The 57,188-nt window shown below is 74.9% G+C and carries 54 protein-coding genes and 1 tRNA gene (2 of these 55 cut by a window edge); 39 read left to right on the top strand and 16 right to left on the bottom strand.

From position 1 onward, the window contains the following. Together BLW63_RS16450 and BLW63_RS16455 are read right to left on the bottom strand one after the other, a co-directional pair. Positions 1-211, bottom strand: the 5' portion of a protein-coding gene (locus BLW63_RS16450) for an NACHT domain-containing protein (RefSeq protein ID WP_139263611.1). The gene continues 3,404 nt to the left of window position 1, outside the view; only the first 211 of its 3,615 coding nucleotides appear in the window; its start codon is at positions 209-211; its stop codon lies beyond the left edge, outside the window. Between the two features lie 271 nt (positions 212-482). Next, positions 483-3,299, bottom strand: coding sequence for a hypothetical protein (locus tag BLW63_RS16455; protein ID WP_091158550.1), 2,817 nt, complete (start codon positions 3,297-3,299; stop codon positions 483-485). An 84-nt stretch (positions 3,300-3,383) separates the two neighbouring features. Here BLW63_RS16455 and BLW63_RS16460 point away from each other — a divergent pair, with 84 nt between their 5' ends. Beyond that, positions 3,384-4,331 carry a hypothetical protein gene (locus tag BLW63_RS16460; protein ID WP_091158553.1) on the top strand — a complete coding sequence of 316 codons (948 nt, stop codon included), beginning with the start codon at positions 3,384-3,386 and terminating at the stop codon, positions 4,329-4,331. Here the strand turns inward: BLW63_RS16460 and BLW63_RS16465 are convergent. Continuing rightward, positions 4,313-4,397, bottom strand: a tRNA-Leu gene (locus tag BLW63_RS16465). The two genes, BLW63_RS16460 and BLW63_RS16465, sit on opposite strands and share 19 nt — an antisense overlap. An 86-nt stretch (positions 4,398-4,483) precedes the next feature. Here BLW63_RS16465 and BLW63_RS16470 point away from each other — a divergent pair. Both BLW63_RS16470 and BLW63_RS16475 read left to right on the top strand, forming a co-directional pair. Next, positions 4,484-5,812, top strand: a complete 1,329-nt coding sequence (locus tag BLW63_RS16470) for a M20/M25/M40 family metallo-hydrolase (protein ID WP_091158555.1) — start codon at positions 4,484-4,486, stop codon at positions 5,810-5,812. Positions 5,813-5,951: 139 nt separating this feature from the next. After that, positions 5,952-6,755 (top strand): SDR family oxidoreductase, encoded by an 804-nt coding sequence (locus tag BLW63_RS16475; RefSeq protein ID WP_091158558.1) that lies wholly within the window; start codon positions 5,952-5,954, stop codon positions 6,753-6,755. A gap of 4 nt (positions 6,756-6,759) precedes the next feature. On the opposite strand, the gene BLW63_RS16480 is transcribed toward BLW63_RS16475, so the two are convergent. Then, entirely contained in the window at positions 6,760-7,329 is a 570-nt protein-coding gene (locus BLW63_RS16480) for a class I SAM-dependent methyltransferase (protein ID WP_091158560.1), read from the bottom strand. A 110-nt stretch (positions 7,330-7,439) separates the two neighbouring features. After that, positions 7,440-7,682 carry a DUF5703 family protein gene (locus tag BLW63_RS16485; protein WP_091158563.1) on the bottom strand — a complete coding sequence of 81 codons (243 nt, stop codon included), beginning with the start codon at positions 7,680-7,682 and terminating at the stop codon, positions 7,440-7,442. Positions 7,683-7,802: 120 nt separating this feature from the next. On the opposite strand from BLW63_RS16485, the gene BLW63_RS16490 reads away from it, so the two are divergent. Further along, on the top strand, positions 7,803-8,069 hold the full coding sequence (locus BLW63_RS16490; protein WP_091158565.1) for a hypothetical protein: 267 nt from the start codon (positions 7,803-7,805) through the stop codon (positions 8,067-8,069). Positions 8,070-8,091: 22 nt separating this feature from the next. Here BLW63_RS16490 and BLW63_RS16495 read toward each other — a convergent pair whose 3' ends face one another. Further along, the gene (locus tag BLW63_RS16495) at positions 8,092-9,699 is read right to left on the bottom strand and encodes an alpha/beta hydrolase (protein ID WP_091158568.1); all 1,608 of its coding nucleotides are present in this window, start codon (positions 9,697-9,699) and stop codon (positions 8,092-8,094) included. Positions 9,700-9,898: 199 nt separating this feature from the next. Here BLW63_RS16495 and BLW63_RS16500 point away from each other — a divergent pair, with 199 nt between their 5' ends. Continuing rightward, on the top strand, positions 9,899-10,669 hold the full coding sequence (locus BLW63_RS16500) for a DUF2470 domain-containing protein (RefSeq protein WP_091158571.1): 771 nt from the start codon (positions 9,899-9,901) through the stop codon (positions 10,667-10,669). A 43-nt stretch (positions 10,670-10,712) separates the two neighbouring features. Here BLW63_RS16500 and BLW63_RS16505 read toward each other — a convergent pair whose 3' ends face one another. Further along, positions 10,713-12,725 carry an AAA family ATPase gene (locus tag BLW63_RS16505; protein ID WP_091158574.1) on the bottom strand — a complete coding sequence of 671 codons (2,013 nt, stop codon included), beginning with the start codon at positions 12,723-12,725 and terminating at the stop codon, positions 10,713-10,715. A gap of 73 nt (positions 12,726-12,798) precedes the next feature. Beyond that, entirely contained in the window at positions 12,799-13,779 is a 981-nt protein-coding gene (locus BLW63_RS16510) for an aldo/keto reductase (protein WP_091158576.1), read from the bottom strand. A 179-nt stretch (positions 13,780-13,958) separates the two neighbouring features. Between BLW63_RS16510 and BLW63_RS16515 the strand changes: the two genes are divergently transcribed. The 4 genes from BLW63_RS16515 to BLW63_RS16530 all read left to right on the top strand — a co-directional run bounded on the left by BLW63_RS16515 (position 13,959) and on the right by BLW63_RS16530 (position 17,024). After that, positions 13,959-14,792: an undecaprenyl-diphosphate phosphatase gene (locus BLW63_RS16515; protein ID WP_091158578.1), complete on the top strand. Its 834-nt coding sequence runs from the start codon at positions 13,959-13,961 to the stop codon at positions 14,790-14,792. Between the two features lie 154 nt (positions 14,793-14,946). Further along, positions 14,947-15,648, top strand: coding sequence for a histidine phosphatase family protein (locus tag BLW63_RS16520; RefSeq protein WP_091158580.1), 702 nt, complete (start codon positions 14,947-14,949; stop codon positions 15,646-15,648). 49 nt (positions 15,649-15,697) lie between these two features. Next, the gene (locus BLW63_RS16525; protein WP_091158582.1) at positions 15,698-16,249 is read left to right on the top strand and encodes a DUF3090 family protein; all 552 of its coding nucleotides are present in this window, start codon (positions 15,698-15,700) and stop codon (positions 16,247-16,249) included. Positions 16,250-16,268: 19 nt separating this feature from the next. Further along, positions 16,269-17,024, top strand: coding sequence for an SCO1664 family protein (locus BLW63_RS16530; protein WP_091158584.1), 756 nt, complete (start codon positions 16,269-16,271; stop codon positions 17,022-17,024). Between the two features lie 66 nt (positions 17,025-17,090). Here the strand turns inward: BLW63_RS16530 and BLW63_RS16535 are convergent, their stop codons facing one another. Beyond that, on the bottom strand, positions 17,091-17,429 hold the full coding sequence (locus tag BLW63_RS16535) for an ester cyclase (RefSeq protein WP_170856816.1): 339 nt from the start codon (positions 17,427-17,429) through the stop codon (positions 17,091-17,093). A gap of 201 nt (positions 17,430-17,630) precedes the next feature. Between BLW63_RS16535 and BLW63_RS16540 the strand changes: the two genes are divergently transcribed. Further along, on the top strand, positions 17,631-18,017 hold the full coding sequence (locus BLW63_RS16540; protein ID WP_091158589.1) for a VOC family protein: 387 nt from the start codon (positions 17,631-17,633) through the stop codon (positions 18,015-18,017). A gap of 83 nt (positions 18,018-18,100) precedes the next feature. Here the strand turns inward: BLW63_RS16540 and BLW63_RS16545 are convergent, their stop codons facing one another. Continuing rightward, entirely contained in the window at positions 18,101-18,817 is a 717-nt protein-coding gene (locus BLW63_RS16545; protein WP_091158592.1) for a maleylpyruvate isomerase family mycothiol-dependent enzyme, read from the bottom strand. A gap of 89 nt (positions 18,818-18,906) precedes the next feature. Between BLW63_RS16545 and mshC the strand changes: the two genes are divergently transcribed. Both mshC and BLW63_RS16555 read left to right on the top strand, forming a co-directional pair. Then, positions 18,907-20,190: a cysteine--1-D-myo-inosityl 2-amino-2-deoxy-alpha-D-glucopyranoside ligase gene (gene mshC, locus BLW63_RS16550; protein WP_091158595.1), complete on the top strand. Its 1,284-nt coding sequence runs from the start codon at positions 18,907-18,909 to the stop codon at positions 20,188-20,190. After that, positions 20,190-21,224 carry an HD domain-containing protein gene (locus BLW63_RS16555; RefSeq protein WP_091158597.1) on the top strand — a complete coding sequence of 345 codons (1,035 nt, stop codon included), beginning with the start codon at positions 20,190-20,192 and terminating at the stop codon, positions 21,222-21,224. Before mshC ends, BLW63_RS16555 begins: the two co-directional genes overlap by 1 nt. Before the next feature lie 168 nt (positions 21,225-21,392). Here BLW63_RS16555 and BLW63_RS16560 read toward each other — a convergent pair whose 3' ends face one another. Beyond that, complete coding sequence (locus BLW63_RS16560) at positions 21,393-22,256, bottom strand: PAC2 family protein (RefSeq protein ID WP_091158600.1); 864 nt, start codon at positions 22,254-22,256, stop codon at positions 21,393-21,395. 114 nt (positions 22,257-22,370) lie between these two features. On the opposite strand from BLW63_RS16560, the gene metH reads away from it, so the two are divergent. Both metH and BLW63_RS16570 read left to right on the top strand, forming a co-directional pair. Continuing rightward, a complete protein-coding gene (gene metH / locus BLW63_RS16565; protein WP_091158602.1) occupies positions 22,371-26,177 on the top strand; it encodes a methionine synthase in 3,807 nt (1,268 codons plus the stop codon). A 238-nt stretch (positions 26,178-26,415) separates the two neighbouring features. Beyond that, positions 26,416-27,147, top strand: coding sequence for an HAD family hydrolase (locus BLW63_RS16570; RefSeq protein ID WP_091158604.1), 732 nt, complete (start codon positions 26,416-26,418; stop codon positions 27,145-27,147). Here BLW63_RS16570 and BLW63_RS16575 read toward each other — a convergent pair. Together BLW63_RS16575 and BLW63_RS16580 are read right to left on the bottom strand one after the other, a co-directional pair. Next, a complete protein-coding gene (locus BLW63_RS16575) occupies positions 27,144-28,325 on the bottom strand; it encodes an amidohydrolase family protein (RefSeq protein ID WP_091158607.1) in 1,182 nt (393 codons plus the stop codon). The genes BLW63_RS16570 and BLW63_RS16575 overlap by 4 nt on opposite strands. 99 nt (positions 28,326-28,424) lie before the next feature. Beyond that, positions 28,425-29,372 carry a RecB family exonuclease gene (locus BLW63_RS16580; protein WP_211517147.1) on the bottom strand — a complete coding sequence of 316 codons (948 nt, stop codon included), beginning with the start codon at positions 29,370-29,372 and terminating at the stop codon, positions 28,425-28,427. A 102-nt stretch (positions 29,373-29,474) separates the two neighbouring features. On the opposite strand from BLW63_RS16580, the gene BLW63_RS16585 reads away from it, so the two are divergent. The 13 genes from BLW63_RS16585 (at position 29,475) to BLW63_RS16645 (ending at position 41,514) form a co-directional block, all read left to right on the top strand. Continuing rightward, the gene (locus BLW63_RS16585; protein WP_091158609.1) at positions 29,475-30,365 is read left to right on the top strand and encodes a tRNA (adenine-N1)-methyltransferase; all 891 of its coding nucleotides are present in this window, start codon (positions 29,475-29,477) and stop codon (positions 30,363-30,365) included. Between the two features lie 207 nt (positions 30,366-30,572). Further along, a complete protein-coding gene (gene arc, locus BLW63_RS16590; protein WP_244522627.1) occupies positions 30,573-32,297 on the top strand; it encodes a proteasome ATPase in 1,725 nt (574 codons plus the stop codon). 211 nt (positions 32,298-32,508) lie between these two features. After that, a complete protein-coding gene (dop, locus tag BLW63_RS16595; protein WP_091158614.1) occupies positions 32,509-34,014 on the top strand; it encodes a depupylase/deamidase Dop in 1,506 nt (501 codons plus the stop codon). A gap of 87 nt (positions 34,015-34,101) precedes the next feature. Further along, complete coding sequence (locus tag BLW63_RS16600; RefSeq protein ID WP_091158616.1) at positions 34,102-34,311, top strand: ubiquitin-like protein Pup; 210 nt, start codon at positions 34,102-34,104, stop codon at positions 34,309-34,311. A 28-nt stretch (positions 34,312-34,339) separates the two neighbouring features. Continuing rightward, positions 34,340-34,963, top strand: coding sequence for an endonuclease domain-containing protein (locus BLW63_RS16605; protein ID WP_091158619.1), 624 nt, complete (start codon positions 34,340-34,342; stop codon positions 34,961-34,963). Positions 34,964-35,047: 84 nt separating this feature from the next. After that, the gene (prcB, locus tag BLW63_RS16610) at positions 35,048-35,890 is read left to right on the top strand and encodes a proteasome subunit beta (protein ID WP_091158622.1); all 843 of its coding nucleotides are present in this window, start codon (positions 35,048-35,050) and stop codon (positions 35,888-35,890) included. A 5-nt stretch (positions 35,891-35,895) separates the two neighbouring features. After that, on the top strand, positions 35,896-36,762 hold the full coding sequence (prcA, locus tag BLW63_RS16615) for a proteasome subunit alpha (protein ID WP_091158625.1): 867 nt from the start codon (positions 35,896-35,898) through the stop codon (positions 36,760-36,762). Between the two features lie 45 nt (positions 36,763-36,807). Continuing rightward, positions 36,808-37,017, top strand: coding sequence for a hypothetical protein (locus BLW63_RS16620; protein ID WP_091158628.1), 210 nt, complete (start codon positions 36,808-36,810; stop codon positions 37,015-37,017). A gap of 128 nt (positions 37,018-37,145) precedes the next feature. Then, positions 37,146-37,751: a cupredoxin domain-containing protein gene (locus BLW63_RS16625; protein WP_244522628.1), complete on the top strand. Its 606-nt coding sequence runs from the start codon at positions 37,146-37,148 to the stop codon at positions 37,749-37,751. Next, a complete protein-coding gene (locus BLW63_RS16630; protein ID WP_091158631.1) occupies positions 37,748-39,052 on the top strand; it encodes a hypothetical protein in 1,305 nt (434 codons plus the stop codon). Before BLW63_RS16625 ends, BLW63_RS16630 begins: the two co-directional genes overlap by 4 nt. A 68-nt stretch (positions 39,053-39,120) precedes the next feature. After that, positions 39,121-40,479: a Pup--protein ligase gene (pafA, locus tag BLW63_RS16635; RefSeq protein WP_091158634.1), complete on the top strand. Its 1,359-nt coding sequence runs from the start codon at positions 39,121-39,123 to the stop codon at positions 40,477-40,479. Between the two features lie 21 nt (positions 40,480-40,500). After that, positions 40,501-41,022 (top strand): hypothetical protein, encoded by a 522-nt coding sequence (locus BLW63_RS16640; protein WP_091158637.1) that lies wholly within the window; start codon positions 40,501-40,503, stop codon positions 41,020-41,022. 3 nt (positions 41,023-41,025) lie between these two features. Continuing rightward, the gene (locus tag BLW63_RS16645) at positions 41,026-41,514 is read left to right on the top strand and encodes a hypothetical protein (protein WP_091158640.1); all 489 of its coding nucleotides are present in this window, start codon (positions 41,026-41,028) and stop codon (positions 41,512-41,514) included. A 42-nt stretch (positions 41,515-41,556) separates the two neighbouring features. Here BLW63_RS16645 and BLW63_RS16650 read toward each other — a convergent pair whose 3' ends face one another. Further along, positions 41,557-42,660 (bottom strand): DUF3866 family protein, encoded by a 1,104-nt coding sequence (locus BLW63_RS16650; protein WP_091158643.1) that lies wholly within the window; start codon positions 42,658-42,660, stop codon positions 41,557-41,559. 151 nt (positions 42,661-42,811) lie between these two features. Between BLW63_RS16650 and BLW63_RS16655 the strand changes: the two genes are divergently transcribed. The 8 genes from BLW63_RS16655 to BLW63_RS16690 all read left to right on the top strand — a co-directional run bounded on the left by BLW63_RS16655 (position 42,812) and on the right by BLW63_RS16690 (position 51,077). After that, positions 42,812-43,795 (top strand): helix-turn-helix transcriptional regulator, encoded by a 984-nt coding sequence (locus BLW63_RS16655; RefSeq protein WP_091158645.1) that lies wholly within the window; start codon positions 42,812-42,814, stop codon positions 43,793-43,795. Continuing rightward, entirely contained in the window at positions 43,792-44,787 is a 996-nt protein-coding gene (locus tag BLW63_RS16660; protein ID WP_091158648.1) for a helix-turn-helix transcriptional regulator, read from the top strand. Before BLW63_RS16655 ends, BLW63_RS16660 begins: the two co-directional genes overlap by 4 nt. A gap of 11 nt (positions 44,788-44,798) precedes the next feature. Continuing rightward, positions 44,799-44,993, top strand: coding sequence for a hypothetical protein (locus BLW63_RS16665; protein WP_091158651.1), 195 nt, complete (start codon positions 44,799-44,801; stop codon positions 44,991-44,993). 93 nt (positions 44,994-45,086) lie between these two features. After that, positions 45,087-45,413 (top strand): Sec-independent protein translocase subunit TatA, encoded by a 327-nt coding sequence (gene tatA / locus BLW63_RS16670; RefSeq protein WP_091158654.1) that lies wholly within the window; start codon positions 45,087-45,089, stop codon positions 45,411-45,413. 20 nt (positions 45,414-45,433) lie between these two features. Then, positions 45,434-46,411, top strand: a complete 978-nt coding sequence (tatC, locus tag BLW63_RS16675; protein ID WP_091158656.1) for a twin-arginine translocase subunit TatC — start codon at positions 45,434-45,436, stop codon at positions 46,409-46,411. A 75-nt stretch (positions 46,412-46,486) separates the two neighbouring features. Then, positions 46,487-47,359 (top strand): diacylglycerol kinase family protein, encoded by an 873-nt coding sequence (locus BLW63_RS16680; RefSeq protein WP_244522629.1) that lies wholly within the window; start codon positions 46,487-46,489, stop codon positions 47,357-47,359. A 188-nt stretch (positions 47,360-47,547) separates the two neighbouring features. Beyond that, positions 47,548-50,403, top strand: coding sequence for a DEAD/DEAH box helicase (locus tag BLW63_RS16685; RefSeq protein ID WP_091158660.1), 2,856 nt, complete (start codon positions 47,548-47,550; stop codon positions 50,401-50,403). Positions 50,404-50,432: 29 nt separating this feature from the next. After that, complete coding sequence (locus BLW63_RS16690) at positions 50,433-51,077, top strand: DUF4333 domain-containing protein (RefSeq protein WP_091158663.1); 645 nt, start codon at positions 50,433-50,435, stop codon at positions 51,075-51,077. 3 nt (positions 51,078-51,080) lie between these two features. Here the strand turns inward: BLW63_RS16690 and BLW63_RS16695 are convergent, their stop codons facing one another. Next, complete coding sequence (locus BLW63_RS16695) at positions 51,081-51,998, bottom strand: 5'-3' exonuclease (protein WP_091158666.1); 918 nt, start codon at positions 51,996-51,998, stop codon at positions 51,081-51,083. A gap of 67 nt (positions 51,999-52,065) precedes the next feature. Between BLW63_RS16695 and BLW63_RS16700 the strand changes: the two genes are divergently transcribed. The 4 genes from BLW63_RS16700 to BLW63_RS16715 are packed head-to-tail and all read left to right on the top strand — an operon-like array spanning position 52,066 to position 56,356. Then, entirely contained in the window at positions 52,066-53,223 is a 1,158-nt protein-coding gene (locus BLW63_RS16700; protein WP_244522630.1) for a M24 family metallopeptidase, read from the top strand. Beyond that, complete coding sequence (locus BLW63_RS16705) at positions 53,198-53,683, top strand: Lrp/AsnC family transcriptional regulator (RefSeq protein ID WP_091158669.1); 486 nt, start codon at positions 53,198-53,200, stop codon at positions 53,681-53,683. Before BLW63_RS16700 ends, BLW63_RS16705 begins: the two co-directional genes overlap by 26 nt. Positions 53,684-53,692: 9 nt before the next feature. Then, the gene (locus tag BLW63_RS16710) at positions 53,693-54,169 is read left to right on the top strand and encodes a nitroreductase/quinone reductase family protein (protein ID WP_091158672.1); all 477 of its coding nucleotides are present in this window, start codon (positions 53,693-53,695) and stop codon (positions 54,167-54,169) included. 36 nt (positions 54,170-54,205) lie between these two features. Continuing rightward, positions 54,206-56,356 carry an intein-containing Rv2578c family radical SAM protein gene (locus BLW63_RS16715; protein ID WP_244522631.1) on the top strand — a complete coding sequence of 717 codons (2,151 nt, stop codon included), beginning with the start codon at positions 54,206-54,208 and terminating at the stop codon, positions 56,354-56,356. Between the two features lie 119 nt (positions 56,357-56,475). Here BLW63_RS16715 and BLW63_RS16720 read toward each other — a convergent pair whose 3' ends face one another. Next, on the bottom strand, positions 56,476-57,188 hold the 3' portion of the coding sequence (locus BLW63_RS16720) for a hypothetical protein (protein WP_091158675.1). Its footprint extends 145 nt past the window's final position; 713 of the gene's 858 nt are visible here — the last part of the coding sequence; the start codon falls outside the window, past its right edge; the stop codon is at positions 56,476-56,478.

Genomic DNA, 57,188 nt, shown 5'->3' on the forward strand with positions numbered 1-57,188 from the left:
TGAACAGCCGGGTCTGGTCGGACAGGGTGCACAGCAGGTCATCGGTGGCGTGGGCGGTCTCGAACTGCAGAGCCACCGGCGTGGGCGCGCCGGGCCCGGGATCGGCGCCGGCGACAGGCCTTCCGGCCAGGCCGTGAGCGGCGAGGTAGACCGCTACGCCGCGGCGGTGCACGCTGCCGGCCTCGTTGGCCTGGCCCGACCGGCTGTGCATGCCCGCTGTGCCGTCCCCTCCGCCGGGGGCCCGCGCCCGCCGGCCCACCACATTAGGACTCCGCCGACCGCACTCCGGCGGCAGCGTGAGCCCATGCCGCGTCCCCGGCTCCGGCGAGCCGGCCGGATGGGCCGAGCTCGACGGCCCGGCGCCCGACACCTGGTCCCCGCGCGCGGCCGCCCGACGTAGGGGCAGCGGCCGGTGCCGGGGCCCCGGCGCGAGCGACCCGAGGGCGACGCCGCCGGTCTGTCCCACGGCCTTCCGCCGCCGCTCAGGGGGCGACCGGGTCGACCGGGTCGATGAACCGGTCGTAGGACGGGTCCCACAACACTCCGGCCCGGTCGGTGCGGCAGTCCAGGCACAGCGAGCCGGTCACCTCCCGCAGCAGCGTCACCGCGCGCCGGAGGCCACCGCATTGCTGGCAGGGCTGCAGGGTCGCCAGCCGGTCGGTGACCCGCGTCCACTCACCGGCGAGCCGGTGGATGCCGGGGGCACCGTCCGCTCGTGGTCGGAGCACGGCGGGCAGCTGCCGGTAGGCCACCACCCCGTGGCTGCCCGCCGCGGCGGCGTAGACGGCGGCTACGGCGGGGGAGGCGTTGCGGATCCAGCGGGCCTGCCGGCCGGGCACGGTGTAGGTGTCGTGGATCGCGCGCAGCAGCGCGACCGGTTCACCCAGCGCGCGGGCCAGCGCCGGCAGGTCGGCCCGGTCGACGGGCGGGTCGGCGTACCGGACGATCTGCTCGGGATGCTCCGGCACGGCGATGACCGTCCGGCGCGGATGGACCACGGTCATCCCCAGGCGCAGCAGCCGGGCGTCGCGGGCGTAGGCGAACTGGAAGGCGCCGGTGCAGCCCAGCGCGGTCCGCACCGCCGGCAGCCAGTCCAGCCAGTCGGTGCCCAGACTGCGCGGCAGCCCGACGCCGGCGTAGAGCCCGTCGATCGCGGCGGCGAGGCGACCGGGGGTGCGCCGGACGGCTCCGCCGGTCCAGCGGTGGCGGCTGACCGCACGCCAGGTCTGCGTGTCGTCGTTGACCAGGACGGTCAGCCCGGCGGTGAGGTCGTAGGCCGGCCGCCGGCCGGTCGAGGACCGCTTGGCCGTGGTGACCACGAGTTCCTCGGTGAGGTCACGCAGCAGCAGCCGGTGTCCGCCGTCGTCGTAGGCCTTGGGCAGGGCGGCGGCCAGTGACACCAGCCGCGACAGCGGAGCACCGGCCAGCGGGCCGGCGCCGCGGTGCAGGCGCCGCTGCGTCTTGGCGTCGGCCAGCTCCTCGCGCAGCTGGAGGAGAGTCTTCCTCGTCGACTCGTACCGGTCCCACAGGAAACCGGTGTCCCGGTCGCCGCGTCGGGTGACCGGGTCGAGCTCGTTCTCCCGCAGGCGCTGATCGCCTTCGAGCTTTTCGATCTCTGCGCTGAGCACCCGGATGCGGGTCTCCCACGGATCGGCGGCGGTGGGCGTCTCGGCCAGCCGCAGGCTCAGCGGCAGCGCCAGCTCGGCCAGGGCCTCGGCGTACCACTGCCCGAGCACGCCCGCCGGGACCGGCGGAACGGCTCTCGCGCGTGGGCTGGACACCGGCCGCCGGGGGTCCTCGGCCCGACGGAAGTAGTACACGAGCTCGCCGTCGGGCCGGGTGCGCGGATGCAGGACCGCCGCCTGGCCGTCGACGGAGGCCGGCAGTCCGGCGAACAGGTGCTTGCGCTTGGGGCCGGTGTGCCGGCGGGCCTCGGCGGTGCGGATCCGCCGGGCCTGGGACGCGCTGATCCACGGGCGACCGTCCAGCGGCAGGACCCCGGAGATCCGGACCGGGTCGCCGCCGTCGGGCAGGTTCACCACCAGCTCGCCGGTCTCGTAGAACGTCAGGTTGAGCAGGAAGGCCCGCAGCGCGTCGCGGCCCTTGTTGCGCCCGGCGTGCCCGGCGCGCAGCGGCAGCACGGGTGACCAGCCGGCCTGCCAGACGCCGGGGTCGTGCTGGTGCGCGACGGAGAGGTCGGGATCGCCGTCGCCATCGGGGCGTGGATCGGCGTCGACGGAGCGGAGCCGGTGACCCTCGCGGTGCTGGACCATGCCAGGCGGCGCCCACCCGTGCTGGGCCAGGTGGACCGCGCACTCGCTGGGTCCCCATCCGTCGGTGTACAAGTGCTTGCCGATCCAGCGGACCAGCGCGACCTGGTCGGCGATCTCGCCGCTCGCGGTCCGGGCCGGCGGGCGGCCGCCGGCGATGAGCTCCTCCGGCGGGCGGGCCGCGGGGCAGTCCAGCACCAGCGCCATCCGCGGGAGCGAGTTGTCGTAGGACCGCAGCCGCATCTTGGTCAGCCCTGGCGGGGCGACGCGGTTGGTGCCGAACCACCACACCCCGGGCAGCTTCTCGTGCTTGCCGCCGGTGCGGGCCCGCATGCCGACGCGGTTGCCCTGGACGATGTCGTTGGCATGGTGCTTGGCCGCGATGCCCTGGATGGTGACGTTCATCTCCATGCCCAGGTCCAGCACCCCGAGCCGGGTCTTGTCATCGCCCAGGAACGGCCCGTGCTCGCGGTGGGCAGCCAGCATCTGCATCACCTCCACCAACGGTCCCAGGTAGCCCCGGCCCAGCCGGGTGAGCGAGCGGGCGAACACCACCGAGGGCCGGTAATGGTGGGTCAGCCGCGCCACCCGGTGCAGGGCCGGCTGGTCGAAGTCGACCGACACCTTCGTCCCGGTGCCCGTGGTGAGCAGGACCAGGACGCCGAGGGCGCGGCTGCCGTACAGCGACCAGCGGTGGATAATCTCGCTGCCGTCCAGTGCCTCGGCCCGCTCCACGGTGGCGGCGGTCCGGTGGTGGGCCCGCAGCTCGGCGGCGGTGGGCAGCAGGTGCCGGATGTCGACGCCCTCGGTCTGGGCCAGCGCGACCGCGCCGTTGAGCACGCTGTGCACGGCCAGGTCGGTGGCCTGGTCGCCGCCTTGGGCGCTGGCCCGGCCGACCGCCAGGATCAGCGGGTCCACGGCGATCGCCTGCCGGACGTCCGGCCGGCACGCGGCGGCGAGCAGGATCCGGGCCGGTCGTAGCGCCGCGGGGCTCCCGGCAGGCTCCAGGTCAGCCAGTCCGTCGGTCATGACGCACCTCCACTACTACGCTGACAGCGTAGTGCGGTCGGCTCGGCGGGCACCGTGTCCCGACGGCACGGGAAGGGGTCAGACGTGGACGAGGACGGGACGGCCGAACCTGAGCCCGCTGGGCCGTGGGTCGCCGTCTCCCGAGCCGCGGTGCCCGACGCCGGCTGGGAACGCGAGGTCGCCGGCGTCCGCGTCAGTGGGGGAGCGGCACTGTCGCCGGAGCCGGCCACAGCGCGTCGCTCGACCGGCACCAGCGCCGGGGCGTCCGCGGTCGCAGAGCTGTCCGCCTGGATCAGGGCCGGGGACCCGGCGGTGCTGCGGCTGGTCGCGGTCGACGAGCTGGCCGTCGGGGTGCTGGTGGGTGCGCTGGAGGTCCTGCCGGTGTCGGTCCGCGTGGTTGTCGTCGACGGGACGCGGTTCGCCGTCGACGATCCGACCGGACGGGCCTGCTGGCGGCTGGTGCTGGCGGGTCTGGCCGCGCACGTGCAATCCCGGATGAGTGCCAGGGCTCCGGACGGGAGCTCCCCGGCCCGCGCCGAGGCGAACACGTCGGCGACCTCGATCGCCACGCCGGCCGGGTCGGCGGGGAGCCAGGTCAGGTGGCCCGGGCACCGGCAGCTCTCCGACCGCGACCTGGAGGAAGGGCGCCGGGACCGCGCAGCGGGCATGGCGTCAGCGGCCATCGTCGCCACCGCCCCTGGCCTCGGCTCCGCTGGCGCCGGCGATCCCGGTGCCGGTGCGCCCGCCACCGGTGTCCCCGGTACCGCGGCCCTGGGCGCCGGTGACGGCGGCCATCAGGGCGGCCAGCACCCGGACCAGATCGCTCAGGAGGGCGACGTCGAGCGGGATGCCGCTGGTGCCGCCCGCGGCGCCGCAGTGCGGGCAGACGTGGCCGGAGTCGATGAGGGCATTCGCCCGGGGATCGGGGGGCGTTTGCCCGCCGTCGGCGCCGCCGACGGGGGTCGAAGTGCCGTCGCGGTACCGGTGTCGCCGGGCAAAGGCCCCGGCAAGGGTGTCCGAGGGGGGACTTGAACCCCCACGCCCGATAAAGGGCACTAGCACCTCAAGCTAGCGCGTCTGCCATTCCGCCACCCGGACAGGTGAGCCGCTCTCGCGAGCGCCGGGAGCCAGCATAACCGAGCCTCGGCCGGGGTCTGCAGACCCCCGGTGGCACGATCGTCGGCATGTCCGAGCCCACTCCCGCCCTCCTCGCCCGAGCCCAAGACGAGGTCGCGGAGCTGCTGTCCGACCTCATCCGCATCGACACCACCAACACCGGGGACACCGCGAGCGGCAAGGGCGAGCGGGCGGCGGCCGAGTGGGTGGCCGGCAAGCTCGACGAGGTCGGGATCAGCAGCGTCGTCCACGAGTCCGAGCGGGGGAGAGCGAGCCTGGTCGCCCGCATCGAGGGCAGGGACCGGTCGAGGCCCGCCCTGCTCGTCCACGGCCACCTGGACGTCGTTCCCGCCGACCCGGCCGAGTGGAGCGTGCACCCGTTCTCGGGCGAGGAGCGCGACGGCTACGTCTGGGGCCGCGGTGCGGTCGACATGAAGGACATGGACGCGATGACCCTCGCGCTCGTCCGCGACTGGGCGCGCACCGGCGTGCAGCCGCCGCGGGACGTCGTCCTGGCCTTCGTCGCCGACGAGGAGGCCGGCGGGAAGCTCGGCGCCCGCTACCTCGTCGAGGAGCACCCCGACCTGTTCGAGGGCTGCACGGAGGCGATCAGCGAGGTCGGCGGCTTCTCCATCACCGTCCGCGACGACCTGCGCCTCTACCTCGTCCAGACCGCCGAGAAGGGCCTGGCCTGGATGCGGCTGACCGCCGGCGGCAAGCCCGGGCACGGCTCCTTCGTGCACGACGACAACGCCGTCACCCGGCTCTGTCAGGCCGTCGCCCGCCTCGGCTCGGCCCGGCTGCCCACCACGCTCACCCCGCCGATGCGCGCGTTCCTCGCCGCCGTCGAGGACGCCTACGGCATCGAGATCGACCCCGACGAGCCCGAGCAGGCCCTGGCCCGGCTGGGCAGCATCAGCCGGATGATCGGCGCGGCCCTGCGCAACACGGTCAACCCGACCATGCTCGAGGCCGGCTACAAGGCCAACGTCATCCCCGGCACCGCCGGCGCGACCGTCGACGGCCGCTTCCTCTTCGGGCAGGAGGAGGAGTTCGAGCGGCAGCTGGCGGGCCTGATCGGCGAGGGCGTGCAACGCGAGTGGCTGGTGCACGACCAGGCCGTGGAGACGACGTTCGACGGCCCGCTGGTCGACGCGATGGTCGCCGCGCTCAAGGCCGAGGACGACGGCGCCCGGCCGGTGCCGTTCACCATGAGCGGCGGCACCGACGCCAAGAGCTTCGAGCGGCTGGGCATGCGCTGCTTCGGTTTCTCCCCGCTGCGGCTGCCGCCGGACCTGGACTTCGCCTCGCTGTTCCACGGCATCGACGAGCGGGTGCCGGTCGAGTCGCTGCGCTTCGGCGTCCGGGTGCTCGACCGGTTCCTGCGCGCCTGCTGAGCGCCTCCCCCCGACGATCACGATGCTGCGGTGGCGACGCTCCGAGGGGCGGCGGCGTGTCGCCACCGCGGGTCCATGATCGTCCGGGGGGCCGGGACGGGGCCTCGAAGGACCCGCACCCGCGTGGTGTGATGCCACAGTGACCGCTCCCACACCCCGTCCCGGTTCCGTCGCACTCGTCACCGGGGGGACCGGCGGCTTCGGCCGGGCCCTCGCCGCGAAGCTGGGGGAGCGCGGGGTGACCGTCGTCCTCGCCGACCTCGACAGCGAGCGGGCGCGGGCCACGGCCGCCGACCTGGGCGCGGAGTTCGAGGTCCTCGACGTCACCGACCGGGCGGCCAACGTCGCCGTCGTCGAGCGCATCGAGGCCCGGCACGGCCGGCTCGACGCCGCCTACCTCAACGCCGGCATTTCCGCGGCGGAGTCCGACGACGAGGTCGACCTCGACGAGTTCCTGCACGTGGTGGACGTCGACCTGTTCGGCGTGGTCTACGGCACCCTCGCCGCCCGCCCGGCCATCAGGCGGGCCGGCGGCGGCGCGCTCGTCGTCACGGCGTCCCTGGCCGGGCTCTCGCCGATGGCCACCGACCCCGGCTACAGCGTCGCCAAGGCCGGCGCCGTCGCCTTCGTCCGCTCGATGGCCCCCCGGCTGGCCCGAGAGGGGACGACGATCAGCGCGATCTGCCCCGGCTTCGCCGACACCGCGATCATCGACCCGATCCGCGACCAGTTCACCCAGGCCGGCTTCCCGGTGCTCTCCGCCGGGGAGGTGGCCGACGCGATGGTCCTGGCCTGGACGTCGGGCGAGCCGGGCGCGGCCTACGTCGTCCAGCCGGGCGTCGGCACCGTGCCCTACCGCTTCAAGGGCGTGCCCAGCGCGAAGACGACGAGCGGCGAGACCGCCGTCGTCCCGGAGGCGCTGCGCCCGCCGTCGATGCGCTGAAGCTCTAGGACGTGCCGGCGCGGCAGGCGTACAGGAACGCCGGCGGCACGTTCCACGGCGTGATCTTCTGCTGCACCGACGGGAAGCGGCGGCGCAGCTCGCGCCGGATCAGCGGCGAGTACTGGATCACCAGGAGCACCCCCTGGGGGGCCAGCGCGACCGGGAGTAGGTCCAGCACCCGGCGACGCAGCCCGGCATCGAAGGACGTGTAGGGCAGCGCGGAGACCAGCACGTCGGCCCGCTTGCCGCCCAGGTGCGCGTCCAGGTTCTCCGCCGAGTCGCACACCACCTGCAGCCGGGGGTCGTCGTAGCGCTCGTCGAGCAGCTTGGCCAGGTCCGGGTCGATCTCCAGCGACACCAGCCGCGCGTTCGGTCCCAGCCGGGCGAGGATCTCGCCGGTCTGCACCCCGGTGCCCGCGCCGAGCTCCACGACCAGGTCGGCGCGGGGGACGTCGGCCAGGTCCAGCATGTCCCGGACCGCCCACCGCGAGGTCGGGAGGATGGCGCCCACCTGGCGCGGGTTCGCGACGAAGGCGCGCAGGAAGCGGAACCGATCGGTCAGGGTCTCTCGCATGCCGTCCTCCCCGGCCGCCCGGGGCCGGCGGCGGTCCTCCGAACCCTGACACGCCCACGGCCGGTCAGCGACCGCAGGGGGCAGCGCACCGGCGGAGGCCGGTCGGCGCTTCAGATGTGCGGCTTGGGCAGGTAGGACAGCCTGGCCCGGCGGCGCAGGATCACCTTGCACGTGCCGTCGGCGTGCAGCTGCAGCCGGGCCAGTTCCCAGCCGCCGGTGTCCGCCTGCAGACTCAGCATGGTCGCCGCTGCGGACCGGGACGTACCCGGCGGGATCCGCAGCGGCGCGAACTCGTAATCCCCGGCGACCGCCTCCACCCGGCCGATTGTGCCCTCCGGACGCCCGCCGGTCACGTGACCGTCACCTCCCCGACCGCGCCGCGCCACCCGCCGGCCGTCGTCCCCGGTCCTGTCCGGCGGAGCCGCGGGCGGCAGGATGGGGCCCACCCACCCCCGCGACGCACGGAGGACGACGTGACCGCACCCGGCAACGACGTGCCCGACGCCGACCGCGCCGAGCAGGAGGCCCCGCTCGACGCGCCGGCCGTCGCCCTCGCCGGCGAGGCGACCCCGCCAGGAGCGGACGTGCCCGAAGCCGACGCCCTGGAGCAGCAGCTCGCCGCCCGCCCGGGGGAGGCCGGCAGCCCGCAGCGCGCGGTCGGCGACCGGGAGGCCGACGTCGCCGACGTCCTCGAGCAGCAGGCCGACGTCCCCGTCGACGACGACGACGCCCCGCTGTAGCCCCCGCGGGCAGGCCCGGGCTTCAGGGGAGCAGCAGGGCGCTGAGCACCTGGGTGGCAGCGGCCGCGCCTGTCGGCGCCGGCACGGGGGCCGCGAAGACCGTCTCCTGACGGCAGACGGTGCCCGCGGCGGGCAGGTTGCCGTCGACCAGGTAGGCCTCGGTGCTGCGGTCGATGCAGGCTGATGCGCCGCCGTACGCGGCGTGCCCGTCGCCCTCCATCGTCAGCAGCCGGGCCGTCCCGAGGTCGTCGGCCAGCCGCTCGGCCCAGGCGTACGGCGTCGCCGGGTCGTAGGTCGTGCCGATCACCAGCGGCGCCGGGGCGGACCCCGACGCCTCGAAGGGCCCGGCGAAGGCGTCCTCGTCGCGCACGGGCCACAGCGCGTAGTGGATCTCGGTGTACCCGCTGTTGCCGCCGAAGTGCGGGAAGGACGCCCAGGCCTCCGCGCCGCGGTCCAGGTAGACCTGCAGGTCGTCCTGCGGGTAGTGCTGCTCGGACGCGCTGATGGCGAACTGCCGGTCGCCAGGGGTGCTGTCGGCCAGGAACACCTGGTCTATCAGCGCCCGGATGAACGAGGCGTCCCCGTTGGCGGCCTCGGACAGCACTAGACCCAGCAGGCCCCACAGCTGCTTGGCGTAGAGCAACCGAGCGGTGACCAGCCGGATGTCGTCCGCGGTGACCGGCCGGGGGTCGGCGGGATAGGCGTCGGCCGGGACGGGCCTGGCCTCGGCCCCGGCCAGCAGCTGGTCGTAGGCCAGGTAGGGGTCAGTGCCACCGAAGCCGGAGCAGGCGACCTGGTCCACGGCGCAGGCCTCGGTGAAGCGGGCCAGCGCGATCTCGAAGCCGCCGGCTTGTTCCGCGGTGAAGCTCAACGGGTCGTTGACATACCCCTCGGCATCGACGGCGGCGTCCAGCACCAGCGCGCGATATCCGTCCGGGAACAGGCTGGCGTAGGTGGCGCCGATGGCGGTGCCGTAGGAGAACCCCAGGTAGCTGAGTTGCTCGTCGCCGACCGCCGCGCGCAGCAGGTCCAGGTCGCGGGCAACGTTGGCGGTCGAGAGGTGCTCGAGGATCGGGCCGTTGGTCGCGAGGCAGGCGTCGACGTAGCGCTCCGCCCGGGCCACGAGGGCGTCCAGGTCGACGTCGAGCGGGGTCGGCGTCGGGGTCACGACGGGGCCTCCGGTTTCCGGGTCGACCTGGCAGTCGATCGCCGGCGTGCTCGGCGCGACCCCTCGCGGCGCGAAGGCGACGATGTCGAAGCGCGGGTTGAGGCCGGCGAAGCGGTCGGCGCCGGCCTGCTGCAGGCGCGTCACGTACTCCCCGCCGGGGCCGCCGGGGTTGACGAACAACGACCCGATCCGGTTGGCCTGGTCGGTGGCCGGGACGCGCGCGAGGGCGATCTGCACCCGCGCGCCTTCGGGCTGGTCGTGGTCCATCGGCAGGTCGGCGGTCGCGCACTGCACACCGGCCGCGGTGGCCGGCTCCGTCATCCCGCAGGCTGCCCACGTCAGCTGCGGGACGGCGCCGGGCAGCGGCTCCGTCGCCGCAGCAGCGCCGGCGACTGTGGTCCCGCCGCCGGAGACCAAGGCGGCCACCGCCACCACGACGAGCGTTCGCGTGCACCTGACCACGGACCCCAGCTCCTCAGAGGACGCCGGGGCGCCGGGGAGCCAGCGCCCCGTGAACGGCGGCCATGAGACACCCGGGACGATCCCGCGGGCAAGGCCGCGGCCTGGCACCCCGGCGCGTCGCCCGCGGCGCGCCGGGAGGCTCCACCGTCCGCAGGTCAGGTTAGGCTCACCTAACTCGTTGCCGACCCGAGGGAGCCCCGTGACGTCGAGCCCCGCAGCGCCCGCCCTCCGTGCCGACGCTCCCGAGCGCGCCCGCACCGTCGCCGGCCGGACGCCGGCCGCGCTGTGCGTGCGCGGCCTGGCCGCCGGCCGTCCGCTGGCGCACGCGACGACCGCCTCGGGCGTGACGTACGTGCTGGTGCCGACCGGCGGGGAGGTCGACACCGTGCTCGCCGGTCACGACGACCTGACCGCCGTCCTCATGGTCAGCGACCGGGCGCCGCTGCCGCTGCGGGACCGGCTGCGCGCCCAGGTGTGGCTCTCCGGGTGGCTCGCGCCCGTGCACCCGGCCACGCGGCGTGCCGCGGCGCTCGCCTTCGCCGAGGCCCGGCCGGTGAGCCCGCTGCTCGACGTGGGGCGGGGGGTCACACTGCTGCGGCTCGACGTGGCCGAGGTGGTGCTGCGGGAGGGCGGGCACTGCACGGAGGTCGGCCCGCAGGCCCACGCGCAGGCCCGGCCGGACCCGCTGGCCGCCGTCGAGGCGCAGGTGCTGCAGCACCTCGACCGGGACCACCCCGAGGTGCTCGACCTGCTGCGACGCCGCATCCCGGCCGGCGACCTCGGACCGCGGGACGTCGTCCGCCCCCTGGGGCTGGACCGCTTCGGCTTCCGGCTGCGCATCGAGCGGCCCGTCGGGCACCGTGACCTGCGGGTGCCCTTCGCCCGGCCGCTGACCTGCCCCGGGCAGCTGCAGGCCGCCACCCGTCAGCTCGTCTGCGCCGCCCGGGCGGCCCGGGCGGCCCGGGCATAGAGGCGGTGCACACGTCCCGGCCCTGCAGACGTGGGTGTCGGTTCTATGCCTCGGCGTTCTCCGCCAGCAGCTGGGCCAGCCGGGTGCGCCGCGGCCGGACGTCGACCTGGCTCACCGCGCGGGCCAGCGCGGCCCCGGAGGCGTGCACGACCGACAGGTGCCGCTGGGCGCGGGTCAGCGCGGTGTAGACCAGCGGCCGCGAGAGCATCCCGCCGGCCTCCGGCGGCAGGACGACGACCACGCCGGGCCACTCCGAGCCCTGCGCGCGGTGCACGGTGATCGCCCAGCCGTGCCGCAGGTCGCTCATCGCCTTCCCGGTCACCGTCACCGGCCCGGAGGCGAAGTCGACGTCGAGCGTGCCGTCGCCGGTGCCGGTGACCACGCCGACCTCGCCGTTGGCGAACCCGATCGGCTCGAGGTCCAGGTGGTTGGCCGTGGCCACCACCCGGTCGCCGACGTCGAAGCCCCAGACCGTGCCGTCGCCCGGGTTGAGCTGCGCCTTCAGGGCCCTGTTCAGCTCGATCGTCCCCGCCGGACCGCGATGCACCGGCGTGACCACCTGCACGGTCGCCGGGTCGATCTTCAGCGCCCGCGGGATCGAGTCGGTGACCAGCTGCACCACCCGCCTGGCCGCCTCCGCGCTGCCCGACGCCGGGACGACGACCACCTCGCGGTCGGGGGAGTCCACCGGCGGCAGCTCCCCGGCCCGGACGGCGTTGGCCAGCCGCGCGATCGCGCCGCCCTCGGCCTGCCGGTACAGCGTGGTCAGCTCGGTGACCGGGACGACGCCCGAGTCGATGAGGTCGCCCAGCACGTGCCCCGGGCCGATCGAGGGCAGCTGCGCGGGGTCCCCGACGAGCAGCAGGTGGGTGCCGTCCTGGCAGGCCTCCAGCAGCGCGGCGGTGAGCTCGACGTCGAGCATGGAGGCCTCGTCGACGACCACCACGTCGGCGTCCAGCGGCCACTCCTCGTTGCGGGCGAACCCGCCCGAGGTGCCCTGCGCGCCCAGCAGCCGGTGCACCGTGACCGCCGGGTGGTCGGTCAGCTCCTCCAGCCGCTTGGCCGCCCGCCCGGTCGGGGCCGCGAGCGCGACCTCGGTGCCCTTGGACTGCAGCAGCCGCACCACCGCGGCGACCGTGCGGCTCTTGCCCGTCCCGGGCCCGCCGGTCAGCAGGCTGACGCCGGCGCCCAGCACCTGCGCCACGGCCTGCTTCTGCGCGTCGTCGAGGCCCTTGGCCACCGACCGGACGGCGGCGGGGTCGGCGATCCGCTCCGCGGTGGCCGCCAGCCTGGCCACGTTCTCCGCGACGGCCTCCTCGGCCATCCCGTAGCGGGCCAGCGACAGCATCCGTACGGCCTCGGTCCGGGTTCCCTCGCGAGCTTGCGAGCGGAGGGCAGACCGAGGTCCTTCTCCCGGCTCGGGCAGCTCGTCGAGATCGGCGTCCTCGTCGAGATCCGGCTCCGGGGGCTCGTGCTCGAGCACCTCGCCGGACTCGACCGCCGCGACGATCGCCGTGGCCGGGTCGGCCACTCCCTCGGCGCGCAGCGCGGCGACCACCAGATCGGCGGGGAGGACGGTGTGCCCGTCGCGGGTCGCCGTCCGCAGGGTCTGGGCCACGATCGCCCGGCCGCGGCGACCGTCCTGCTTGTCGGCCCCGGGCAGGACGGCGATGGCCAGCCGGTCGGCGTCGCCGAGGGTGACCCCGGTCAGGCCGAGCAGCGCCCACGGGTCGTCACGCAGCCGGCGGGCGGCGTCGTTGCCGAGGGCGTCGGCGGCGGACGAGGCGAGCTTGGCGTCCAGCCCCGCCCCGACCAGCAGCGCCACGACCTCGTAGGTGGGCTGCGCGGACAGGAAGCCGGAGAACAGCCGCTCGGCGCGCTGCCGGCCCACGCGGGGCAGCTTCAGCAGCCGGTCGGCGGTGACGTCGTCGGGGGAGGTGATCCCGGCGGCCGGCAGCTCGGCGGCCGCCCGCTTGCCCAGGCCCGGCCACAGGCCGGCCGCGCAGAAGGCGGCGAACACCGGCTCGGCGCCCGGCGTGGTCGGAGCCGCGGTCACGACACCTCCTCGCTGACGCTCGTCGGCGCCGGAACCGGCGCCGCTGTGCTCCTGGGTGGGCTCGCGAGCTCGCTCACCTGTCGTACCGCCGCTCGGGATAGCCGAAGTAGGGGGCCGAGACGTCCTCCAACGCGGTGCGGATCGCCGCGGGCAGCCGCACGGCATCGGCGTCCAGCGAGGACTGCAGCTGCTGCGCGGTGCGCGCGCCGACGACCGGGGCGGCGACGCCGGGCCGGTCGCGCACCCACGCCAGCGCCACGGCCAGCGGCGTGGTGCCCAGCCCGTCGGCGGCGGTGACCACCGCCTCCACGATCCGGTCGGCCGTCGCCGAGCGCAGCCCGTCGATGAAGCCCTGCCACTGCGGCGACGCGCCGCGGGACTCCGCCGGCGGGCCCTGCCGGTACTTGCCAGTGAGCAGCCCGCGGCCCAGCGGCGACCAGGCCAGCACGCCCAGTCCGAGCGCCTCGGCGGCGGGCACCACCTCGCGCTCGACGCCGCGCTGCAGCAGCGAGTACTCCACCTGGGTGCTGACGACCGGCACGCGGCCGGGCCAGGCCCGCTGCCAGGTGACCGCCTGCGCGGTCTGCCAGCCGGTGAAGTTGCTGACGCCGACGTAGCGGACCCGGCCCGAGGAGACGGCGGTGTCGCAGGCGGCGAGGGTCTCCTCGAGCGGGGTGGTGTCGTCCCAGGAGTGCAGCTGCCACAGGTCGACGTGGTCGGTGCCCAGGCGCTCCAGCGAGGCGTCGAGGGCGGCGAGAAGGTGCCCGCGGGAGGCGCCGCGGCCCATCGGCCCCGCCGCGGTCCGCCCGACGGCCTTGGTGGCGACCAGCACGTCCGAGCGCGGGACAACGTCGGCCAGCAGCCTGCCCAGCAGCCGCTCGCTGTCCCCGTCGCAGTACACGTCGGCGGTGTCGACCAGCGTGCCGCCGGCGTCGACGAACGCGGTCAGCTGCATCGCGGCCTCGTCCTCGTCGGTGTCCCGGCCCCAGGTCATGGTGCCCAGTGCCAGGCGCGAGACGACCAGTCCGCTGCGGCCGAGTGCGCGTTGCTCCACGGGAGGCCAACCTACCGGCGGGTCCGGACGGGAGCCGGGGAGCGCGGCGGTCCCTGCGTGCCGCGCCCGGCCGGTGCGCGCCGCCGCTTAGGGTGGCCTCCCGTGCTCCCGCTGACCGGCCCGCCCCACCGCCCCGCTGCCCGCCGCCCCCGCTCCGCCCGACCGGAGCGGAGCGCGCGATGAGCTGGCTCGAGGCCGTCGTCCTGGGGCTGGTGCAGGGGCTCACGGAGTTCCTGCCCATCTCCTCCAGCGCGCACCTGCGGGTGGTGGGGGAGGCCTTCGGCTGGGGTGACCCGGGCGCGGCGTTCACCGCCATCACCCAGATCGGCACCGAGGCCGCGGTGCTGCTCTACTTCCGCCGCGACATCGGCCGGATCATCAGTGCCTGGGTCCGCTCGCTGGGCGACCGCGCGGTGCGCCGCGACCCCGACGCCCGGATGGGCTGGCTGATCATCGTCGGCACGCTACCCATCGGCATCCTGGGCCTGCTGTTCCAGGACCGCATCGAGACGACCTTCCGGGACCTGCGCATCGTCGCGATCGCGCTGGTCGCCTTCTCGCTGGTCCTCTACTGGGCCGACCGGGTGGGCGGCAAGAAGCGCGAGCTCGACCAGCTGACCGTCGGGCACGGCATCGCCTTCGGGTTCGCCCAGGCCATGGCGCTGGTGCCCGGCGTCTCCCGCTCCGGCGGCACGATCACCATGGGCCTGTTCCTCGGCTACTCGCGGGCCGCCGCGGCGCGGTACTCCTTCCTGCTCGCCGTCCCCGCCGTCCTGGCCTCGGGCTTCTTCCAGGTCTACGAGGCGCTCACCGGCGGCGTGGCGGGGGAGTCGGTCGCCTGGGGGCCGACGATCGTGGCCACGGTGCTGGCCTTCGGCGTCGGCCTGGTCGTCATCGCCTGGCTGCTGCGCTACCTCGACCGCGGCAGCTTCACGCCGTTCGTCGTCTACCGGGTGGTGCTGGGCCTGCTGATCCTCGCCCTCGTCGGCGCCGGGGTGCTCGCGCCGCAGTGACGCGGGGCACCAGCCACCCGCCCGCCCGCCGCGTTGATCATGGGGTCGTTGCAGCAGGACACGCTCGACACGGCGCGTCCGCGAGCGACAAGCCCATGATCAACACGAGTCGGGCCGGCTGGGCACCGGGCTCGTCCTTCTAGGCTCGGGCGTCGTGACCACCGTGATCCTGCTGCGGCACGGCCGCACGACCGCCAACGCCGGCGGCGTGCTCGCCGGCTGGACCCCGGGCGTGCAGCTCGACGAGACCGGCGAGCGGCAGGCGAGGGCGGTGGGGGAGCGGCTGACGCCGGTGCCGCTGGCCGCCGTCGTGAGCAGCCCGCTGGACCGCTGCCGGCAGACCGCCGGCGCCGTCCTCCCCGGGCGCGACCTCGAGCTGGCCACCGACGACCGGCTCGGGGAGGCCCGCTACGGCGACTGGACCGGCCGCCCGCTCAAGGAGCTGGTCAAGGAGCCGCTGTGGAAGGTCGTGCAGCAGCACCCGTCGGCCGCGGTCTTCCCCGGCCCGGAGGGCGAGGGCCTGGCGCAGACCCAGGCCCGCGCGGTGGCCGCCGTCCGGGAGTGGAACGCCCGCCTCGGGCCCGACGCCGTCTGGCTGGCCTGCAGCCACGGCGACGTCATCAAGGCCGTGCTCGCCGACGCCCTGGGGCTGCACCTCGACCAGTTCCAGCGGATCGTGGTCGACCCGGCCTCGGTCTCGGTGGTCACCTACACCGAGACCCGCCCGTTCGTGGTGCGGGTCAACGACACCGGCGGGGACGTCGCCGCCCTGGTCCCGCCCAAGAAGCAGGGACGGCGCCGTCGCAAGGCCGACTCGGACGCGGTCGTCGGCGGCGGCGCGGGCGCGGCCGTCTGACCTCGCGTCTCGGCGTGCCCGCCGCGTCCGCCCGCGTAACCTGGGGCCCGTGCCGCGCCAGCTGTATCTCTTCGACCGCCCGTCCCGGTTCGTCGCCGGCACGGTGGGCCAGCCCGGCGACCGCACCTTCTACCTGCAGGCCGTCGACAGCGCCGGCCGCGTGGTCAGCGTGGCGCTGGAGAAGGCGCAGGTGCAGGTGCTCGCCGACCGGATGAACGAGCTGCTCGACGAGGTCGCGACCCGTCCGGGCACCGTCGTCCCGCCGGACGCCGAGGTCGACGACCTGGAGCCGCTCACCGCGCCGGTCGACGAGGAGTTCCGGGTCGCGGCCATGGGCCTGGCGTGGGACGGCGAGTCGCAGGCCGTCGTCGTCGAGGCCGTGGCCGCCGGCGACGAGCCGGTCGAGGAGGACGTGATCCTCTCCGACAGCGAGGAGGGGCCCGACGCGCTGCGGGTGACGATCACCCCCGCCGCCGCCCGCGCCTTCGTCGTCCGGGCCCGCCGGGTCGTGGCCGCCGGCCGCCCGGCCTGCCCGCTGTGCTCGCTCCCGCTGGACCCCGCCGGGCACGTGTGCCCGCGGCAGAACGGCTACCGCCGCTGAGCGCGATCCGGCCGCCCCGATGACCGAGCGTCCCGCCGACCCCGCCACGGGTCTGCGCCCCCCGGCCGACGACGCGGAGGCGCGCGCCCTGCTGCTCGACGGCGAGATCGACCTCGAGGGCCGGATGCTCGACGCCAGCAACGTCACGCTGGTCGGCTACGTCCGCACCGACGAGCTCGAGGCCGAGTGCGTCTACAAGCCGGTCGCCGGCGAGCGGCCCCTCTGGGACTTCCCCGACGGCACGCTCGCCGGCCGCGAGGTGTCCGCGGCGCTGATCAGCGAGGCGACCGGCTGGCGGGTCGTGCCGCCGACCGTGCTGCGCGACGGCCCGTTCGGCCCCGGCATGGTGCAGCTGTGGGTGGACGGCGACCCCGACGTCGACCTGACCGCGTTCGTGCGGTCGGACCACCCCGGGCTGCGGCGCATGGCGGTCTTCGACGCCGTCGTCAACAACGCCGACCGCAAGGGCGGGCACATCATCCCGACCTCCGCCGGGCACGTGTACGGCGTCGACCACGGCATCTGCTTCTCGGTCGACCCGAAGCTGCGCACGCTGCTGTGGCGATGGGCGGGCAAGCCGCTGCCGACCGAGGCGCTCGAGGTGCTGGAGAAGCTCACCGGTGACCTGCTCGGCGACCTCGGCGAGCAGCTGCACGAGCACCTCACCCGGCGCGAGGTGCGGCGCACCCAGCAGCGGGTCGCCGAGCTGCTGCGCACCGGCCGGCACCCGCAGCCCAGCGGCGACTGGCCCGCGCTGCCCTGGCCCCCCTTCTGACCGGCGACACCGGCGATCTCGCACGGACCGGTGCCCGCTCCGTGCGAGGTCGGCGATCTCGCCGGATCAGGGAGCCGGCAGGCGCCAGAGCATGGCGCTCAAGCCGACCGCGCCGAGCGCCCGGCCGTAGAGCTGCCGCATCTGCCCGAGGACGTCGGCCTGCTGCACCCGCTCGACGATGAGCCCGTCGACGACCCGGACGCGGTCGAAGTAGCTCGCGCGGTACCGCCGGTGGGTCGCCGGCGCGCCGTAGAGCCGGCCGTCGGCGGTGCCGCGGGCCTCGCCGTGCGCGAGCACCACGGCAGCGCCGTCCGCGGTGGCGGTGACGGCGACCTCCGCCAGCTCGACCCGCAGGTCGGGGATGCCTGCCAGACCCGCTCCAGCGACGCGGTGGCGTCGGTCCACCCGACCCAGCCGCCGGTGAAGCCCACGCAGTCCTCGCGGTAGCGGACGCGGTCCACGCAGCCGGCCGCGGCCGCGACGTCCCGGTCGTTCAACGCGCTCAGGAAGGTGCGATACACGACCTCGGGGCTGCGCTCCATGCGCGCCGACGGTAGGGCGGACGCCGCTCCCGCAGGCCGCGCGCCGCGACTAGGTTCCGGCACCGTGCCCCACCGCAGCCGCCTGGCCGTCCTCATGCTCGACCTGCCCCCCGACCTGCACGACGCCGGGCGGGCCTTCTGGTCCGGCGCCACCGGTCACCAGGTGTCCCCGGACCCCTCGGACGACAACTGGTCGTCGCTGGGCGCCTTCGCCGGCGGCTTCCACCTGGAGGTCCAGCGCACCGGGCACGGGACGCCGCCGCGCTGGCACGTCGACGTCGAGACCGACGACGTCGACGCGGAGGTGGCCCGGCTGGAGGCCCTGGGCGCGCGGCGGATCGCGGACATGGGCGGCTTCTGGCAGATGAAGGACCCCGCCGGGATGGTCTTCGACGTCGTCGGCGTCCAGACCGGGGACGACTTCGAGCGGAACGCCACCACCTGGCCCTGACGAAGGACCATCCTCCTCCCCACACCTCGCAGGCTCAGGCGGAGGGCCCCTGGAGGACGGCCGTTCCAGCACCGCGCCGCCCGTCAATCCAGCCGGACGAGGTCGAGCATCGCGGCGGCCTGCAGCCCGTCGCCGTCCACCGTGAGCACCTCCAGCGGCACCCGCCGCCAGACGGCGAGGAGCAGGTCGCCCGCCGTGCCGGTGAGCCGGGCGATGGGCACCGGCCGGGAGCCGGGGAACAGCACCCGCTCGACGCCGACGTCGACGGCGTGCAGGACGACGGGGTGCGCGTCCGCCGGCGGGCCCTGCGGCAGCGCGCCGGGGACCATCACCTCCAGCCACTCGTCGAGGCCGTCCAGGCCGACGTCGGCACGGACCGGGTGCACGTCGCCGAGCACCTGCTCGACGTCGGCGGTGTGCACGACCGCCTCCACCACCTGCCGGCGCAGCACGAAGCCGACGTCCTGCCGCGGCGCCCAGGTCCACACCCGCTCGGCCGGGTCGGCGCCGTCGAGCACCGTCTCCAGCTCCGCCGACTGGGCGAGGCCGAAGCCGAGCAGCTCGTCGTCCGGGTGCCGGACCGGCTCGGGATAGGCCCCCGGATCGGTCGCGCGGGTGCGCACCACCCACGCCCAGAAGTGCTGCACCTCGGCCAGGTGCCAGACCAGGTCGGCCAGCGTCCACCCGGGGCAGCCGGGCACCGGCGCCTGCCACCCCCGGGCCAGCACCGCCTCGGCGGCGGCGTCGGCGAAGCGGGCGTCGGTCTTCTGCAGGACCGGCAGGTACTCGTCGGGTGTCATCGCGCCCCTCTCCCCGCGGGCGGCGCCGCGGTCCTCCGACAGGATGAGGGCCGACCGGGCGCGTGGATAGCCGCCTCTAGGCTCGGTACGTGCTCGCCTGGCCCGCTCCGCTCCTCCCGACCCTCCCGGGCACCGGTCCGGTCCTCAAGCTGCACGACACCGCGCGCGGGGAGGTGGTCGACACCTCCCCGGACACGACGGCGCGGATGTATGTCTGCGGCATCACCCCCTACGACGCCACGCACCTCGGCCACGCCGCCACCTACCTGGCGTTCGACCTGGTCAACCGGGTGTGGCGGGACGCCGGCCACGCCGTCCACTACGTGCAGAACGTCACCGACATCGACGACCCGCTGCTCGAGCGGGCCGAGCGCGACGGCGAGGACTGGGTCGTACTCGGCATGCGGGAGACCGCGCTGTTCCGCGAGGACATGACCGCGCTGCGGGTGCTGCCGCCCGACGACTACGTCGGCGCGGTGGAGTCGGTGCCGCACATCGTGGCCCACGTGGAGACCCTGCTCGACGAGGGGCTGGCGTACGTGCTCGACGACGGCACCGGCGACGTCTACCACGACGTCGCACAGGCGCCGGGCTTCGGCAGCGAGTCCGGCTACGACGAGGCGACCATGCTGCGGTACTCCGCCGAGCGCGGCGGCGACCCCGACCGCCCGGGCAAGCGCAACCGGCTGGACCCGATGCTGTGGCAGGGGCAGCGGCCGGGGGAGCCGTCGTGGCCCGGCCCCCGCGGCACCGCCGGCCGCCCCGGCTGGCACATCGAGTGCGCCACCATCGCGCTGGAGACCATCGGCATGGGCTTCGACGTCCAGGGCGGCGGCAGCGACCTGGTCTTCCCGCACCACGAGTTCTCCGCCGTCCACGCGGAGGCGCTCTCGGGGACCAAGCCCTTCGCCCGGGCCTACGTGCACGCGGCGATGATCGGCCTGGACGGCGAGAAGATGAGCAAGAGCCGCGGCAACCTGGTCTTCGTCTCCAAGCTGCGCGGTGAGGGCGTCGACCCGATGGCGATCCGGCTGGCGCTGCTGGACGGTCACTACCGCACCGACCGCGCCTGGACGCCGGACCTGCTGGCCACCGCCGAGCGGCGGCTGGACACCTGGCGGCGCGCCGTGGCCCGGGACGCCGGCGCCCCGGCCGCCCCGGTGCTGCACGGGCTGCGCGAGCGGCTCGGCGACGACCTTGACAGCCCCGGGGCGATCGCGCTGGTCGACGACTGGGCCGCGCGCACGCTGGCTGCCGGGCCGGACGTCGACCGCGACGACGGCGCCCCGCGGGTCGTCGCCGACGCGGTCGACGCACTGCTGGGCATCGCCCTGGACCCCGCGCTGGACGGCCCGGCGCCCCGGTCGCGCTGATGGGCGGGGGGTCCTTCCGCCTGGTCGACCGGGCGGCACGGGAGCGCGAGGAGGCGACCCTCGCGCCGGCCGCCACCCGGTCGACGGCCACCCGCGGCCGCGCCGTCCCCGAGGCCGAGGACCCCCTGCGCACCGCCTTCGAGCGCGACCGCGACCGGATCCTGCACGCCAAGGCCTTCCGCCGGCTCAAGCACAAGACGCAGGTCTTCCTCAACCCCGACGGCGACCACTTCGTCACCCGGCTGACGCACACGCTGCAGGTCACCCAGGTCGCCCGCTCGCTGGCCCGCGCGCTCGGCCTCAACGAGGACCTCGCCGAGGCGATCGCGCTGGGCCACGACCTGGGTCACTCGCCGTTCGGGCACATCGGCGAGGACGCGCTGGAGCCCTACGTCCCCGGCGGCTGGCACCACGCCGCCCAGGGGGTGCGGATCGTCGAGGTGCTCGAGCACCTCAACCTCACCTGGGAGGTCCGCGACGGCATCCGGGCGCACAGCTGGAAGATCACGCCGCCGCCGACCACCCGCGAGGCCGAGTGCGTCCGCTACGCCGACCGCATCGGCTACCTGTCCCACGACGCGCTGGACGCCGTCCGGGCGGGGGTGCTGCAGGTGGCCGGCCTGCCGGCCCGGGCGCGTGCCGTGTTCGGCGAGCCGGGCAGCCGGATGGTCGGCGCGATGATCGACGCCGTCGTCGCGGGGTCGCTGGCCGACGGGGGAGCGGTGGTCATGGCGCCCGAGCCGCTGGAGGCCATGCACGAGCTGCGGGCCTTCATGTTCGAGCGGGTGTACGCCTCGGAGACCGCGGCCGGCCAGAAGCAGCTGGCCATCGACGTCACCCGGCGGCTGGTCGACCACCACCTGGCCCACCCCGGGCTCATCCCGGCGACCTACCGCGACACCTCCGCCGACCCGGTGACCCAGGTCGTCGACTACGTGTCCGGGATGACCGACCGGTACGCGCTGTCCACGCACGACCGGCTCTTCGACGCCGACGCGACCTCGGCGATGCGCCCGCTGCTCCGCACCCGCTGAACCCCGCCGTCCCGACACGCGGCACGGTCGTCCGCCCTGGACGACCGTTATCCCCAACTTGCGCTCTGCTCACGCGTTGTGCTGCCGCGCGAGATCTGCACACAGGCTGCGATCGAGGCCCCGAACGCGACCAGTGTGCAGATCTCGCAGCAGCGTGGGTGGCAGCCTTCAGTTGGGGGACGAGCCCCGGCGGCGCAGATACCTCTCGAACTCGCGGGCGATCTCGTCGCCGTTGGCCTGGGAGAGGTCGCTCTCGGTGGCCCGCTCCTCGAGCGAGCGCACGTACTCCACGACCTCGGCGTCCTCGTTGGCCATCTCGTCGACGGTCCTCACCCACTCGTCGGCCTGCTTGGGCAGCGCGCCCAGCGGGACGGTGATCTCCAGGACCTCTTCGACCCGCTGCAACAGCGCGACCGTGGCCCGGGGGGACGGCGGCTGAGAGACGTAGTGCGGAACGGAGGCCCAGAAGCTGATCGCCGGCAGCCCGGCCTGCACGCAGGCGTCCTGGAAGACGCCGAGGATGCCGGTGGGCCCCTCGTAGGTGGAGGCGCCCAGGCCCCATTTCTCGGCGGACTCGGCGTCGTAGGCCGAGCCGAACACCGGGGTGGGCCGGGTGTGCGGGGTGTCGGCCAGCAGGGCGCCGAGCCCGACGACGGTGTGGGCGTCGAGCTCCTGGCACAGCTCGATGAGCTCCTCGCAGAAGGTGCGCCACCGCATGTTGGGCTCGATGCCGCGGATCAGGACGACGTCGCGGCCGGCGTCCGGCGGGTGGGCGACGGAGATGCGCGTGGTGGGCCACTCGATCCGGCGGCTGACCCCGCCGATGAGCGAGACGCTGGGCCGGTTGACCTGGAAGTCGTAGTAGTCCTCGGGGTCGAGCGCGGCGAGCGGGGTGGCGTCCCAGATGAGCTCGAGGTGCTCCAGCGCCCCGGTGGCGGCGTCCCCGGCGTCGTTCCAGCCCTCGAAGGCGACGACCACCACCGGGTCGTCGAGCCGGGGCAGGTCCTCAGGGGTGGACTTCGGGTCGATCACCCCTGGGAGCCTACGTCGATCGCGCTCCCCGGCCGCGGGTCGCGACCCGCTCGACGCCACCGGCGTCCCCCGCGAGGGCGACCGGGGTCCCCCCGAGGCGGCTACCCTGGCTCGGTGCAGTCCCGCATCGAGTCGCCCGCCCTCCGCCCGGACGCGACCGCGGAACTGACGGCCGTGATGGGGCAGCGGATCCTGGTGCTCGACGGGGCCATGGGGACGGCGATCCAGCGCGACCGGCCCGACGAGGCCGGCTACCGCGGCGAGCGGTTCGCCGACTGGCCCACCGACGTGCAGGGCAACAACGACCTGCTGAGCATCACCCGGCCGCGGATCATCGCGGGCATCCACCGCGAGTACCTCGAGGCCGGCGCGGACCTGATCGAGACCAACACCTTCAACGCCACGGCGATCTCGCTGCGCGACTACGGCATGTCCGAGCTGGCCTACGAGATCAACGTGGCGTCGGCCCGGCTGGCCCGGGCCGAGGCCGACGCGATGACCGCCCGCACGCCGGAGAGGCCGCGCTACGTCGCCGGGGCGCTCGGCCCGACCAGCCGGACGGCGTCCATCTCGCCGGACGTCAACGACCCCGGCGCCCGCAACGTCACCTTCGACGAGCTGGTCGAGGCCTACCTGGAGCAGGCCGACGGCCTGGTCGACGGCGGGGTCGACGTCCTGCTCGTCGAGACGATCTTCGACACGCTCAACGCCAAGGCGGCGATCTTCGCGCTGGAGACGCTGTTCGAGCAGCGCGGCCGGCGCTGGCCGGTCATGGTTTCCGGCACGATCACCGACGCCTCCGGGCGGACGCTGTCCGGCCAGGTCACCCAGGCCTTCTGGCACTCGATCCGGCACGTGCGCCCGCTGCTGGTGGGGCTGAACTGCGCGCTGGGCGCCGCGGAGATGCGGCCCTACCTGGCCGAGCTCTCGCGCGTGGCCGACACCTTCGTCTCCTGCTACCCGAACGCCGGCCTGCCCAACGCGTTCGGCGAGTACGACGAGTCGCCGGAGGAGACCGCGGCGGTCCTCGCCGAGTTCGCCGGGTCCGGCTTCGTCAACATGGTCGGCGGCTGCTGCGGGACGACGCCGGCGCACGTCGCCGCGATCGCCGCCACCGTCGAGGGCCGGCCCCCGCGGACGCCCCCGCAGGTGCGCCCGGCGCTGCGGCTCTCCGGCCTGGAGCCGCTGACCGTCGACGCGGACTCGCTGTTCGTCAACGTCGGCGAGCGCACCAACATCACCGGCTCGGCCCGGTTCCGCCGGCTGATCCGCGAGGGCGACTACCCGACCGCGCTCGCCGTCGCCCGGCAGCAGGTGGAGGCCGGCGCGCAGGTCATCGACGTCAACATGGACGAGGGGATGATCGACGGCGTCGCGGCCATGGACCGGTTCCTCAAGCTGGTCGCCGCCGAGCCCGACATCTGCCGCGTGCCGGTGATGGTCGACTCCTCCAAGTGGGAGGTCATCGAGGCCGGCCTCAAGTGCGTGCAGGGCAAGTCGATCGTCAACTCCATCTCCCTCAAGGCGGGGGAGGAGGAGTTCGTCCGGCACGCGCGGCTGTGCCGCAAGCACGGCGCCGCCGTCGTCGTCATGGCCTTCGACCAGCAGGGCCAGGCCGACTCGCTGGAGCGCCGCCAGCAGATCTGCCGGCGGGCCTACGACCTCCTCGTCGACCAGGTCGGCTTCCCGGCCGAGGACGTCATCTTCGACCCCAACGTCTTCGCCGTCGCCACGGGCATCGAGGAGCACGCCCGCTACGGGCTGGACTTCATCGAGGCCACCCGCTGGATCAAGCAGCACCTGCCCGGCGCGCTGGTCTCCGGCGGCGTCTCGAACGTGTCGTTCTCCTTCCGCGGCAACAACCCCGTCCGCGAGGCCATCCACGCGGTGTTCCTGTACCACGCGATCGCCGCCGGCATGGACATGGGCATCGTCAACGCCGGGGCCCTCGAGGTCTACGACGAGGTGCCCGCCCGGCTGCGCGAGCGCATCGAGGACGTCGTCCTGGCCCGCCGCCCCGACGCCACCGAGCGGCTGCTGGAGGTCGCCGGCGAGTACGCCGGGGACGGCGCCGTGAAAGAGGTGGCCTCCGAGGAGTGGCGGTCGCTGCCGGTCGAGGAGCGCATCACGCACGCCCTGGTCAAGGGCATCGACGGGTTCGTCGAGGCCGACACCGAGGAGCTGCGGGCGCAGATCGCCGCGCGCGGCGGCCGGCCGATCGAGGTCATCGAGGGCCCGCTCATGGGCGGGATGAACGTCGTCGGCGACCTGTTCGGCGCCGGCAAGATGTTCCTGCCGCAGGTGGTCAAGTCGGCCCGGGTGATGAAGAAGGCCGTCGCCCACCTGGTGCCCTACATCGAGGCCGAGAAGCAGCCCGGCGACGCCGAGCGCAGCAACGGCACGGTCGTCATGGCCACCGTGAAGGGCGACGTCCACGACATCGGCAAGAACATCGTCGGCGTCGTCCTGCAGTGCAACAACTACGACGTCGTCGACCTGGGCGTCATGGTGCCGGCGCAGCAGGTGCTCGACACCGCCAAGGCCGAGGGCGCCGACGTCATCGGCCTGTCCGGGCTGATCACGCCGTCCCTCGACGAGATGAGCAACCTGGCCGCCGAGATGGAGCGGCAGGGCTTCGACATCCCGCTGCTCATCGGCGGGGCGACCACCTCGCGCGCGCATACCGCGGTCAAGGTGGCCCCGCGCTACCACGGCCCGGTCATCTGGGTGAAGGACGCGTCCCGGTCGGTGCCGGTCGTGGCCGCGCTGCTGTCCAACGAGCAGCGGCCCAGCCTGCTGGCCGGCGTCGAGGCGGAGTACGCGGGGCTGCGGGAGCGGCACGCCGCCCGGCAGGACACCCGCACGCTGCTGCCGCTGGCAGCCGCGCGCGCCGCCGCGCCGCCGCTGGACTGGTCCTCCTACGTCCCGCCGCGGCCGCGGATGCTGCTGCAGCAGGCCCGCGACGTCTGCGCCGGCCCGGCCTGCGACCACCGGCACTCGGTGACGCAGTTCACGCGGGTCCTCGACGACTACCCGCTCGAGGAGCTGCGCGGCTACATCGACTGGCAGCCGTTCTTCAGCGCCTGGGAGATGCGCGGCCGGTTCCCCGACATCCTGCACAACCCGGCGACCGGCGAGGCCGCCCGGCGGCTGTACGCGGACGCCCAGGAGATGCTCGACCGGGTCGTCGAGGAGCGCTGGCTGCGGGCCAGGGGCGTGTTCGGGCTCTTCCCCGCCAACCGGGTGGACGGCGAGGACATCGAGGTCTACACCGACGAGTCGCGCACCGCCGTCCGGACGACGCTGCACCAGCTGCGCCAGCAGACCGAGGGCCACGACGGCTCGCCCCGGAAGTCGCTGGCGGACTTCGTGGCGCCCAGGGAGAGCGGGTTGCGCGACTACGTCGGCGCGTTCGCCGTCACCGCGGGCCTCGGCTCGGCCGAGCGGGTGGCCGCGTTCAAGGCCGCGAACGACGACTACAGCGCGATCCTGCTGGAGGCGCTCGCCGACCGGCTGGCGGAGGCGTTCGCCGAGCGGCTGCACGAGCGGGTGCGCCGGGAGTTCTGGGGCTACGCCGCCGATGAGCACCTCGACAACGACGCGCTGATCGCCGAGCGCTACCGCGGCATCCGCCCCGCGCCCGGCTACCCGGCCTGCCCCGAGCACACCGAGAAGCGCACCATCTGGGAGCTGCTCGACGTCGAGGCGACCACCGGCATCACGCTCACCGAGAGCATGGCCATGTGGCCCGGCGCCGCGGTCAGCGGCCTGTACTTCGCCCACCCGAAGTCGCGCTACTTCCTGCTGGGGCGGCTGGGCCGAGACCAGGTCGAGGACTACGCGCGGCGCAAGGGCTGGACGCTCGCGGAGGCCGAGCGCTGGCTCTCGCCGAACCTCGGGTACCGCACCGACGACGAATAGAAGGACCTCCCCGCCCCCCACCACTCGTAGAAGGACCCCGTCCCTCCCACCGCTCGCCAGCTCGCGGCGAGCCTCCGGACGGAGCCATACGCCCTCGCGAGCTCGGGGCGGGACCCGGGACGGGCCCGGGGACTCCGCCGGGAGGCCGTTCCAGCACGTCGCCAGGTGCGGTGACCGTCACGTCGGGAGCCTGCGCGGGGACGGGCCCGGCCCGCGACCGCGCCGTACCGTGGACGCAATGGGCACCCCGGAGACCAGCGGACCGAACGCCGAGCGGCTGCAGGCAGTGCTGTTCGACATGGACGGCACCCTCGTCGAGACCGAGCAGTACTGGGGCGAGGCGATGTTCGCCCTGGCGCGCGAGTTCGGCGGGGAGCTCTCGGAGGCCGCCCGGGAGCAGACCGTGGGCACGAGCATGCGCACCTCGCTCGGCATCCTCTACGCCGACATCGGGGTGGACCGCGGCGAGGAGCAGCTCCTGGCCGACACCCGCTGGGTCGAGGACCGCACCGCGGAGCTGCTGGCGGGGGAGATCCGCTGGCGGCCCGGTGCCCGGGAGCTGCTCAGTGAGCTGCGGCACGCCGCCGTCCCGACCGCGCTGGTGACCACCACGCCGCGCCGGCTGGCCGACATCGTGCTGGCTGCCATCGGCCGCGCGTTCCCCGACGTCCCGCCGTTCGACACCACTGTCTGTGGCGACGAGGTCCCCGCCCGCAAGCCGGACCCCGCGCCCTACCTGCAGGCGATGGCCGAGCTGGGCGTCGAGGCGTCCGGCTGCGTGGTGGTGGAGGACTCGGTGGTCGGCTCGACCGCCGGCCTGGCGGCAGGAGCGGCCGTGCTCGGCGTGCCGTCCCTCCAGCCGCTCCCACCGGCGCCCGGACTGGTGCTGCGCGACACGCTCGTCGGGGTGGACCCGGCCGGCCTGCGCGAGGTGCTCGCCGCCCGCGACGCGGTGGACGTCCGGGGCTAGCGCGGCACCTCCCGGCCGCGCGAGACGACGACGCGTGGCCGCTGCAGGGCCGTGACGTCGGTGGTCACGTCGCCGTCGACCAGCAACAGGTCGGCGTCGTAGCCGGCCGCCAGCCGCCCGGTGCGGTCGCCCAGGCCGCACGCCCGGGCCGCCCGGGCCGTGGCCGCGGTGAGCGCCTCGGCGAGCGGCACGCCGCAGGGGCCGGCCAGGTCGGCCACCGCGTACGCCACTTGGCCGTGCCGCTTGGGGGGTCCGATCCCGCCGTCGGTGCCCGCCAGGAGGCTGACGCCCGCCCGGTGCAGGGCCGCCACGTGCGGCAGGTGGTCCTCGATGGTGGCGCCGACCGCCGCCAGCCGGGCCTGCACGTGCGGCGGCGGGTCGACGCCGGGCAGGAACCCCACGGTGGGGCAGACGTCGATGCGATCGGCGGCCAGCGCGGCGGCCAGGTCAGCGGGCAGGTGGACGCCAGAGCCGGTCAGGCAGCTGCCGTGCTCGATGCCGTCGACGCCGGCCGCGACGCTCTGCTCGACCGCGGGCAGGCCGTGCGCGTGCGCGGTCACCGGCAGGCCGAGCCGGTGCGCCTCGTCGACCACCGTGCGCAGCTCCTCGAGGGTGAACTGGCATGCGGTGAGGTCGGTCCCGGGGGTCAGCACGCCGCCGCTGGCCATGACCTTGACGACGCCGGCGCCGCGTTCGGCCCGCTCGCGCACCGCCCGGCGCAGCGCCTCGACCCCGGCGGTCTCCCCGCCCATCGACCAGCAGTGCCCGCCCGGTGAGGTGATCGGCGGCCCGGCGGCGACGACGGTCGGCCCGACCCCGTCGCGCCCGGCGCGCTCGAGGACGGTCCAGTGGTGGTCGCCGAGGTCCCGGACGGCGGTGACGCCCGCCCGCAGCGTCGCCTGCTCGGCGGCGGTGACGACGGCGTCGATCTCCGCCGGGTCCAGCTCGGGGATCTGGTCCAGCGCCCGCGGGCCGCCGTCGCCGCAGAGGTGGACGTGCGCGTCGATCAGCCCGGGCAGCAGGGTGCCGCCGGGGGCGTCGGTGACCGGGCAGCCCTCCGGCGCGGCCGCGGTGGCGGGCTCGACCCCCACGATGACCCCGTCCTCGACGAGCACCAGCGCCGCGCCGTCGAGGAACCGTTCGCCGTCGAAGGCCCGCGGTGCCCGGTATCCGCGCATGGGCGATGGTCCCGCGGCGCCTCGTACTCCGTACAGGGCCGTCGGCCCCCTGCAGGATCCCGCCGCGAGCTCGCGGGTGCCGGGGGAGAGGCCCTTCTCTCAGTCGCGCTCGACGACCGGCAGCGTCGTCCACCCAGCGGCGGCCGCCGCTTCCGCGGGGAACGGCGGAGGCGTGCCCCCGAACGCGGGGCACAGCGCCTGGTGGTCGCACCAGTCGCACAGCCGGGTTCGGTTGGGCCGGAAGTCGCCGGTCGCCACGGCGCGCTCGATCGCCGCCCAGATCGCGTGCAGCGTGCGCTCGAAGCGGACCAGCTCGGCCTCGTCCGGTGCGTAGGTCAGCGCGTCGCCGTTGCCGAGGTAGAGCAGCTTGAGCTGGCTGGCCACCACGCCGCGGGTGCGCCACAGCACCAGCGCGTAGAACTTCATCTGGAACAGCGCCTTGCCCTCGAACGCCTCGCGGGGCACCGACCCGGTCTTGTAGTCGACCACCCGGAGGGCGCCGTTCGGTGCCACGTCCAGCCGGTCGACGTAGCCGCGCAGCAGCAGGCCGTCGGGCAGCGTGACCTCGACCAGCTCCTCGCGGCCGTCGGGCTCGATCCGCGACGGGTCCTCGAGAGTGAAGTAGGTGTCCACCAACTTGCCGGCCGAGGCCAGCCACGCCTCCAGCGACGGGGGCTCGGGGTCGCCGTCCGCGGCACCGCCCTCCGCGAACAGCTCGGCGACCTCCGGGTCGGCCCGCAGCTCCTCCCACGCCGGGGCGACCAGCTCGCGGGCCGCCTGGGGGGTGCGCTGGCGGGCGGGCAGGTCGTAGAGCCGCTCGAGCACCGCGTGCACCAGCGTGCCGCGGACCGCGGCCAGGCTCTTGCGCTCCGGCAGCCGGTCGATCGTGCGGAACCGGTACAGCAGGGGACAGGTCTTGAAGTCGGCCGCCCGGCTCGGGGACAGCGAGGGGCGGCGCGGCGACCGCCCCTCGACCGTCCCCGTGTCGGCGACGGGGGCGTCCGGGGAAGAGGCAGCCGCGTCCGCGGGCTGCCCGGTCTGCACCATCGTCGTCACCCCTCCGAGGCTAGGCGCGGGCACCGACACTTCCGAGAGCGCGCGCCGGGCGGCGGGTGGGCGGCGGCTGCGGCCTCCGTAGGCTGGCCGCCCGTGGACGAGCAGCAGCAGACCGCGGAGACGACCGACGACGCGCCCGAGGCGCCGCGCGGGGAGCCGGTCGCGGGGGCCTTCCTCGCCGGCGACCGGGTGCAGCTGACCGACCCCAAGGGCCGGCTGCACACCGTCGTCCTGGAGCCCGGCAAGCTCTTCCACACCCACCGCGGCGCGATCGCCCACGACGACCTCATCGGCGCGCCCGAGGGCTCCGTCGTCCACTCGACGGCGAACACCGGCTACCTGGCGTTCCGGCCGCTGCTGGCCGACTTCGTGCTCTCCATGCCGCGGGGCGCGCAGGTCATCTACCCCAAGGACGCCGCGCAGATCGTCGGCTTCGGCGACATCGGGCCCGGCATGCGGGTGCTCGAGGCGGGCGCCGGCTCGGGGGCGCTGAGCTGCTCGCTGCTGCGCGCGGTGGGCGAGCACGGCCGTGTCACCAGCTACGAGCGCCGGGAGGACTTCGCCGACGTCGCGCGCGCCAACGTGGGCGCCTTCTTCGGCGCGGTCCCGGTCACCTGGTCGCTGCGGCTCGGGGACCTCGACCAGCACCCGGCCGAGGAGGTCGTGGACCGCGTGGTGCTCGACATGCTGGAGCCGTGGGCGGTGCTGCCCACCGTGGCGGCCGCGCTGCGCCCCGGCGGCGTCCTGGTGGGCTACGTGGCCACGACGACCCAGCTGTCGACCTACGTCGAGGCGCTGCGCGCGCAGGGCGTGTGGACCGAGCCGCACGCCTGGGAGTCCCTGCTGCGGCCCTGGCACGCCGTCGGCCTCGCCGTCCGCCCCGAGCACCGGATGGTCGCGCACACCGCCTTCCTGGTCACCGCGCGGCGGCTGGCCGAGGGCGTCGTCGCCCCGCTGCGGCAGCGCCGGGCGCAGAAGCACTGAACGGCCCGGTCCGGTTCCGCTGCAGGGACCCACTGCCTGAGCCTGCGAGGCGGGGGGCAGCGGGGTCCTCCCACCGCGAGCCCCGGGCACGCTGTCGCCGCGCGTGTATAGATTTGCGTCCTGGCTCTCCCGATGTGTCGGAGGTGCGCGATGGGCCCCGGTCTTGGCAATGGTCCCGACGAGTTCAGAGCGCGGCGCGAGCGTGACGTGACGGCGCTGCTCAGCCAGATCTCCTACCTGGAAGAGGAGATCGGCCTGCTGCGCCGCAAGGTGGCGGAGAGCCCGCGCCAGCTGCGGCTGCTCGAGGAGCGGCTGGCGGAGGCGGAGGGGCGGGCGGCGTTCCTGTCCGAGCGCAACGACAAGCTCGCCGGCACGCTGCGGGACGCGCGTGACCAGCTGGTCACGCTCAAGGAGGAGGTCGACCGGCTCGGCCAGCCGCCGTCGGGCTACGGCGTCTTCCTCACCCGGCACGACGACGGCACGGTCGACGTCTTCACCGGCGGCCGCAAGCTGCGCGTGTCGGTCTCCCCGGCGGTGGAGCTCGACGGGCTGAAGCACGGCCAGGAGGTCATGCTCAACGAGGCGATGAACGTCGTCGAGGCGTGCGGCTTCGAGCGCGCCGGCGACGTCGTCATGCTCAAGGAGCTGCTGGAGCCGGTCGAGGGCGAGGCCCCCCGCGCGCTGGTCATCGGGCACACCGACGAGGAGCGCGTCGTGCACCTCGCCGAGTCCCTGGCCGACCAGCCGCTGCGCAGCGGCGACTCGCTGCTGCTGGAGACCCGCTCGGGCTACGTCTACGAGCGGATCCCCAAGAGCGAGGTCGAGGAGCTCGTGCTGGAGGAGGTCCCCGACATCGACTACGGCGACATCGGTGGGCTGTCCCGGCAGATCGAGCAGATCCGCGACGCCGTCGAGCTGCCGTTCCTGCACGCCGACCTGTTCCGCGAGTACGAGCTGCGCCCGCCCAAGGGCATCCTGCTCTACGGCCCGCCCGGCTGCGGCAAGACGCTCATCGCCAAGGCGGTCGCGAACTCGCTGGCCAAGAAGGTCTCCGCGGTGAAGGGGGAGGGGCAGGCGAAGTCCTACTTCCTCAACATCAAGGGCCCCGAGCTGCTCAACAAGTACGTCGGCGAGACCGAGCGGCACATCCGGCTGGTGTTCCAGCGGGCCCGCGAGAAGGCCGGCGAGGGGACGCCGGTCATCGTCTTCTTCGACGAGATGGACTCGATCTTTCGCACCCGCGGCTCCGGGGTCTCCTCGGACGTCGAGTCGACGATCGTGCCCCAGCTGCTCAGCGAGATCGACGGCGTGGAGGGGCTGGAGAACGTCATCGTGATCGGCGCCTCCAACCGCGAGGACATGATCGACCCGGCGATCCTGCGGCCCGGCCGCCTGGACGTGAAGATCAAGATCGAGCGGCCGGACGCGGAGGCCGCCCGCGACATCTTCAGCAAGTACCTGACGACGACGCTGCCGCTGCACCCCGACGACCTCGCCGAGCACGGCAACAGCCGCGAGGCCACGGTGGCCGGGATGATCCAGCGCACCGTCGAGCGGATGTACACCGAGAGCGAGGAGAACCGCTTCCTCGAGGTGACCTACGCCAACGGTGACAAGGAGGTCCTGTACTTCCGGGACTTCAACTCCGGGGCGATGCTGCAGAACATCGTCGACCGCGCCAAGAAGATGGCGATCAAGGAGCGGCTGGAGACCGGCGCCGCCGGCCTGCGGGTGGGCCACCTGATGCAGGCCTGCGTCGACGAGTTCAAGGAGAACGAGGACCTGCCCAACACCACCAACCCCGACGACTGGGCGCGGATCTCGGGCAAGAAGGGCGAGCGGATCGTCTACATCCGCACGCTCATCAGCGGCAAGGGCACGGAGAGCGGCCGCGCCATCGACACCGCGACCAATACCGGCCAGTACCTGTAATAGAAGGACCCTGCTGCCCCCTACGCCTCGTACGCTCGGCGCGGGACCCTGCACCAGGGCCGCTCCAGCACGTCACCCGACGGCCCGGCTCCCGCACCGCGGGGCCGGGCCGTCCGCCGTCCCGGGACCGGTCCCGCTGCTGGTGGCAGGCCCCGGCGGCGGCCGACCGCCGGTCCCGGACGGTGTCGCCGGGGACGCCTAGGGTGGCGGTATGAGCGTGCGGCGGGTCATGGGCACCGAGGTCGAGTACGGCATCTCGGTGCCCGGGCAGCCGACGGCGAACCCGACGACGCTGTCGAGCCAGGTCGTCAACGCCTGGGCGGTGGCCGAGGCGCCGACCCCGCGCCGGCCGCGGTGGGACTTCGAGGAGGAGTCGCCGTTGCGCGACGCCCGGGGCTTCGACCTGTCCCCGGCCCAGGCGCTGGACCACAACGACCTGGAGGAGGACTCGGGGATGGCCAACGTCATCCTCACCAACGGGGCCCGCCTCTACGTCGACCACGCACACCCGGAGTACTCGACGCCGGAGGTCACCAACCCGCGCGACGTCGTCCTGTGGGACAAGGCGGGGGAGCAGGTGATGGCCGAGGCCGCTCGCCGCGCCGCGCGCGTCCCGGGCACCCAGCCGATCCAGCTCTACAAGAACAACACCGACGGCAAGGGCGCGTCCTACGGCGCCCACGAGAACTACCTGATGGACCGGCGGACGCCGTTCCTGGACATCATCCGCGGGCTCATCCCGTTCTTCGTGACCCGCCAGGTGGTGGCCGGCTCCGGGCGCGTGGGCATCGGCACCGAGAGCCGCACGCAGGGCTTCCAGCTCTCCCAGCGCGCCGACTTCTTCGAGGTCGAGGTGGGGCTGGAGACCACGCTCAAGCGGCCGATCATCAACACCCGCGACGAGCCGCACGCCGACGCCGACAAGTACCGCCGGCTGCACGTGATCATCGGCGACGCGAACCTCGCCGAGCTCTCGACGTACCTCAAGGTCGGGACGACGGCGCTGGTGCTCGACATGATCGAGGCGCGCACCCTCACCCAGGAGCTGTCCATCGAGGAGCCGGTGGCGGCGCTGCAGGCGATCAGCCACGACCCGACGCTGACCCACCGGGTGCGGCTGCGCGACGGCCGCCGCATGACGGCGCTGGAGGTGCAGCAGGCTTACCTGGAGATGGCGCAGCGGCACGTCGACCGGCGCGGGGAGGACGACGGCCAGACCGCCGAGGTGCTGCGCCGCTGGGCCGAGGTGCTCGAGGACCTCGCGGTCGACCCGATGCGCTGCGCCGACCGGCTCGACTGGCCGGCGAAGCTGCGGCTGCTCGAGGGCTACCGCTCCCGCGACGGGCTGTCCTGGGGCGACTCGCGGCTGCACCTGGTCGACCTGCAGTACTCCGACGTCCGGCCCGAGAAGGGGCTGTACCACCGGCTGGTGTCGCGCGGCTCGATGCAGCGGCTGCTCACCGACGACGAGGTGACCCGGGCGATGGTGCGGCCGCCGGCGGACACCCGGGCCTTCTTCCGCGGCGAGTGCCTGCGCCGCTACCCGGCCCAGGTCGCCGCCGCGTCGTGGGACTCGGTCGTGTTCGACCTCGGCCGGGAGAACCTGGTGCGCATCCCGACCATGGAGCCGCTGCGCGGCACGCGCGATCACGTCGGCGAGCTGTTCGAGTCGACGTCCTCGGCGCAGGAGCTGGTCGACACCATCACCGGCGGGTGACCACGCCGGTCGCCCGACCTCCGAACGTCGCACCCCGCGGGTAGCTTCTGCAGCAGGCACCAGCCACGACCTGCACGGGAGGGACCCATGGCCACGAGGGACAGCGGCGGTCAGCAGCGCTCGACGCGCAGCCGGGAGGAGACCGAGGAGGTCGAGGCGTCGGTCGACGCCGAAGTCGCCGAGCGGCACAAGGAGGTCTCGGAGGACCTCGACTCCATCCTCGACGAGATCGACGAGGTCCTCGAGGAGAATTCCGAGGAGTTCGTTCGCTCGTACGTACAGAAGGGAGGCGAGTGATTACATTGAGTAGCCGCCGTGAGCGGCGGTGATCATCGAGAAGCGCTGTCCGTCGTGCGGGGTCGTCAAGTCCGTCACCGATTTCGGTCGGAATCGCTCGCTCGGTGACGGCCTGTCCTTCTACTGCCTGGCCTGCAACCGCGAACGGAACCGCGAGCACCGCCGCTCGCTGGGCAAGGAGGTCCGGGACCACTCGTGGATCCCGGAGGGGTTCCGCTGGTGTCCGTCGTGCGAGCAACCAGTCGCTCACGAGGACTACACGCGGAACACCAGGACGGCGTCGGGGTTCGGTTCACGCTGCCGCGCCTGCGATCGGGCCGCCAACTCGGCTGGCTACTTCCACCGCACGGACAAGCTGCGCAAGAGCCAGGTGGCCGAGAGGCGAGCGGCCCAGGACGGCCGCTGTGCCATCTGTGGCGATCCGGCGCAGCACCTCGATCACGATCATGCGAGCGGCGCGATGCGCCAGATGCTGTGTCAGCGGTGCAACCACGGCCTGGGGCTCTTCCGGGACGACCCGGGTCTGCTGCACGCGGCCGCCTGCTACGTCGACGCTCACCGCGAGCGCCAGGTCCTCGCCCGGCTCCAGGAGACGTCCGTCGGCCGGCCTGGCACCGGGAGCCCGTCCGGGGAGCCGCCGGTAGGGTCGTGACGGCGTCCTGAGGGCCCAGCGGGGCCTCGACGAGGCGCCGGACGAGTGAGGCCGCTGGTCCCCGGCGGCGAGAGAGGCGGATGGGTGAGCGAGTATTCGGCTGGCCGGAGCGGGTTCTCACCCGCCTACCTGGACCGGGTGGGTTCCTCGTTCACCGACTTCCTCGCGGCGGCCGCCCCTGACCTGCTCCCGGGCCGGCGCCCGGTGCCGCAGCTGCCCGTCGGTGACGTCACACCGCACGGCACGACCATCGTCTCGGTGACCTACGACGGCGGCGTCCTCATGGGCGGCGACCGGCGGGCGACCATGGGCAACCTGATCTCCAGCCGGGACATCGAGAAGGTCTACCCGGCCGACGCCTGGTCGGTCATCGGCATCGCCGGTGCGGCCGGCATCGCCATCGAGATGGTCCGGCTGTACCAGGTGGAGCTCGAGCACTACGAGAAGATCGAGGGGCTCACGCTCTCCCTCGACGGCAAGGCCAACCGGCTGGCCCAGATGATCCGGGGCAACCTCGGCGCCGCGCTGCAGGGCCTGGCCGTCGTCCCGCTGTTCGCCGGTTTCGACCTCGACGCCGCGCCCGGCACCACGCCCGGGCGGATCTTCAGCTACGACGTCACCGGCGGGAACTACGAGGAGCGCGGCTACTCCGCCGTCGGCTCCGGCTCGCTGTTCGCCCGCAACTCGCTGAAGAAGACCTGGCGGCCCAAGCTGGACGGCGACGCCGCCACGCGCAGCCTGGTCGAGGCGCTCTACGACGCCGCCGACGACGACTCGGCCACCGGCGGCCCGGACCCGGTCCGCCGGCTGTACCCGATCGTCTACCGGGTCGACGCCGAGGGCGCCGTGCGGCTGACCGACGACGAGGTCGCCGCCGTCGCGAGGACCATCACCGACGAGCGGGCCGCCGCCGAGGGGCAGGGCTGATCGCCATGACCATGCCGTACTACGCCTCGCCCGAGCAGCTTATGCGCGACCGCTCGGAGTACGCCCGCAAGGGCATCTCCCGCGGCCGCAGCGTCGCCGTCCTCACCTACGCCGACGGCGTGCTGTTCATCGCCGAGAACCCCAGCTCCACGCTGCACAAGGTCGGTGAGCTCTACGACCGGATCGGCTTCGCCGCCGTCGGCCGCTACAGCGAGTTCGAGAGCCTGCGGGTGGCCGGCGTGCGGCTGGCCGACGTCCGCGGCTACAGCTACAACCGCCGTGACGTCACCGGCCGGGTCATCGCGAACGCCTACGCGCAGACCCTCGGCGAGATCTTCACCCAGCAGACCAAGCCGTTCGAGGTCGAGCTCTGCGTGGCCGAGGTGGGCGACACCACCGAGTCCGACCAGCTGTACCGGCTGACCTTCGACGGCTCGGTGGTCGACGAGCCGGACTTCATCGTCATGGGCGGCCAGGCCGAGGCCGTCAGCGCCAACCTGCGCGAGCACTTCCTACCCGGCATGGACCTGGCCGAGGCGCTGCGGGTCGGCGTGCAGGCGCTCTCGGCGGTCAGCCCCGCCACCAGCGCCGGCAACGGCGGCCCCGGCGGCCTGCTGTCGGCCGAGCAACTGGAGGTGGCGGTCCTCGACCGGCGGCGGCCGAAGCGGGCTTTCCGGCGGATCGTCGGCGCCGCGCTGCGCCCACTGCTCGACCGCTCCGAGGAGCCCGCGGCCGTCGGCGGCGAGGAGCCGCACACCGCCGCGCACTCGCCGAGCGTGCCCCAGCCGGGCACCCCGGCCGGCCTCGGCGAGCCGTCGGCCCCCGACAGCGGCGGGACGGCGGGCAGCGGGGGAGAGGCGCCCACCACCTGACCGGACCCACTTGACGCCTGCCGGACCCGCGAGTGGCATGGGCCCGTGCGCAGCGCAGCCGTCGACGTCGTGACCATGGACGGGCTCGGGCTCATCGGCACCCTCGGCTTCGTCGTGCCCGCGGCGCTGCTCGTCGGGCTGGTCTTGGGCGCCGTCGTGCGCGACCGCCGGCTGCACGCCCGCGAGGAGCGGCTCGCGCAGGACGTCGCCGCCGACGAGCCGACCGGCACCACCGGGGCTCCGCGGGCCGACTGAGCAAGCCCTCGACCGCCTCCGGCACCGCGGCGGCTGCGAACCCGACCCGCCGTCGTGGGGGCCGGTTCCGGAGCGCGCGGATCGGTATCCGGCTCGACCTCGCTGCGTCGTTGGACGACCCTTCGGAGGTGCTGATCACCGCCCGGCCGGGCGACCGACTCGTCGTTCCGTCGCTCGATCGCACCGGCGAGGGCGAGCACCGGACGGAGGTGCCTCCCCACGGCCTCGGGAAGACCCTGCTGCGCGGCCACGACGGCCGGACGCCCACCGTCGTGCCCGTCCCACCCGCCCGGGGACGCCGGCGGGCGCCCCGGGACCACCGGGCGGCCCGGGTGACCCGCCGCGCCGCGGCCGGCGCCGCGGTCGCCGTCGTCCTGCTCACCGGCTGTGCGGGGACGGCGCCGCCGGAGGTTGAGGGCGGCGCCCCCGCCGGCAGCCCGCCCGCCGGCAGCGCGCCGGCCACGCACGACGCCGGGCAGCGCATCGACGTGACCGTCGCCGCGGGGCGGGTCGGCGGCGACACCGGCCGCGTGCCGGTGTCCCTGGGGGAGACCGTGACGCTGACGGTCACCGGGGACGCCGCCGACGAGGTGCACCTGCACGGCTACGACCTCACCGCGCCGCTCGCCCCCGGGAGGCCGGCCACGCTGACCTTCGTCGCCGACGTCCCCGGGGTCTTCGAGGCCGAGCTGCACGGCGCCGGCACCGTGCTGCTCACCCTCCAGGTCGGGTGACCCCGCTCGCGCACGGCGTCGGCTCGCGCACCGACCTGCCGATCCCCCTCGGCCTGGCGCTCTACGGCGCGGGCGCGGTGGTGCTGTTCGGCTTCGCCGTCCTGCTGCTGTTCTGGCGGCGGCCGCACCTGGGCGGCCCGGGGTCCGGGCGGCCGCTGCCCGCCGGCGTGCAGCGGCTGGCCGACGCGACCTCGGTGCGCCGGGCGGCGCAGGCGGTCGCCCTGCTGCTCGCCGTCGTCGTTCCCGTCGCGGCGTTCGCCGGACCCGCCGACCCCGACCGCAACCTCGCCCCCTGGGCGCTCTACGTGACGTTCTGGGTGGGCCTGGTGCCGGCCAGCCTGCTGCTGGGACCCGTGTGGCGGGTGGCCAACCCGCTGCGGCTGCTGCACGCCGGGCTGCGCCGGGTGCTGCCCCCGCCTCCCGCTGTCGCGCTGCTGCCGCGGCTGGGGCTGTGGCCGGCCGCGGTATCGCTGCTGGTCTTCCTGTTCTTCGAGCTGGTGCTGCCCACGCGCGCCGAGCCGGCGGTGGTGGGCGGGTTCCTCGTCGGCTGGGCGGCCGCCCACCTCGCGCTGGCCGCGGTCTTCGGCGAGGACTGGTTCGCCCGCGGCGACGGCTTCGAGGTGTACAGCACGCTGGTCGCCCGGCTCTCCCCGTGGGGACGGCGCGACGACGGCCGGCTCGTGCTGCGCGACCCGCTGAGCAACGCGAACGCGGTGCCGGAGACGCCGGGGCTGGCCGCGGTGGTCGTGGTGCTGCTGGGCTCGACCGGCTTCGACGGCCTCTCGCGAACCGAGTCCTGGCAGACCGGGCCGGGGGCGGCCGACGACGCGCTCTCCGGCACGCTCGGGCTGCTGGCGGTCGTCGCGCTGGTCGCCGTCCTCTACCTGGCCGGCACCCGGCTCTCGGGCCGCATGGCCGGTCGACCGCCCGGTCCGCAGCCACGCCGGTACGCCGCCACCGTGCTGCCCATCGCGCTGGGGTACACGGTCGCGCACTACGCCAGCCTGCTGCTCCTCGACGGCCAGCGGACCTGGATCCTGGCCAGCAACCCCCTCGGGCGCGACGGCGTCGACCTGTTCGGCACCGCCGCCAACGTCGTCGACCTCACCGCGATCCCGCCCGACGCCATCGCCTACGTGCAGGTCGGCGCCGTCGTCCTGGGCCACGTCCTGGGTGTGGTGCTGGCCCACGAGCGGGCGCTGCGGTCGGCCCCGCGGGCGCGGGCGTCGGACCAGCTGCCGCTGGTCACGGTGATGACGCTGCTCACCGTCGGCGGGCTGGGCCTGCTGTTCGGCTTCTGAGCCGCCCGCCGGGCCCCGGGCGTGCGCGCCGGGCGCCCTCTGTCGCCATCGGCGCCTAGGCTCGGTGCGTGGAGCGACGGATCTTCGGCATCGAGACCGAGTACGGCGTGACGTGCACCTTCCGCGGGCAGCGGCGGCTGTCCCCGGACGAGGTGGCGCGCTACCTGTTCCGCCGCGTGGTGTCGTGGGGGCGCAGCTCCAACGTCTTCCTGCGCAACGGCTCGCGCCTCTACCTCGACGTGGGCAGCCACCCCGAGTACGCCACCGCCGAGTGCGACGACCTGACCGAGCTCGTGGTGCACGACAAGGCCGGCGAGCGGATCCTCGAGGGCCTGCTGGTCGACGCCGAGCAGCGGCTGGCCGAGGAGGGCGTCACCGGCGACATCTACCTGTTCAAGAACAACACCGACTCGGCCGGCAACAGCTACGGCTGCCACGAGAACTACCTGGTGGGCCGGCACGGGGAGTTCAGCCGGCTGGCCGACGTGCTCATCCCGTTCCTGGTCAGCCGGCAGATCGTCGTCGGCGCGGGCAAGGTGCTGCAGACCCCGCGCGGGGCGATCTACTGCATCAGCCAGCGCGCCGAGCACATCTGGGAGGGCGTCTCCTCGGCGACCACCCGGTCGCGGCCGATCATCAACACCCGCGACGAGCCGCACGCCGACGCCGAGCGCTACCGGCGGCTGCACGTGATCGTCGGGGACTCGAACATGAACGAGACGACGACGCTGCTCAAGGTGGCCGTCACCGACCTGGTGCTGCGGATGATCGAGGCCGGCGTGCCGATCCGGGACATGACGCTGGAGAACCCGATCCGCGCCATCCGCGAGATCAGCCACGACATGACCGGGCGGCGCAGGGTGCGGCTGGCCAACGGCAAGGAGATGTCGGCGCTGGAGATCCAGTCGGAGTACCACTCCCGGGCCGCGGAGTTCGTCGACCGGGAGGGCTTCGGCCCGGTGCATCGGCAGATGCTCGAGCTGTGGGGGCGGGTGCTCAAGGCCGTCGACACCGGCGACCTGTCGCTGATCGAGCGGGAGATCGACTGGGCCACCAAGTACCAGCTCATCGAGCGCTACCGGGCCAAGCGGGACCTGCCGATGAGCTCGCCCCGGGTGGCCCAGATGGACCTCGCCTACCACGACATCAGCCGCACCCGGGGGCTGTACTACCTGCTCGAGCGGAACAACGCCGTCGACCGGGTGGCCCACGAGCCCCGGGTGTTCGAGGCCAAGAACGTGCCCCCGCAGACCACCCGGGCGCGGCTGCGCGGGGAGTTCATCCGCCGGGCCCAGGAGAAGCGCCGCGACTTCACCGTCGACTGGGTGCACCTCAAGCTCAACGACCAGGCCCAGCGCACCGTGCTGTGCAAGGACCCCTTCAAGGCCGTCGACGAGCGCGTCGACAAGCTGATCGCCAGCATGTGACGCCCGGGGGCAGACTGCCCCGTGGACGACGACCGCGCCGGACGGCTGCTCGCCGCGCCGCGCGGCCGACGGACTCTCGCCGAGCTGCTGGACGAGCCGCTGTCCGTCCACGCGTCCGGCGGCGAGGAGGTCCGCTGGCGCGACGAGGTGCGCCGGCGGGTGGCGGCCACCGATCCGGCGGCGATCGTCGAGCAGGGTCGGCTGCTGGCTGCGCTGACCGCGTCGGTCGACTGGGCCGTGTACTGGCAGGAGCCGCACGGCGAGGACCGGGTGCTCGCCGATGACTCGGTCGCCGCGGAGCTGGCCCCGATCGTGGCGGCGGTCGCCCGGGCCCCGGCATCGCAGTGGTGGACCGAACCGCTCACCGTCGAGGCCCAGCACGCCGTCTCCTGGCCGGACTCCGATGGCCTGATCAGCACGCCACGCACCTCCGGGGCACGGGTCGGGCTCGCGGCCTGGAGGGACGAGACGCTCGCCGACGAGGTGCGCGCCCGCCGCGAGCGGCCGGCCGATCCCCGGGCGAACTGGTCGGGGGTGTGGTGATCCGTGCCGAACCTGGCCGGGCTGGTCGTCACGAGGCGGTTGCCGGCGGGGTTGCAGCTGGTCGAGGACTCCCTCGGATGGGAGAGCGCCCGCAGCTGGCCGGTGTCCCCGCCGGCGCAGACCGCCCGGGTCCTCGAGGTGACCGGACCGGTGGCCTGGGTGACGCTGGTCGAGCGGTTCCCGCTCGACGTGACGGCGTCCCGGCGGCACGACTGGTGGCGGGCCACCGGCCGGGACAGCGCCTGGGCGATCCCGGACTGGGCGGCGGTCGCCGAGGAGTTCGACGCGGTGCACCTGACGGTGGATGGCTACCTCGCCACGGCCGGGCGAGCCCTGCCGGTGCGGACGCCCGACGGTCCGGCGGGCACCGTGCTCGCCGGGTGGGACCCGGGCGCGACGTGGTGGCTGACCGACGTGCTGCCCGGGTTGGGCGAGCCGACCGACTGGCGCGGTGACCGCGACGCCCCGGGCGGCTGGGTGCCCGTCGGCTGAGCGGAGGGGCCAGGGGCGCGCCTCGCCGTCCCGGCGCTCCGCTCACTCCTCGGGCAGTGGCACCTGGAGGGCGGCGTAGCGACCGGCGGCCGCGGCGGCCAAAAAGTAGGCGCGCTCCTCGGGCCAGCCGCGGCCCATCGTCGACAGCGGCACCGGCGACAGGCCGAGGGCCTCCTCCAGCCCGTCGACGTCCATCCACACCACCCGGTTGCGCTCCGGCTGACCGGCGAGGTCCTCCTCGACCTGGCTGCCCAGCTCCGAGCCCAGCCCGCGCGGCGCCACCAGGGTCACCCCGCCCAGCGCCACCCGGCCGAACGCGGTCAGCGAGTGGTGCGAGACACCGCGGTGCCGCGGCCGCGGGTCGGCGTCGGAGATCCGCAGCGCCCCGACCGGCTCCCCGCCCAGCACGGTGACCGCGTTGCACGCCTCCCCGGCGGCGACCCCCGAGAAGCCCCACGGCGTCCCGGTGCCGAGGTTGCCCGGCCCCTGGCTGACGATCGCCACGTCGGCGCCGAGCACGTGCCTGGCGGCGAGCAGCCCGGTGTGCAGCGTGACCGCCTCCAGGTCGCCGCCGAACGCCTGGCCCACGGTGACCACGCCGGCCAGCGAGGGCGCCAGCGCCGACAGCGTGCGGGAGAACCCGGCGACCAGCGCGCCGCCGTCGGTCATCACGTACGCGACTCGCAGGTCCGGGTCGGTGGCCACGACGCCGATCAGCGCGGCCGGCAGCGCCGAGTGCAGGTCGGCGACGACGACCGGCATCCCGGCGAGGTCCTCGGCGTCGGCGATCGTGCGGTGGTGCTCGGTGTCCTGCTCGTCGACGCCCTGCACGGTCACCTGCAGCGGCGTGTACCGGGCCTTGACCAGGTGCCCGGGGCCGGTGGGGTCCGGCGGCAGCCGGTCGGGGACGGCGACGACGAGCGCGTACCCGCCGGTGCCCAGGCCCTGCGCCCACGCCGTGGTGTTGAGCAGCACCGTGTCGCCGACCTCGGGGACGCCGACCAGCGAGGGGTGCGCCAGCGCCCGCACCTCGCCGTCTCCGGCCACCTCGGTGGTGAGCTCCTGGGCGTCGCGCCAGGCCCGCCCGAGGGCGGTCACCGTGCCCCGGCGCCACCGGATCCGCTGCGTCGTCCCGCGTTCCCCCACCCGGGCAGGCTAGCCAGCGCGCTGGGCCCCGGCCCCCTGCAGGGCCCCACCGCCGGCCCCGTCCAGGGCACCGCCCCGAGCCTGCGATGGGTGGGGAGGACGGGGTCCTTCCACGGTGGGGGGCAGGGGGTCCTTCATCTAGCCTGGGCGCGTGGCGGCGAAGCGGGCGGAACGGCTGGTGAACCTGGTCATCGCCCTGCTCGGCACCCGGCAGTACGTGACCGCCGCCCGGATCCGGGCGACCGTGCCCGGCTACGAGCCCGACGACGGCACCGCCCGCGCCGACGAGGCCTTCAAGCGCATGTTCGAGCGGGACAAGGCCGAGCTGCGCGAGATGGGCGTGCCGCTGGAGACCGGCCGGACCAGCGTCTTCGACACCGAGGACGGCTATCGCATCGCGCGCGCCGACTACGAGCTCCCCGAGATCACCCTCACCGGCGAGGAGGCCGCCGCCGTCGGCCTGGCGCTGCGGCTGTGGGAGTCCGCGCAGCTGGCCGGCGCCGCGCAGAGCGCGCTGGTCAAGCTCAAGGCCGCCGGGGTGGACGTCGACACCACCCGCGCCATCCCGCTGCGGCCGCGGCTGGACTCCGACGAGCCCGCCTTCGAGCCCTGCTACGCCGCGGCCCGCGACCGCCGGGAGCTGACCTTCGACTACCGCCGTCCCGACGAGGACGCCCCCACCCGCCGGCGCGTGCAGCCGTGGGGCGTCGTCGCCTGGCACGGCCGCTGGTACCTCGGCGGGCTGGACCTCGACCGGCGGGCACCCCGCGTCTTCCGGCTCTCCCGAGTCGTCGGCACACCCAAGGCCGTCGGCCCGGCGGGCGCCTTCGAGCCCCCGGAGGACGTCGACCTGGCGGCGATGGTCGCCGGGCAGTCGCGGGGGGAGGAGCAGCTGGTGGTGGTGCGGGCCCGCCCCGGCGCCGCGGTGGGGCTGCGCCGGCACGCCGTCCCCCTCGGCCCCGCCGAGGACGGGGACGACCGGCTGGAGCTGCGCACCACCGAGCCGATGCGGCTGGCCGCCCAGCTGGCCGCCTACGGCCCGGACGTCGTCGTCGAGGCCCCGGCCGCGGTGCGCGCGGCCGTCGTCGAGCGGCTGCGGCGGCTGGCCGCGATGGCGCCGGAGGGAGCGGCGTGAGCGCGCCCACGACCACCGAGCGGATGACCCGGCTGCTCTCGCTGGTCCCGTACCTCACCGCCCGCCCCGAGGGAGTGCCGCTGGCCGAGGTGGCCCGCGACTTCGGCGTCCCCGAGCGGCAGCTGCGCCGCGACATGGAGCTGCTGTGGATGTGCGGCCTGCCCGGCTACGGGCCCGGCGACCTCATCGACCTGGCCTTCGAGGGCGACCGGGTGCGGGTCACCTTCACCGCCGGCATGGTCCGTCCGCTGCGGCTGACCACCGACGAGGCCGTTGCCCTGGTCGTCGCGCTGCGCACCCTGCTCGAGCTGCCCGGGCTGGCCGAGCGGGAGGCGGTCAGCCGTGCGCTGGCCAAGGTCTCCGCGGCCGCCGGGCACGCCGGTGAGCGGGTCACTCCGGTGGCGCTGTCGGTCGACGCGCAGGAGCAGGCGCTGGCCGTCGTCCGGGAGGGCCTGGAGCGCAAGCGGGCGCTGCACCTGCATTACTACGTGCCCACCCGGGACGAGCGCACCGACCGCACCGTCGACCCGCTGCGGCTGCTGCTGGTGGACGGGCGCTGGTACCTGGAGGCCTGGTCCCGCGAGGTCGGCGGCGTGCGGCTGTTCCGGCTGGACCGGATCGACGACGTCGAGGTGCTCGACGAGCCGTCCGCGCCGCCGCCCGGCGTGCCGCTGCGCGACGTGGACGCCGGGCTCTACCAGCCCGAGCCGGGCTCGCCGGTGGTGCGGCTGCGGCTGGCCCGCACCGCCCGCTGGGTGGCCGAGTACTACCCGGTCGAGGACGTCCGCGAGGTCGACGACCCGCCCGGCGGTCTCGCCGTCGCCCTGCGCACCGCCGACCTGGCGTGGGCACGGCGGCTGGTCGCCTCCCTCGGTGGCGCCGCCACCGTCGACGAGCCGGCCGAGCTGGCCGCGGCCGTCGCCGCCGACGCGCGCGCCACGCTCACCCGGTATCCAGCCGGCGGACAGCTCCCGTCCACCTCCGGCGACTAGGGTCCCGACCCGTGCTGCTGACCGTCGTGTGGATCGCCGTCGCCGTCCTGGCCGTCGTCGTGCTCGGCGCCCTGGCCTACGGCGTCCTCGGCGCCGCCGGCCGGCTGCGCCGGGAGCTCGCGGCCCTCGACCGGGAGGTGCGGCCGCTGCTCACCGAGGCGCAGGCCACCGCCGCCCGCGCCGGCCAGGTGCAGCGCCCCTCCTGACCGGGGCGGCGCACACCCCCCTCGTTTCGGGGACGGCAGGCCGCCCGCGGGCACGTAGCATCGACGACGCCACCCACCCACGGAGGACCCACCATGCCCAACCTCGGACCGCTGGAGATCGGCCTCATCATCCTGGCCGTCCTGCTGCTCTTCGGTTACAAGAAGCTGCCGGACGCCTCGCGCTCGCTGGGCCGCTCGCTGCGCATCTTCAAGGGCGAGATGAAGGGCATGAAGGACGACGACGTCCGCACCAAGGACGCCGCCCGGACCGCCCCGGTGCGCGGTGAGGTCCTCCCGGCGGCCACGGCGGCCGACCGCGAGCGCGAGGCCCTCGAGGCCGAGGCGCGTGCGGCGGAGGCCCGGGCCGCCGAGCTGCGGGCCCGCGCGGCCCAGGCCGGCCCGGCCGACAGCGCCCGCTGACCCCACCCCCCGGCACCACCATGAGCGAGCCCGCCCGCCGGTCCGGCCTGCGCCGGCGCCGCCCACCGCGCGACCCCGCGGGGACGATGACGCTGGTCGCGCACCTCACCGAGCTGCGCAACCGGATCGCCAAGGCGCTGCTCGCGCTGCTGGTGGCCACCGCCGTCGCGTTCTGGTGGTACGAGCACGGCCTCGGCGACTTCATCCGCGCGCCCTACTGCGACCTGCCGGCGAACCTCCGCTTCACGCAGGGCAGCGAGCAGGAGTGCGGCCTGCTCATCACCGACGTCTTCGGCGGCGTCTTCATCCGGCTCAAGGTCAGCCTGCTGGCCGGGGCGGTGCTCTCCGCGCCGGTGTGGCTGTATCAGCTGTGGGCGTTCATCACCCCGGGGCTGAAGCGGAACGAGAAGCGCTACGGCTTCGGCTTCGTCGCCGTCTCCACGACCCTGTTCCTCCTGGGCGCGGTGCTGGCCTACGTGTCGCTGTCGGCGGGCCTGGAGCTGCTGCTCGGCCTGGCCGGCGAGGGCACGGTCATCGCGCTGACCGCCCCGGACTACATCGGCTTCATGCTCTCCCTGCTGGTGGCGTTCGGGGTGAGCTTCGAGGTGCCGCTGATCGCGGTGGCGCTCAACCTGGCCGGCGTCCTCACCTACGAGGCGCTGCGCGGGGCCCGGCGGTGGATCTTCTTCCTCACGGTCGTCTTCGCCGCCTTCGTCACGCCGACGCAGGACCCGTTCACCATGCTGCTCATGGCCGGGCCGATGATCGTGCTCTTCGAGCTGGCCATCCAGGTGGCCCGGTTCGTCGACCGGCGCCGCGCCAAGCGGGACGCCGTCGAGCACTTCCACGCCCTGTCCGACGACGAGGCCTCGCCGCTGGACGCCGCGCCGTCGGAGCTCGACGCCGCCCCCGCCCCGTACGACGACCTGCGCCGGGAGGACCCCACCACGGAGGCCCAGGCCGCGCCGCTGGACGGCTCCGCGCGGTTCCGCGGCTGAAGAAGGACCCCCCTGCCCCCCGCCCCTCGCAGGCTCGCGGCGGGCCCCTGCAGGGGGGCCGACTCGAAGGTCGCCGTGCTGGTCAGTCCGGCGGCCGGCCGCGGGCGGGCTCTCGCCGCCACCGGGACCGTGCTCGACGTGCTGCGCGCCGCCGGCCTGACCCCACGAGTGCTGGCCGCGACCACTCGCGCCGCCGCCGAGGCGCAGGCCGCCGCGGCGGTCGGCGCGGGCACCGCCGCCGTGGTCGCCATCGGTGGGGACGGCGCCGCGCACGCCGCACTGCAGGCGGTCGCCGGGACCGGCACCCCGCTGGCCGTCGTCCCCGCCGGGACCGGCAACGACCTGGCCCTCGCCCTCGGCGTGCCCGTGGACCCGCGCGCCGCGGCGGAGGCGGCGGCGGCCGACCTGCGGGCGGGGGAGGTCCGCACCGTCGACGCCGGCCGCACCGGGCAGCGGTGGTGGGCCACCGTGCTCTGCTGCGGCTTCGACTCCGCCGTCACCGACCGGGCCAACCGGCTGCGCTGGCCGCGCGGGTCCCGCCGCTACGACGTCGCGATCCTCGCCGAGCTGGCCCGGCTGCGGCCGCGGGAGCTCACCCTCGTGCTGGACGGCGAGCTGCGGACCGTCGCCGTCACGCTGGTCGCCGTCGGCAACACCGCCTGGTACGGCGGCGGCATGCGCGTGTGCCCCGCTGCGGACCCGGCCGACGGCGTCTTCGACGTCACGGTCGTGGGGCCGGTGAGCCGCCGGGAGCTGGTGCGCACCCGGCCGCGGTTGACCGCCGGCACGCACGTCGAGCACCCCGCGGTGACCGTGCACCGCGCCCGCCGGGTGGAGCTGGTGGGGGAGGGGTTGACCACCTACGCCGACGGCGAGCCGGTCGCGCCGCTGCCGGCCGTGAGCGTGTGCATGCCGGGCGCGCTGTCGGTGGTGGGCACCGGCCGCTGAGCCGGGTCCCCGACGATCGGCCGAGATCAGCGTCGCGGGTCCGGGCTCACCCCCGGCCGTGAGCCCGGACCCGCGACGACCAGCTGGGCTGATCATCCGGCGCCGACCGCGAGTCCCCCGTTATCCCTAACACTGGCCCCAACAGGGTCGGCCGCGCCGCGGAACGGCAACGCGCCTAACGTGGAGACATGTCCAGCCCCGCTGAGCGGTACGCGGCTGCCCGGCGGCGCGGCGCCCACCCTGCTCTGGCCGACTTCACCGTGGAGCTCGGCTTCTCCCTCGACCCGTTCCAGGTGGAGGCCTGCGAGGCCCTCGACGAGGGCGCCGGCGTCCTCGTGTGCGCGCCCACCGGCGCCGGCAAGACGGTCGTGGGGGAGTTCGCCGTCCACAAGGCGCTGGCCGAGGGGCGCAAGGCCTTCTACACGACGCCGATCAAGGCGCTGTCCAACCAGAAGTACAACGACCTGGTCGACCGCTACGGCGCCGACCGGGTCGGCCTGCTGACCGGTGACAACGCGGTCAACGGCGACGCGCCCGTGGTCGTGATGACCACCGAGGTGCTGCGCAACATGCTGTACGCCGAGTCGCCGGCGATCGACGGCCTGGGCTACGTGGTCATGGACGAGGTGCACTACCTCGCCGACCGCTTCCGCGGCGCGGTGTGGGAGGAGGTGATCATCCACCTCCCGCAGTCGGTGACCCTGGTGTCGCTGTCGGCGACGGTGAGCAACGCCGAGGAGTTCGCCGACTGGCTGGTCACCGTGCGCGGCCACACGAGGGTCGTGGTCAGCGAGGTGCGGCCGATCCCGCTGTGGCAGCACATGCTGGTCGGCAACCGGGTGTTCGACCTGTTCAGCCTGCGCCCGGCCGCGCACGCCGCCGAGCAGGGCGACGACCCGCGGGGGCTGTCCACCCGGGAGCGCGGCGCCAGCGTCGTCGACCCGGAGCTCGTCCGCTACGTCCGCGAGCACGAGCGGCGGCTCGACACCTGGGGCGGCGGCAACGGCGGCTCGCGCCGCGAGCGGGACTGGCACAAGCCGCGCTACCGCCCGCCGGCCCGGCCCGACGTCGTCGAGCGGCTGGACCGCAACGGGCTGCTGCCGGCGATCACCTTCGTGTTCAGCCGCAACGGCTGCGACGCCGCGGTCGACCAGTGCCTGCGGTCGGGGCTGCGGCTCACCGACGAGCACGAGCGCGCGGAGATCGCCGCGATCATCGACGAGCGCACCGGCTCGCTGCCGGAGGAGGACCTGCACGTCCTCGGTTTCTGGGAGTGGCGGGAGGGGCTGCTGGCCGGGCTGGCCGCGCACCACGCCGGGCTGGTCCCGGCGTTCAAGGAGACCGTCGAGGAGTGTTTCGTCCGCGGCCTGGTCAAGGCCGTGTTCGCCACCGAGACCCTCGCCCTGGGCATCAACATGCCGGCGCGGACCGTCGTCCTCGAGCGGCTGGTCAAGTGGAACGGCGAGGCGCACGTCGACGTCACGCCGGGGGAGTACACCCAGCTCACCGGCCGGGCCGGCCGCCGCGGCATCGACGTCGAGGGGCACGCCGTCGTCGTCTGGGCACCGGGCATGGACCCCTCGGTCGTCGCCGGGCTGGCCAGCACCCGCACCTACCCGCTGCGCTCCAGCTTCCGGCCCAGCTACAACATGGCCGTCAACCTGGTCAGCTCCTTCGGCCGGGCCCGCGCCCGCGAGCTGCTGGCCTCCTCGTTCGCCCAGTTCCAGGCCGACCGGTCGGTCGTGGGGCTGGCCCGCGCCGCGGCCCGCCACGAGCGGGACGCCGAGCGCTGGGCCGCCGAGATGCACTCCGAGGGCGGCGACGTCGCCGGGTACGCGCGGCTGCGCCAGGAGATCGCCGAGCGGGAGAAGGAGCTGTCCCGCGACTCGGCGGCCAAGCGCCGGCTGGAGGCCTCCGACGCCCTGGCCGCGCTGCGCCCCGGTGACGTCATCCGGGTGCCGTCGGGACGGCGGCAGGGGCTGGCCGTCGTCCTCGACCCCGGGGTGACCGACCTGGCCGAGCCGCGCCCGCTGGTGCTCACCGAGGACAAGTGGGCCGGGCGCCTGGGCGCGGTGGACTTCCCGACCCCGGTGACCGCCCTGGCCCGCGTCCGGGTGCCCAAGAACTTCAACCACCGCAGCCCGCACGCCCGCCGGGACCTCGCCGCCACCCTGCGCAACGCCCGGGTAGAGCACGACCTCGGCGCGCGGCGGGTCCGGCAGCGCTCGGCGGCCGCCGACGACCCGGTGCTGCACGACCTGCGCCGGGCGCTGCGGGCCCACCCGGTGCACGCGCTCCCCGACCGCGAGGAGCGGGTCCGGGCGGCCGAGCGCTGGCTGCGGGCGACCCGCGAGGCCGAGGCCACCCACCGGCGGATGGCCGAGCGCACCGGCTCGCTCACCCGCCAGTTCGACCGCACCTGCGACGTCCTGGAGGAGCTGGGCTACCTGGTGCCCGACCCGGCGGCCCCGCCCGTGGCCGAGGGGGAGGACCCGGTCGACCACGAGGTCGCCGACGTCAGCCCGGTGGCCACCGAGGACGGCCGGCGGCTGGCGCGCGTCTGGTCGGAAGCCGACCTGCTCGTCGCCGAGTGCCTGCGCTCGGGGGTGTGGCGCGGCCTCACCCCGGCCGAGCTGGCCGCCGCGGTGTCGACGCTGGTGTTCGAGGCGCGCCGGGAGATGCCCGGTCAGCCGGCGGTCCCGGCCGGGAAGGTGGCCGCGGCGATCGCGGAGATGCGGCGGATCCGCTCGCGGCTGCAGGACGTCGAGCTCGACCACGGCGTCCCGGCGAGCCGCGACCTGGACCTCGGCTTCGCCTGGGCGGCGTACCGCTGGGCCGACGGGCAGAGCCTCGACCGCGTCCTGGCCGGCGCCGAGCAGGCCGGCACGGAGCTCTCCGGCGGGGACTTCGTGCGCTGGGCCCGCCAGCTGCTCGACCTGCTCGACCAGCTGGCCAAGGTCGCGGACGGCGGCCTCGCCACGACCGCCCGGGCGGCGGTGGAGCGGGTGCGGCGAGGCGTGGTGGCGGTCGCGGTCGGCGGCTGACCCGGTCCCCGTGGCACGATCTGTCGACGATGACCAACCCCCCGCAGGGCGGCCCACCGCCGGGTGAGCCCGGCCGGTCGCAGCCGCAGCAGCCGTGGTCCCCGCAGCCGGGCCCGCCGCCGCCCGGTGGGTACCCGCCGCCGTGGCCGCAGCAGCCCGGGCCCTGGGGTCCGCCGCCCGGCCCCTACGGCCAGCCGCCGCAGGGCCAGCCCCCGTACGGGCAGCCCTACGGGCCGCCGGCACCGCAGCACGGCCAGCCCTGGGGTCCGCAGCCTCCCGGCCAGCCGCCGTACTGGGGAGGTCAGCCGCAGTACGGGACCCCGCAGCCCGGCCAGCCGTGGGGACCCCCGCCGTACGGGCCGCCGCCCCGCCGGTCGCGCAGGGGGCTGGTGGCGGGCATCGTCGTCCCCGCGGTGCTCCTGCTGCTCGCCGTCGTGCTCGCCCGCGTCTTCGCCGACACCGTGCTCGACACCGGGCGGGTCGAGGACGACGTCGCCGCGCAGTTCGAGGAGGTCGAGGGCGTGGCGGTCGACCTGTCCTGCGACGACGAGATGCAGGTCGAGCAGGGCGCGGAGTACGAGTGCACCGGCACGACGGCCTACGGCGAGGAGGTCAGCCTGCGCATCCTCATCACCGATGAGACCACCGCCGCCTACACCTGGGAAGAGGTCTGAGGCTCAGCTCAGCGCGTCCTCCGGCCAGCCCAGCGCGGCGCCCAGCCGCTTGAGCGAGGACCCGATGCCGTGGGCGGCGGCCAGGGCCGCCAGCGCGTCGGGGTCGGCCGGACGGCGGGGGAGCGTGCCCTCCACGGGCGGCAGGTCGATGTCCCGGGCGACGGCCACGACCACCGGGGCGGCGTCGAGGTAGTCCGCCCCGGCGTGCAGCCGCTTGAGGACGGCGGCGGTGAGCGGCGGCTTCGGGACGACGGTGCGCGCGGCGGCCGCCCGGATGCCGGCCAGGTCGCCGAACTCGGTGATCAGCGCCGCGGCGGTCTTGGCGCCGACGCCGGTCACCCCGGGCAGCCCGTCGCTCGGGTCGCCGCGGAGCACCGCGAAGTCGGCGTAGGCACGGCCCGGGATGCCGTACTTCGCGGTCACCGCCGCCTCGTCGACCAGCTCGAGGTCGGTGATGCCGCGGGCGGTGTAGAGGACGCGCACGCCGCGCTCGTCGTCCACCAGCTGGAAGAGGTCGCGGTCGCCGGTCACGACGTCGACCGGGCCGCGGGCGCGGGTGGCCAGCGTGCCGATGACGTCGTCGGCCTCGTAGCCGGGGGCGCCGACCCGCGCCAGCCCTGCGGCGGCGAGCACCTCCACCAGCACGGGCACCTGCGGGCCGAGCTCCTCGGGGGTCTCCTCGCCGCCGTCGGGGGAGAGCCGGTGGGCCTTGTAGGAGGGCAGCGCCGCGACGCGGAAGGCCGGCCGCCAGTCGTCGTCCCAGCAGGCGACCAGCCGGTCGGGGGCGTGGGCGGTGACCAGCCGGGCGGTCATGTCCAGGAAGCCGCGGACCGCGTTGACCGGGCGCCCGTCCGGCGAGGTGACGCTGGTGGGCACCCCGTAGAACGCCCGGAAGTAGAGGCTGGCCGCGTCGAGCAGCATCGTCGTCACGACTCGGGACGGTAACGGCCAGAGGTGACCGTCGTATCCGCTGGTTAGGCTGCGATTCGTGCCTCCCCCGACCGCCGCTCCGACCGCCGATGGGCCGCTGGTGACGCTCGACCGCGTGCACGCCGCGCGGGAGGTCGCCGCGGAGAGCGGGGTCGACCTGCTCGTCGTCACGCCGGGCTCGGACCTGCGCTACCTCTGCGGCTACGACGCCCACGCGATGGAGCGGCTGACCGCGCTGGCGGTGCCGCGGCGCGGTGAGCCGTTCCTCGTCGTCCCCCGGCTGGAGGCGCCGATGGTCGACGCCGGCCCGGCCGGTGCGCTGGGCCTGGAGGTGCTGGCCTGGGACGAGACCGACGACCCGTTCGCGCTGCTGGCCCGCACCGCGGCGGCCCGGCTGGGCGCCGCGCCGGCGCGGGTGGCCGTGGGCGACCGCACCTGGGCGCTGCACGCGCTCGGCGTCGCCGGTGCGCTGTCCGGGGCGGCGCTGGAGCTGGCGGGCCCCGTCATCGACCGGCTGCGGAGGGTCAAGACGCCGGCCGAGGTCGCCGAGCTCGCCGCGGCCGGCGCGGCGATCGACCGGGTGCACGCCCGCATGGGGGAGTGGCTGCGGGTCGGGCGCACCGAGGCCGCGGTGGGCGCCGACATCGCCGCGGCGATCCTGGCCGAGGGCCACGTGTCGGTGGACTTCACCATCGTCGGGTCCGGGCCCAACGGGGCCAGCCCGCACCACGAGCTCTCCGACCGCGTGGTGGCCGACGGCGACGTCGTCGTGGTCGACATCGGCGGGGAGACGGCCACCGGCTACCGGTCGGACTGCACCCGCACCTACGCCGTCGGCCGCGCCCCCGGCGCCGACGTCGCCGAGTGGTACGCGGTCCTGCAGGAGGCGCAGCGCGCCTCGACGGCCGCGGTCCGGCCCGGGGTCACGTGCGAGCAGGTGGACGCCGCCGCCCGCGACGTCATCGCCGCCGCCGGGTGGGGCGAGTACTTCATCCACCGCACCGGGCACGGCATCGGCCTGGACACCCACGAGGCGCCCTACATCGTCGCGGGCAACGACCTGCCGCTGGAGCCGGGGATGGCGTTCTCCGTCGAGCCGGGGATCTACCTGCCCGGCCGCTGCGGCGCCCGCATCGAGGACATCGTCGTCTGCACCGACGACGGCGTCACCGCGCTCAACGAGGGCCCGCGTGAGCTCGTCGTCCTCCCCGGCTGACCACGGCGGCGGGCCGCTCACCTCCGGCGACGTCGACCGCGCGCTGCTGGCCGCGCTGGCCCGGGACGGGCGCGCCAGCTACACCGAGCTGGCCGAGCGGGTGGGCCTGTCGGTGTCGGCGGTGCACCAGCGGGTGCGCCGGCTCGAGCAGCGCGGGCTGATCACCGGCTACCACGCCAAGCTCGACGCCGGGTCGCTCGGCCTGGGGCTGACGGCGTTCGTCGCGATCACCCCGACCGACGCCGCCTCGCCGGACGAGGCGCCCTCCCTGCTCGCGCACCTGCCCGAGATCGAGGCCTGCCACTCGGTGGCGGGGGTGGAGAGCTACCTGCTGAAGGTGCGGACGTCGTCCCCCGACGCACTCGAGGCGCTGCTGCGGACGATCCGGCAGACCGCCAAGGTCACCACCCGGACGACGGTGGTGCTCTCCACCTTCTACGAGGACCGCCCGCCGCTCTAGCCTGCCGTCGTGTCCACCGGGTCGGCGCTGACCAACCGGCTGGCCGACCCGGTGCTGCGCCGCCTGCTGCGTTCCCGGCTCGGCCGCCGACCGGGGGGACGGCTGGGCGTGGTGCGGTACCACGGCCGGCGCACCGGCCGGCCGCACGAAGTGGTAACGCAGTACGTCCGGGACGGTGCCACGGTGTGGGTGCTGGTCGGGGCCGCGGACCGCACGACGTGGTGGTGGAACCTGCGCACCCCCGCCGAGGTGGACCTGTGGCTGGCCGGCGAGCGGGTGCGGGCCCGGGCGGTCGCGATCGAGGGCGCGCAGCAAGCCGCCGCGGCGGCCGCGGGGTTGGGCGTCTACCTGGCGGCCGTGCCGCGGGCCGCGTCGGCGGTGGGCGTACCACCCGGCGCCGGGCCCGCCGCGCTCGCGCAGGCCGCCCGGCGGGCGGTGCTCGTCCGGGCCGACGTCGTCGACCCGCCGCGGGGCCCGGCCGCCTGACGCGCCGGCTCGACACGTGGTCGAACGTGTGTTCGGATGGCGGTCATGCGGTGGGACGCGCAGCGGCTGGATGCCGAGGACCCGGCGGCGCTGCCGGGCATGCCGACAGTGCGCGGCCTGCTGCGCAGCGTCCAGGTGCCGGAGTTCCCCGGGCTGACCTTCCACGAGGTGCGCAGCAAGAGCGCGCTCAACGAGGTGCCTGCCGACTCGGCGGTGCCGTTCCGCTGGACGATCAACCCCTACCGGGGCTGCTCGCATGCCTGCGTTTACTGCCTACGGGGCGACACGCTCGTCCTGATGGCCGACGGCCGTCGGAAGGCGATCGTGGACCTGCGGGTGGGCGACCGGATCGTCGGGACCGAGCGCCGTGGCACCTACCGGCACTACGTGACGACCGAGGTGCTGGCGCAGTGGTCGACGGTCAAGCGCGCGTACCGTGTGCGTCTCGCCGACGGCACGGAGTTGGTCGCCAGCGGCGACCACCGCTTCCTCACTGGCCGTGGCTGGAAGCACATCACCGGGGCGATGGCAGGGCGGGAACGCCGACCACACCTGACGACCAACGACGAACTGCTCGGGCTCGGCCAGTCGGCGGAGTCGCTCGAGCCCTGTGCGGACTACCGCCGCGGCTACCTGAGCGGCATGGTCCGCGGGGACGCGCATCTGAAGGCGTACCGCTACCAGCGGGTCGGCCGACGTCACGGCGACGTGCACCGTTTCCGCCTCGCTCTGGCCGACGTCGAGGCGCTGGACCGGGCCCAGGACTACCTCGCCGCCGAGGGAGTGCACACGGACCGCTTCCTCTTCGCGCCGGCGTCCGAGGAACGACGGGCCATGACGGCGATCCGGACCTCCGCCGCCACGTCGGTCGCCCGGATCGAGCAGCTCGTGGCGTGGCCGGCGGTCAGCTCGGATGCCTGGCGGCGGGGTTTCCTCGCTGGCGTGTTCGACGCCGAGGGCAGCCGGAGCCAGCACGTCCTCCGCGTGAGCAACGCCGACGACGACATGCTCGACCGGACGAGAGCAGCGTTCACCATCCTCGGTTTCGACGCCGTGATCGAGGACCGAGGCCTGGCCAACCGTGTCGGGACGGTCAGACTGCGCGGTGGTCTGCGGGAGCACCTCCGGTTCATCCACCTCGTCGACCCGGCGATCCGTCGCAAGTGCTCGCTCAACGGCATCGCGGTCAAGAGCGACGCCGACCTCCGCGTGGTGGAGGTGCAGGACCTGGGGCTCGAGGTGCCGATGTACGACATCACCACCGGCACCGGGGACTTCGTCGCGAATGGCGTGGTCAGCCACAACTGCTTCGCCCGCGGCACGCACCAGTGGCTGGAGCTGGACACCGGTCAGGACTTCGACAGCCAGGTCGTCGTCAAGACGAACCTGGTCGACGTGCTCCGCCGCGAGCTGTCCCGGCGATCGTGGCAGCGCGAGCACGTGGCGCTGGGCACCAACACCGACCCCTACCAGCGGGCCGAGGGCCGCTATCGGTTGATGCCCGGGGTCATCTCGGCGCTGGCCGGCTCCGGCACGCCCTTCTCCATCCTGACGAAAGGCACGCTGCTGCGGCGGGACCTGCCGCTGCTGGCGGCCGCGGCCCGTGACGTCCCGATCGGGCTGGGCGTCTCGCTGGCCATCTGGGACGACGAGCTGCACGCCTCGCTCGAGCCCGGCGTGCCGAGCCCGCGGGCGCGGCTGGACCTGGTGCGGGCGATCGCCGACGCCGGACTGTCCTGCGGTGTCTTCCTCGCCCCGGTGCTGCCCGGCCTCACCGACCGGGTGGCCGACCTCGACGCCGCGGTGGAGGCGATCGCCGAGGCCGGCGCGACCGGCGTCACCGTCGTCCCGCTGCACCTGCGCCCCGGCGCCCGGGAGTGGTTCTCCGCTTGGCTCGCCCGCGAGCACCCGGCACTGGTGCCGCGCTACCAGCAGCTCTACCGCCGCGGGGCGGTGGCGGCGCCGGAGTACCGCAGCTGGCTCGAGCAGCGGGTCGCGCCGCTGCTGGCCCGCCACGGGCTCGACCGGCCGGCCGGGGAAGGGGCTCGCGGGGCCGGCGGCCCGGCCGGCACCTCCGGCGACGGGGACAAGGACTTCCCGGCAGGGAGCCTGCCGGCGACCCGGGTGGGGGCCGGCCCGACGTGCACTCGCACCGAGCCGGTGGCCGAGCAGCTGCCGCTGCTCTGACGCGGCCCCGTCGCGGAGCGCGGGCCGACCTGCGCCACGCACTACCGTTATCCCCAACAATGCAATCAACTTCGACAACAGAAAGACAAACAACAACGGGGGAGAGGGGTCCGGTCCCTTCAGGACCGGTGGCCTTCGGCCTCCCGCGCCGCCCGGGCGGCACTGCGCTTGGCGCGCACCGCGCCGCGTGGGGCCACCGGCTCGGCGCCGCCGGCCAGGGCGAGCCGGCGGTAGGAGTCGTAGGACAGGGTCAGGTACTGCACCGCGAGCGCCTCGGCCCACTCGCGCCGCGACGGGGGAGCGGTCATCCGCAGCTGCTGCGCGGTCCGGACGGCGTGCTTGGCGAAGGTCACCTGCAGCGCCTGCGTCGACAGCTGGGCGCCCACGGCGGAGGCGAGGCCCGGCCCGCGACGCAGGGCGGGGAGCACCCAGGGGCTGTCGGCCAGTGCGGGGAACCGGGCGCGGCAGGACTCCCAGGCGTGCCACGCGGTCAGCGCGCCGGGCACGGACCACTCGCCGTCCTCGGTGCGGACGACGACGCGTCGCGCCGTCGGGTGCACCTGGTCGCGGCGCAGCGAGCGGAACTGGCCGACGGTCCCGGGCCAGCCGAGGGCCAGCGCGCACCACGCCACGGTGCGCAGGTGTTCGGGGTCCTCGCTCCTGATCTGCGAGAGCGGCCGGAGTTCCAGGGTCTGCGGGTCGGGCTCCGGCGTCCGCACCGTCGGCAGCGCGATCCCGCCGTAGCGGGCCACCTTGCTGTAGAGGGCGACGGTGGCCGGCTTCCAGTCGCGGGCCGCGACGATGGGGTCCATGCCCTCTTCGACGAGGGAGT

Source organism: Geodermatophilus africanus, assembly GCF_900107105.1.
Taxonomy (GTDB): domain Bacteria; phylum Actinomycetota; class Actinomycetes; order Mycobacteriales; family Geodermatophilaceae; genus Geodermatophilus; species Geodermatophilus africanus.

Bases quoted from the DNA above. Each gene is read 5' to 3' on its own strand.
- BLW63_RS16480 (WP_091158560.1), bottom strand. From the start codon at position 7,329: ATGCGAGAGACCCTGACCGATCGGTTCCGCTTCCTGCGCGCCTTCGTC.
- BLW63_RS16575 (WP_091158607.1), bottom strand. From the start codon at position 28,325: ATGCGCGGATACCGGGCACCGCGGGCCTTCGACGGCGAACGGTTCCTC.
- BLW63_RS16715 (WP_244522631.1), top strand. From the start codon at position 54,206: ATGGCGGTCATGCGGTGGGACGCGCAGCGGCTGGATGCCGAGGACCCG.
- BLW63_RS16530 (WP_091158584.1), top strand. From the start codon at position 16,269: ATGACCGAGCGTCCCGCCGACCCCGCCACGGGTCTGCGCCCCCCGGCC.
- tatC (WP_091158656.1), top strand. From the start codon at position 45,434: ATGAGCGAGCCCGCCCGCCGGTCCGGCCTGCGCCGGCGCCGCCCACCG.
- BLW63_RS16570 (WP_091158604.1), top strand. From the start codon at position 26,416: ATGGGCACCCCGGAGACCAGCGGACCGAACGCCGAGCGGCTGCAGGCA.
- BLW63_RS16685 (WP_091158660.1), top strand. From the start codon at position 47,548: ATGTCCAGCCCCGCTGAGCGGTACGCGGCTGCCCGGCGGCGCGGCGCC.
- prcA (WP_091158625.1), top strand. From the start codon at position 35,896: ATGACCATGCCGTACTACGCCTCGCCCGAGCAGCTTATGCGCGACCGC.
- BLW63_RS16555 (WP_091158597.1), top strand. From the start codon at position 20,190: ATGGGCGGGGGGTCCTTCCGCCTGGTCGACCGGGCGGCACGGGAGCGC.
- BLW63_RS16695 (WP_091158666.1), bottom strand. From the start codon at position 51,998: ATGCTGCTCGACGCGGCCAGCCTCTACTTCCGGGCGTTCTACGGGGTG.
- BLW63_RS16580 (WP_211517147.1), bottom strand. From the start codon at position 29,372: ATGGTGCAGACCGGGCAGCCCGCGGACGCGGCTGCCTCTTCCCCGGAC.
- BLW63_RS16545 (WP_091158592.1), bottom strand. From the start codon at position 18,817: ATGACACCCGACGAGTACCTGCCGGTCCTGCAGAAGACCGACGCCCGC.
- BLW63_RS16690 (WP_091158663.1), top strand. From the start codon at position 50,433: ATGACCAACCCCCCGCAGGGCGGCCCACCGCCGGGTGAGCCCGGCCGG.
- tatA (WP_091158654.1), top strand. From the start codon at position 45,087: ATGCCCAACCTCGGACCGCTGGAGATCGGCCTCATCATCCTGGCCGTC.
- dop (WP_091158614.1), top strand. From the start codon at position 32,509: ATGAGCGTGCGGCGGGTCATGGGCACCGAGGTCGAGTACGGCATCTCG.
- BLW63_RS16470 (WP_091158555.1), top strand. From the start codon at position 4,484: ATGTCCGAGCCCACTCCCGCCCTCCTCGCCCGAGCCCAAGACGAGGTC.
- BLW63_RS16600 (WP_091158616.1), top strand. From the start codon at position 34,102: ATGGCCACGAGGGACAGCGGCGGTCAGCAGCGCTCGACGCGCAGCCGG.
- BLW63_RS16455 (WP_091158550.1), bottom strand. From the start codon at position 3,299: ATGACCGACGGACTGGCTGACCTGGAGCCTGCCGGGAGCCCCGCGGCG.
- BLW63_RS16515 (WP_091158578.1), top strand. From the start codon at position 13,959: ATGAGCTGGCTCGAGGCCGTCGTCCTGGGGCTGGTGCAGGGGCTCACG.